Source organism: Spirosoma luteolum (assembly GCF_054778875.1).
This window is the reverse complement of sequence record NZ_BAAGZE010000023.1, coordinates 115,343-173,013: the sequence shown is the minus strand read 5'-3', so window position 1 is coordinate 173,013 and position 57,671 is coordinate 115,343. Positions and strand designations below refer to the sequence as shown.

At 56.6% G+C, this 57,671-nt stretch carries 46 protein-coding genes and 1 tRNA gene (2 of these 47 running past the window's edge); 33 read left to right on the top strand and 14 right to left on the bottom strand.

The annotated features are described in order from the left end of the window. The 4 genes from ACYVAC_RS21040 to ACYVAC_RS21025 form a co-directional block, all read left to right on the top strand. On the top strand, positions 1–1,338 hold the final stretch of the coding sequence (locus ACYVAC_RS21040) for a VCBS repeat-containing protein (RefSeq protein WP_461099783.1). Its footprint begins 2,016 nt before the window's first position; 1,338 of the gene's 3,354 nt are visible here — the last part of the coding sequence; the start codon falls outside the window, past its left edge; it ends in the stop codon at positions 1,336–1,338. Between the two features lie 99 nt (positions 1,339–1,437). Next, entirely contained in the window at positions 1,438–2,793 is a 1,356-nt protein-coding gene (locus ACYVAC_RS21035) for a vanadium-dependent haloperoxidase (RefSeq protein WP_461099782.1), read from the top strand. 64 nt (positions 2,794–2,857) lie between these two features. Beyond that, a complete protein-coding gene (locus ACYVAC_RS21030) occupies positions 2,858–3,577 on the top strand; it encodes a hypothetical protein (protein ID WP_461099781.1) in 720 nt (239 codons plus the stop codon). A 141-nt stretch (positions 3,578–3,718) separates the two neighbouring features. Beyond that, on the top strand, positions 3,719–5,779 hold the full coding sequence (locus ACYVAC_RS21025) for a glycoside hydrolase family 65 protein (protein ID WP_461099780.1): 2,061 nt from the start codon (positions 3,719–3,721) through the stop codon (positions 5,777–5,779). A 102-nt stretch (positions 5,780–5,881) separates the two neighbouring features. On the opposite strand, the gene ACYVAC_RS21020 is transcribed toward ACYVAC_RS21025, so the two are convergent. The 3 genes from ACYVAC_RS21020 to fabD all read right to left on the bottom strand — a co-directional run bounded on the left by ACYVAC_RS21020 (position 5,882) and on the right by fabD (position 7,965). Further along, a complete protein-coding gene (locus tag ACYVAC_RS21020) occupies positions 5,882–6,559 on the bottom strand; it encodes a TetR/AcrR family transcriptional regulator (RefSeq protein WP_461099779.1) in 678 nt (225 codons plus the stop codon). Positions 6,560–6,888: 329 nt separating this feature from the next. Further along, positions 6,889–6,959, bottom strand: a tRNA-Gln gene (locus tag ACYVAC_RS21015). 115 nt (positions 6,960–7,074) lie between these two features. Then, positions 7,075–7,965, bottom strand: a complete 891-nt coding sequence (gene fabD, locus ACYVAC_RS21010; RefSeq protein ID WP_461099777.1) for an ACP S-malonyltransferase — start codon at positions 7,963–7,965, stop codon at positions 7,075–7,077. A 391-nt stretch (positions 7,966–8,356) separates the two neighbouring features. Between fabD and ACYVAC_RS21005 the strand changes: the two genes are divergently transcribed. The 4 genes from ACYVAC_RS21005 to ACYVAC_RS20990 all read left to right on the top strand — a co-directional run bounded on the left by ACYVAC_RS21005 (position 8,357) and on the right by ACYVAC_RS20990 (position 13,766). Then, a complete protein-coding gene (locus tag ACYVAC_RS21005) occupies positions 8,357–9,052 on the top strand; it encodes a succinate dehydrogenase cytochrome b subunit (RefSeq protein ID WP_461099776.1) in 696 nt (231 codons plus the stop codon). A gap of 88 nt (positions 9,053–9,140) precedes the next feature. After that, positions 9,141–11,078, top strand: coding sequence for a fumarate reductase/succinate dehydrogenase flavoprotein subunit (locus tag ACYVAC_RS21000; protein WP_461099775.1), 1,938 nt, complete (start codon positions 9,141–9,143; stop codon positions 11,076–11,078). 93 nt (positions 11,079–11,171) lie between these two features. Next, positions 11,172–11,930, top strand: a complete 759-nt coding sequence (locus tag ACYVAC_RS20995) for a succinate dehydrogenase/fumarate reductase iron-sulfur subunit (RefSeq protein ID WP_461099774.1) — start codon at positions 11,172–11,174, stop codon at positions 11,928–11,930. A 243-nt stretch (positions 11,931–12,173) separates the two neighbouring features. After that, positions 12,174–13,766 (top strand): leucine-rich repeat domain-containing protein, encoded by a 1,593-nt coding sequence (locus tag ACYVAC_RS20990; RefSeq protein WP_461099773.1) that lies wholly within the window; start codon positions 12,174–12,176, stop codon positions 13,764–13,766. A gap of 53 nt (positions 13,767–13,819) precedes the next feature. On the opposite strand, the gene prfA is transcribed toward ACYVAC_RS20990, so the two are convergent. Continuing rightward, positions 13,820–14,893 (bottom strand): peptide chain release factor 1, encoded by a 1,074-nt coding sequence (gene prfA / locus ACYVAC_RS20985; RefSeq protein WP_461099772.1) that lies wholly within the window; start codon positions 14,891–14,893, stop codon positions 13,820–13,822. A 158-nt stretch (positions 14,894–15,051) separates the two neighbouring features. Here prfA and ACYVAC_RS20980 point away from each other — a divergent pair, with 158 nt between their 5' ends. Further along, the gene (locus ACYVAC_RS20980) at positions 15,052–15,660 is read left to right on the top strand and encodes a hypothetical protein (protein WP_461099771.1); all 609 of its coding nucleotides are present in this window, start codon (positions 15,052–15,054) and stop codon (positions 15,658–15,660) included. On the opposite strand, the gene mnmH is transcribed toward ACYVAC_RS20980, so the two are convergent. Beyond that, positions 15,657–16,706: a tRNA 2-selenouridine(34) synthase MnmH gene (mnmH, locus tag ACYVAC_RS20975; protein ID WP_461099770.1), complete on the bottom strand. Its 1,050-nt coding sequence runs from the start codon at positions 16,704–16,706 to the stop codon at positions 15,657–15,659. The genes ACYVAC_RS20980 and mnmH overlap by 4 nt on opposite strands. 152 nt (positions 16,707–16,858) lie before the next feature. Further along, a complete protein-coding gene (locus ACYVAC_RS20970; protein WP_461099769.1) occupies positions 16,859–17,572 on the bottom strand; it encodes a pyridoxine 5'-phosphate synthase in 714 nt (237 codons plus the stop codon). A 156-nt stretch (positions 17,573–17,728) separates the two neighbouring features. Between ACYVAC_RS20970 and ACYVAC_RS20965 the strand changes: the two genes are divergently transcribed. The 4 genes from ACYVAC_RS20965 (at position 17,729) to ACYVAC_RS20950 (ending at position 21,468) form a co-directional block, all read left to right on the top strand. Next, complete coding sequence (locus tag ACYVAC_RS20965) at positions 17,729–18,178, top strand: GatB/YqeY domain-containing protein (protein WP_461099768.1); 450 nt, start codon at positions 17,729–17,731, stop codon at positions 18,176–18,178. 115 nt (positions 18,179–18,293) lie between these two features. Continuing rightward, the gene (locus ACYVAC_RS20960; protein ID WP_461100179.1) at positions 18,294–18,797 is read left to right on the top strand and encodes a CvpA family protein; all 504 of its coding nucleotides are present in this window, start codon (positions 18,294–18,296) and stop codon (positions 18,795–18,797) included. A 42-nt stretch (positions 18,798–18,839) separates the two neighbouring features. Then, positions 18,840–19,901 (top strand): dual-specificity RNA methyltransferase RlmN, encoded by a 1,062-nt coding sequence (gene rlmN, locus ACYVAC_RS20955; protein ID WP_461099767.1) that lies wholly within the window; start codon positions 18,840–18,842, stop codon positions 19,899–19,901. A gap of 145 nt (positions 19,902–20,046) precedes the next feature. Then, complete coding sequence (locus ACYVAC_RS20950; protein ID WP_461099766.1) at positions 20,047–21,468, top strand: inorganic phosphate transporter; 1,422 nt, start codon at positions 20,047–20,049, stop codon at positions 21,466–21,468. Between the two features lie 73 nt (positions 21,469–21,541). On the opposite strand, the gene ACYVAC_RS20945 is transcribed toward ACYVAC_RS20950, so the two are convergent. Next, positions 21,542–22,345, bottom strand: a complete 804-nt coding sequence (locus ACYVAC_RS20945) for a lysophospholipid acyltransferase family protein (RefSeq protein WP_461099765.1) — start codon at positions 22,343–22,345, stop codon at positions 21,542–21,544. Between the two features lie 28 nt (positions 22,346–22,373). After that, positions 22,374–22,589 (bottom strand): hypothetical protein, encoded by a 216-nt coding sequence (locus ACYVAC_RS20940; RefSeq protein ID WP_461099764.1) that lies wholly within the window; start codon positions 22,587–22,589, stop codon positions 22,374–22,376. Between the two features lie 78 nt (positions 22,590–22,667). On the opposite strand from ACYVAC_RS20940, the gene ACYVAC_RS20935 reads away from it, so the two are divergent. Together ACYVAC_RS20935 and ACYVAC_RS20930 are read left to right on the top strand one after the other, a co-directional pair. Next, positions 22,668–23,360, top strand: a complete 693-nt coding sequence (locus ACYVAC_RS20935; RefSeq protein WP_461099762.1) for a porin family protein — start codon at positions 22,668–22,670, stop codon at positions 23,358–23,360. Between the two features lie 240 nt (positions 23,361–23,600). Further along, a complete protein-coding gene (locus tag ACYVAC_RS20930; protein WP_461099761.1) occupies positions 23,601–24,608 on the top strand; it encodes a fatty acid desaturase in 1,008 nt (335 codons plus the stop codon). Positions 24,609–24,696: 88 nt separating this feature from the next. Here ACYVAC_RS20930 and ACYVAC_RS20925 read toward each other — a convergent pair whose 3' ends face one another. Beyond that, entirely contained in the window at positions 24,697–26,802 is a 2,106-nt protein-coding gene (locus ACYVAC_RS20925) for a protein-disulfide reductase DsbD family protein (RefSeq protein WP_461099760.1), read from the bottom strand. A 212-nt stretch (positions 26,803–27,014) separates the two neighbouring features. On the opposite strand from ACYVAC_RS20925, the gene ACYVAC_RS20920 reads away from it, so the two are divergent. From ACYVAC_RS20920 to ACYVAC_RS20905, 4 genes are all read left to right on the top strand, one after another. After that, entirely contained in the window at positions 27,015–28,319 is a 1,305-nt protein-coding gene (locus tag ACYVAC_RS20920) for a hypothetical protein (RefSeq protein WP_461099759.1), read from the top strand. Between the two features lie 97 nt (positions 28,320–28,416). Then, positions 28,417–29,709, top strand: a complete 1,293-nt coding sequence (gene glyA / locus ACYVAC_RS20915) for a serine hydroxymethyltransferase (RefSeq protein ID WP_461099758.1) — start codon at positions 28,417–28,419, stop codon at positions 29,707–29,709. A gap of 91 nt (positions 29,710–29,800) precedes the next feature. After that, positions 29,801–30,676 carry a twin-arginine translocase subunit TatC gene (gene tatC, locus ACYVAC_RS20910; protein ID WP_461099757.1) on the top strand — a complete coding sequence of 292 codons (876 nt, stop codon included), beginning with the start codon at positions 29,801–29,803 and terminating at the stop codon, positions 30,674–30,676. 78 nt (positions 30,677–30,754) lie between these two features. Next, positions 30,755–30,985, top strand: coding sequence for a hypothetical protein (locus ACYVAC_RS20905; protein WP_461099756.1), 231 nt, complete (start codon positions 30,755–30,757; stop codon positions 30,983–30,985). On the opposite strand, the gene ACYVAC_RS20900 is transcribed toward ACYVAC_RS20905, so the two are convergent. Then, a complete protein-coding gene (locus ACYVAC_RS20900; protein ID WP_461099754.1) occupies positions 30,982–31,482 on the bottom strand; it encodes a GNAT family N-acetyltransferase in 501 nt (166 codons plus the stop codon). The genes ACYVAC_RS20905 and ACYVAC_RS20900 overlap by 4 nt on opposite strands. A gap of 257 nt (positions 31,483–31,739) precedes the next feature. Between ACYVAC_RS20900 and ACYVAC_RS20895 the strand changes: the two genes are divergently transcribed. The 11 genes from ACYVAC_RS20895 to ACYVAC_RS20845 all read left to right on the top strand — a co-directional run bounded on the left by ACYVAC_RS20895 (position 31,740) and on the right by ACYVAC_RS20845 (position 46,554). Further along, positions 31,740–32,933, top strand: coding sequence for a M20 metallopeptidase family protein (locus tag ACYVAC_RS20895; RefSeq protein WP_461099753.1), 1,194 nt, complete (start codon positions 31,740–31,742; stop codon positions 32,931–32,933). Continuing rightward, positions 32,930–33,556 carry a YdeI/OmpD-associated family protein gene (locus tag ACYVAC_RS20890; RefSeq protein ID WP_461099751.1) on the top strand — a complete coding sequence of 209 codons (627 nt, stop codon included), beginning with the start codon at positions 32,930–32,932 and terminating at the stop codon, positions 33,554–33,556. The genes ACYVAC_RS20895 and ACYVAC_RS20890 overlap by 4 nt, the downstream gene beginning before the upstream one ends. 101 nt (positions 33,557–33,657) lie before the next feature. Next, positions 33,658–34,971 (top strand): esterase-like activity of phytase family protein, encoded by a 1,314-nt coding sequence (locus tag ACYVAC_RS20885; protein WP_461099750.1) that lies wholly within the window; start codon positions 33,658–33,660, stop codon positions 34,969–34,971. A gap of 279 nt (positions 34,972–35,250) precedes the next feature. Then, positions 35,251–35,886 carry a gluconate 2-dehydrogenase subunit 3 family protein gene (locus ACYVAC_RS20880; RefSeq protein WP_461099749.1) on the top strand — a complete coding sequence of 212 codons (636 nt, stop codon included), beginning with the start codon at positions 35,251–35,253 and terminating at the stop codon, positions 35,884–35,886. Positions 35,887–36,024: 138 nt separating this feature from the next. After that, the gene (locus ACYVAC_RS20875; protein WP_461099748.1) at positions 36,025–37,743 is read left to right on the top strand and encodes a GMC oxidoreductase; all 1,719 of its coding nucleotides are present in this window, start codon (positions 36,025–36,027) and stop codon (positions 37,741–37,743) included. A 216-nt stretch (positions 37,744–37,959) separates the two neighbouring features. Beyond that, entirely contained in the window at positions 37,960–38,487 is a 528-nt protein-coding gene (locus tag ACYVAC_RS20870; protein WP_461099747.1) for a hypothetical protein, read from the top strand. A gap of 63 nt (positions 38,488–38,550) precedes the next feature. Next, positions 38,551–39,981, top strand: a complete 1,431-nt coding sequence (locus ACYVAC_RS20865; RefSeq protein WP_461099746.1) for an ATP-binding cassette domain-containing protein — start codon at positions 38,551–38,553, stop codon at positions 39,979–39,981. A 471-nt stretch (positions 39,982–40,452) separates the two neighbouring features. After that, positions 40,453–42,918 carry an OmpA family protein gene (locus ACYVAC_RS20860; protein ID WP_461099744.1) on the top strand — a complete coding sequence of 822 codons (2,466 nt, stop codon included), beginning with the start codon at positions 40,453–40,455 and terminating at the stop codon, positions 42,916–42,918. A 56-nt stretch (positions 42,919–42,974) separates the two neighbouring features. Further along, positions 42,975–43,781, top strand: coding sequence for a 4-(cytidine 5'-diphospho)-2-C-methyl-D-erythritol kinase (locus ACYVAC_RS20855; RefSeq protein ID WP_461099743.1), 807 nt, complete (start codon positions 42,975–42,977; stop codon positions 43,779–43,781). Between the two features lie 81 nt (positions 43,782–43,862). Beyond that, positions 43,863–44,471, top strand: coding sequence for a cytochrome c oxidase subunit 3 (locus ACYVAC_RS20850; protein ID WP_461099742.1), 609 nt, complete (start codon positions 43,863–43,865; stop codon positions 44,469–44,471). Between the two features lie 109 nt (positions 44,472–44,580). Then, a complete protein-coding gene (locus ACYVAC_RS20845) occupies positions 44,581–46,554 on the top strand; it encodes a M1 family metallopeptidase (protein ID WP_461099741.1) in 1,974 nt (657 codons plus the stop codon). A gap of 74 nt (positions 46,555–46,628) precedes the next feature. Here the strand turns inward: ACYVAC_RS20845 and ACYVAC_RS20840 are convergent, their stop codons facing one another. The 4 genes from ACYVAC_RS20840 to secA form a co-directional block, all read right to left on the bottom strand. Continuing rightward, complete coding sequence (locus ACYVAC_RS20840; protein ID WP_461099739.1) at positions 46,629–47,567, bottom strand: 3-oxoacyl-ACP synthase III family protein; 939 nt, start codon at positions 47,565–47,567, stop codon at positions 46,629–46,631. Between the two features lie 140 nt (positions 47,568–47,707). Further along, complete coding sequence (locus tag ACYVAC_RS20835; RefSeq protein WP_461099738.1) at positions 47,708–48,844, bottom strand: glycosyltransferase; 1,137 nt, start codon at positions 48,842–48,844, stop codon at positions 47,708–47,710. Between the two features lie 42 nt (positions 48,845–48,886). Then, a complete protein-coding gene (locus ACYVAC_RS20830) occupies positions 48,887–49,969 on the bottom strand; it encodes a DUF922 domain-containing protein (RefSeq protein ID WP_461099736.1) in 1,083 nt (360 codons plus the stop codon). A 90-nt stretch (positions 49,970–50,059) separates the two neighbouring features. Continuing rightward, entirely contained in the window at positions 50,060–53,449 is a 3,390-nt protein-coding gene (gene secA / locus ACYVAC_RS20825; protein ID WP_461099735.1) for a preprotein translocase subunit SecA, read from the bottom strand. 252 nt (positions 53,450–53,701) lie between these two features. On the opposite strand from secA, the gene ACYVAC_RS20820 reads away from it, so the two are divergent. The 3 genes in view from ACYVAC_RS20820 to ACYVAC_RS20810 are tightly spaced (at most 2 nt apart) and all read left to right on the top strand, a layout consistent with a single transcriptional unit that may run on beyond the window. Then, on the top strand, positions 53,702–56,119 hold the full coding sequence (locus ACYVAC_RS20820; protein ID WP_461099734.1) for an SLBB domain-containing protein: 2,418 nt from the start codon (positions 53,702–53,704) through the stop codon (positions 56,117–56,119). Between the two features lie 2 nt (positions 56,120–56,121). Continuing rightward, positions 56,122–57,216, top strand: coding sequence for a GNVR domain-containing protein (locus tag ACYVAC_RS20815; protein ID WP_461099733.1), 1,095 nt, complete (start codon positions 56,122–56,124; stop codon positions 57,214–57,216). After that, a protein-coding gene (locus ACYVAC_RS20810; RefSeq protein WP_461099732.1) for a GDP-mannose 4,6-dehydratase crosses the window boundary here: on the top strand, positions 57,213–57,671 show its beginning. 507 nt of this gene lie beyond the right edge of the window; the window shows 459 of its 966 coding nt (coding positions 1–459); its start codon is at positions 57,213–57,215; the stop codon falls past the right edge of the window. Before ACYVAC_RS20815 ends, ACYVAC_RS20810 begins: the two co-directional genes overlap by 4 nt.

Sequence of the window (57,671 nt, the reverse complement as noted above, 5' to 3'; positions counted from 1 at the left end):
GTGGGCGGGGCGCGATGGCAGGCTGGCCAGCTGTTGCTGCAAACCCCGGCGGGCCGCTTTGTGCCGTCGCCCCAGCCCGCTATCGCTGCCGACTCCAGCGCCGAAGATGTGGGCGCGGTGCTGTTCGATGTCGATGGCGACCGCGACCTCGACCTGTATGTGGTGACGGGTGGAAACGAGTACTACGGCCGCGCGCCCGAACTGGCTGATCGGTTGTACCTGAACGATGGTCGGGGCCATTTCGCCCGCAAGGCCGATGCGCTGCCACCCATGTTCGATAACAAGAGCTGCGTGCGGCCCGTCGATCTGGACCACGACGGCGACCTGGATCTGTTCGTCGGCGGCCGGGTAGTGGGGTTCGCCTACGGACAAACGCCCAGTTCGTACCTGCTGATGAATGATGGCCGGGGCCGGTTTCGCGACGAAACCGACGCCCGCGCACCCGGCTTGCGGCAGGTGGGTATGGTAACTGACGCGCAATGGGCCGATATCAACCAGGATAACGAACCCGATCTGATCGTAGCTGGCGACTGGATGCCGGTGCGCATCTTTACAGGGCAGGGGGGTAAGCTCACCCAACTCGATAAGCCGTTTGGCGATACTCCCATGCAGGGGTTCTGGCAGTGCCTGACCGCAGCCGACTTCGACCACGACGGCGACATCGATCTGATGGCTGGTAATCTGGGGCTCAATACACGCCTGCGTCGCGAACCGGCCAATCGGCTTCACCTATGGGTCAAAGACATCGACAACAATAAAACGACCGAGCAGATTCTGGCCTACAGCGTGCTCGACCACTGGTATCCAACCGCCACCAAAGACGAACTGGGCAAGCAGATACCGGGCATTATCAACCGGCGCTACACAACCTATAGCGCCTACGCCGGGCAGACGATCGATCAGTTATTCTCGCAGGGTGAACTCACGGGTGCCATTGAACGCGATGTCGATCAGCTGGCATCGGTCTATTTAGAAAATAAAGGCGGTACGTTTACCGTGCACGTGTTACCGATGTCGGCCCAGGTATCTAAATTGTTTGCGTTACTGCCGGTCGATATCGACGGCGACGGGGATCTCGACGTGGTGGGTGGGGGTAACTTCTACGGTGCCAACATGTACCAGGGGCGGTACGATGCCAGCTACGGTCTGGTATTGCAAAACGATGGTCACGGCGGCTTCCAGGACCGATCGCCGGTCGATACGGGCTGGCTGCTGACGGGCGAAGTGCGCGACCTTGGTCTGGTACCCACCCCGCAAGGGCCCCTGTTCCTGATTAGTCGGAGCGGAGGGTCGGTTCAGCTCCGGCGCCTGACCGCGTCGCGGGACAAAGCGTTGTGAGCGAGATGTCTTATTTTTGTCCGATAATTTCCGTTAATTTTGTTAGTTGATAGACTAGCGCGTGTGTTGGTCTTATCCGTTGTAAACTACCGTACATCCATGACTAACCTGGTTCGTTCTGTAAGCCTGATCGTGTTGCTGGCCGTAGCAGCAATTGGCTGTAAGAAAGACGCTACTCCTGCCGAATACAACGCCAAAGCCGCTGATCCGGAGCGGTACAATGCCGCTCTCGACAAGCTGACCGAAGTGGTTATTCACGATATTTTTTCGCCCCCGGTAGCCAGCCGTATTTATGCTTACGCTAACCTGGCCGGCTATGAGGCCCTGGTTCCCTTCGATGCCAAGTATCAGTCGCTGGGCGGAAAACTGAAGCGGTTCGAAGCCGGGCCAAAACCCGAACCGGGCAAGGAGTATTGCTTTCCGCTGGCCAGTACGCGGGCCTTTCTGACCGTGGCGCGGGCGCTTACATTCTCGGTCGATTTTTACGATGACCTGGAAAAGACATTCTACGAGCAGTACAAAAAAGATGGCGTTCCCGACGAAGTCTTCGATCGGTCGATGGCGTACGGCGAACAGGTAGCCAAGCACGTGCTCGATTATGCGGCTAAAGACAACTACAAGCAAACGCGCGGCTTCAAGCATACCGTTACGAACGAAGATGGTACGTGGGTGCCCACGCCCCCGGCCTATATGGATGCGGCCGAACCACAGTGGAATAAGCTCCGGTGCTGGCTGATGGATACCTGCAGCCAGTTTATGCCACCCCGCCCGCTGCCGTTTAGCCTGGCGAAAGGCAGCCCCTACGAGCGCGAAGTGCAGGAAGTGTACACGATCGGGAAAAACCTGACCAAAGAACAGGAAGCCATTGCCTACTTCTGGGACGACAATGCGTTTGTAATGAACGTAGCCGGCCACGTGATGTTTGCTTCCAAAAAAATGACCCCCGGGGGGCATTGGCTGGCCATTGCCGAAAGCGTAGCGCGTCAGCAAAAGCTGAACATGATGAGAACCGTGGAAGCCTATGCCCTAACCTCCTTTGCCCTGACCGATGGCTTCATCTCGTGCTGGGACGAAAAATACCGTAGCAAAACAGTCCGGCCCGAAACAGTTATCAACAAGGTTATCGACCCCAAATGGACACCGTTCCTGCAAACGCCCCCGTTTCCTGAGTACCCGAGCGGGCACAGCGTGATTTCAACGGCAGCCGCTACCGTACTAACCAATCTGATTGGCGATAACATTGCCTTCACCGACTCGACGGAATTCAAGTATGGGCATGGCGTACGGTCGTTCAAATCGTTCCGGGCTGCTGCCGATGAGGCTTCGATCAGCCGGCTCTATGGCGGTATCCACTACCGGTCGGCGCTCGTCAACGGGCAGCTGGAAGGCGAAAAAGTAGGCAATTGGGTTGTGCAGAAAGTAGTCACGCGGCCCGGTACCGTAGCCACGCGCTAAACAGACACGAAACAGCGAAGCTGGTTTATGGTTATGCTGAGCAGCGAACCGTAAACCAGCTTTTATGCATTTAGTACCCCTACGCCTGCTCCTCTTTTGCTGCCTTGCTTCCTGCACACTGGTTCGCGCTCAGCAGACGTATTTCAATGTGCCCTCGTCCGATGTGGTCGAACGCGGCAAAATGGCCGTTCAGCAACAGCTTAACATCGCGGAGTCCATCCGGTCGAATACCACCGTCAACTACGGGCTTGGTCATGAGTTTGAAATCGGTCTGAACCTCAACAACCTGACCTACCAGCCCCATGCGGGCGGTTTTGCCCACAACGATTCTACCTACGAAGAGTCGTACAGCCCCCTGCTGATGGTCAATGCGCAAAAGGCCATCGACCTCAGCGAAACCATTGAGCTGGCAGCCGGCTTCCAGGCCGGCGCCAACCTGACGCCGGTTGCCCGAACACGGTTTGCCGGTTACGGCTACGCCCACGTTGCCGGCTCGCTGCTCGATGAACATTATAAATGGTCGGCGGGTGGCTATGCCGGTACGCTGCCTTACCTCGGCAGTGGCCCATCGGTTGGCTTCCAGACCGGCTTCGACGCCGGTATTTTTTACCAGAAATTCCATCTGCTAGGCGACTGGATTTCCGGCACGCACAGTCAGGGTCAGCTGACGCTGGGAATTGAGGTGTATCTGGCCAGACACGTACCGATTGCCCTCGGCTGGCAGCGCATGAATGCCGACGGGAGTCAGGCGCTGACGGTGCAGTTTACGTATACACCCAACTAATAGCCTGACTGATAGAACTGACAACGGTCTTCATGCGGACGAAGAAATCAGGAGCGGCTGAGACCGGCAGAAGTCGATTTGAACTGATCGTATTTTGCCGTAGAATAGTCCTATCTTGATAGGCATTTTACCGCATAACCTATGAAACATTTCTTTTGGCTGGCAGCGTCGCTGGCAACGAGCCTGTTGCTGGTCCCGGCTGGGTGGGCCCAGACCACGGCACCCGAATGGCAACTCGTGGGCCAGAACATCAATCCCGCCAATTACTACGGCATCACCGTAGCCAATGGCATGATCGGGCTGGTCTCATCGCCCGAGCCGATGAAAGTAAAAGATGTGGTACTCAATGGCGCTTTTGATACCTACGGCCGGGGACGGGTTTCCAATATTCTCAAGGTGTTCAACTTTGCCAACATGAACCTCGATGTCGACGGAATCCGCATTGGTCCGAAAGACATCAGCAACTATCGGCAAACGCTCGATATGCAAAAGGCGGCCCTGACCACAACCTTCGATTACAAGGATAAGGTTAGCGTTCGGCAGACCATGATGGCCCTGCGCCACCTGCCGTTTTCTGAACTAACCATGGTGGCCATTACGGCGAAGAAAGACTGTGAGATCATGCCGATGAGCGTGATCGAAACGCCGGAAAACCTGAAAGAAGTCAAGAATTTCTATTCCGAGATCGACCGGTCGCACGTTACGATCCGGCTGCTGAGTTCCGTTGCAAAGAGCCCGACTGGTCGGCATACCGTGGCCGCATCGACCAGCTTTATTTTTGAGGAACCCCACGGGCAGGAGCCCGACGTAATTCATGAAGACTGGGATTACAATATGCACCTGGCCAAGTTCCGGAAACGGCTCAAGGCTGGTCAGACGTATACGTTCAGTGTCGTCGGTTCGGTATCATCGACGGCCCATACGGCCGATCCTCAGAACGAAGCCGAACGGCTAACGCTTTTTGCTGCGCTGGAACGTACCGAGCGTTTGCTGATGCGTCACAATGCCGAGTGGGCTAAATTGTGGCAGAGCGACATTGTGATCGATGGCGATCCCGACGCACAGCGGGCTGTTCGGTCGGCGCTTTATCACCTCTACTCATTTGCACGCGAAGGCACAGCCTACAGTCTTTCGCCCATGGGCCTGTCGGGACTGGGCTACAATGGACATGTATTCTGGGATACGGAACTCTGGATGTATCCGGCTATTCTGGCGCTGAAACCCGCCATGGCCAGGTCGCTGCTTGAGTACCGTTTCGAGCGGATGGCGATGGCCCGTCAGAATGCCTTCAGCCATGGCTACGCGGGTGTGATGTTTCCGTGGGAGTCGGATGCCGACGGCCAGGAGGCCACACCGGTCTGGGCGCTTACGGGCCCTTTTCAGCACCACATTACGGGCTGCGTAGGCTGGGCTTTCTGGAAGTATTATCAGGTTACAAAAGATACCGAGTGGCTACGGACACGGGGCTACCCCATGCTCAAGGAAGTAGCCGATTTCTGGGCCAGCCGGGTTGAGCGGGAGGCTGGACTGGCGGGCCAGCCCGGCAAGTACCACATCAATAACGTGATTGGTGCCAACGAGTGGCAGGAAAATATCGATGACAACGCGTTTACGAACGGTATGGCCAAAACGTCGCTGCAATACGCCATACAGGCTGCCCAGACACTTGGTCTGACGCCCAACCCCGACTGGAAACAGGTAGCAGACAATATCCCGATCCTGAAATTTCCGGATGGTGTCACAAAGGAAAACCGCACCTACGATGGCGTACCCATCAAACAGGCCGACGTTAATCTGCTGGCATACCCGCTGCACATCGTTTCTGATGAAGCCGCTGTTCGGAGAGACCTCGCGTACTATGGGCCTCGCTACTCACCCGATGGCCCGGCAATGGGCTGGTCGGTGCTGGCTACGCTGAACGCACGCCTGGGCGATACTGAAAAGGCATACGAGTGGTTTACCCGCAGCTACAAGCCCAATGAAGTACCGCCCTTTGGCGTGCTGGCCGAAACGGCGGGCGGCACCAATCCCTATTTTGCTACCGGGGCCGGGGGGATGCTGCAGGCAGTCATGAATGGTTTCGGGGGACTCGAAATTACCGACCAGGGTATCACCCAGTTGAAGACCCGATTACCTAAAAAATGGAAATCACTGACCCTGAAAGGGATTGGCCCCGACCAGCGAACTATTGAGGTCCGCTAGCTGCTAGATCATGTTAAAACGAGAAAAGGGCCGTAGCCTGTCGTTCGACGGGCTACGGCCCTTTCCAGTGAAGAGGGGGTAGTCAGGTTGGTGGGGGTATGCTTACCACTGGGCTACCGGCAACTGGGCCGACTGCAGCTCCAGATCGACCTCTTTCGACTGGCTGGCCAGGCGGTTAAGGGCGATGTAGATGGTTTTGATGGCGCCTTCGATTCGTTTCCAGCCTTCTTCGCTCCGCAGGTCGATGCTGATCATGGTACGATCGTTCTGAGCCATAATGGTCAGGTAAGTCATAGCACCTAACACTACGGCCGAAATGGCCTGCGTGTCGGCACCTTTAACAAACGACAGCTGCTCAACCAGGCGGGTCATTTCTTCGTCCTGAGCGCGGGCCGTTGTTTCGGCAATCGTATCGTTTTCGATAACGCTCGCCTTCAGTACCTCACGGGCAGCTTTAAACGTCCGGAAATAACGGTATGTCTGAATGACCTGACGATACCAGATACGGGCAACGTCTGAATCATGCAGCGGGCGAATCTGGTCCAGAACGGCAGGATTGAATACCGGGAAGAGTTTACCCATCTTCACATAGTATTCCATCAGGCCTTCCATGCCGCCAAAATAGCGGTAGATCAGAACTTTGCTCACATTCGCTTTCTCGGCGACTCTGTTAACACCGACGCCTTCGAGGCCACGCTCAGCAATGACTTCTTCTAAGGCTTCGACAATACGTTGGGTCGTCTTGGCGCGGTTCCGTCTGACCTTCTCGTCCTTCTCCATATAACAAAAATGAATTAAAATTCAGAAGACTATAGTAGTCTGACGTAAATTAACCAAGACGGTCACATCCGACAGGTATAAGTAATGAACGTATCGGATTTTGGGCAAAGTATCACTGGTTTCGCCTATACGTTTATAACGACGGATGGGTGTTTACTTATACGTATCGCTCCCTGTTATTTGGACAGGAGCTGGAAGAAAAGCCCGCTCCTGTCCAAATAACAGGGAGCGGGTTTCTGGCCAATAGAATCGGCCCTCCGGGCTATGTATGGACTGATCAGCGGGGAGTAAACAAAAAAAGGCCATCCGGTGAAGGATGGCCTTTGCTGTTGCCCGAGAAGGATTCGAACCTCCACAAACAGAACCAAAATCTGTCGTCCTACCCTTAGACGATCGGGCAATTGCGAGTGCAAAGGTAAGGTAGTTTGCACAGGAAAAGCAAGCCCTTGTCAGAAAAAAAATTGGCTGAAAGGCCAAAAAAAGCGGTTCTGCCTGACAATCAGCAGTGAAAAATTTTACATGGCCCGGCTCGGTATAGCGGGTGCAATCTTCTTGATAAGACCCTGTAACACCTTACCCGGACCACATTCGATAAACTCCGTTGCGCCGTCGGCAACCATGCGTTCGACCGACTGGGTCCAGCGCACGGGGGCTGTCAGCTGAGCGATCAGGTTGGCCTTGATTTCGGCCGGATCGGTGTGGGGCAACGCGTCGACGTTCTGATATACGGGGCAGCGGGGCGTCTGAAACGGCATGTCGGCCACGGCTTGGGCAAATTCAGCGCGGGCCGGCTCCATAAAGGGTGAGTGGAAAGCGCCCCCAACGGGCAGCGTCAGTACCCGACGGGCCCCGGCGGCAGTGAGCTGCTCGCCGGCCAGCCGGATGCCTTCCATGCTCCCCGAAATCACGACCTGACCCGGACAGTTGTAGTTGGCCGGAATAATAACTTCGTCGGTGATGGCCGCACAGATGCGCTCGATCACCTCATCGGCGAGGTTCGTCACGGCAGCCATACCCGAGGGGGCCAGTTCGCAGGCACGCTGCATGGCCGTTGCCCGGATCGACGCCAGTTTCAGGCCGTTTTCGAAGGAGAGCGCCCCGGCGGCTGTCAGTGCCGAAAGTTCGCCCAGCGAATGGCCGGCTACCATCGATGCATCGAACCCGTCGGCCGAAAACGATTCGCTGGCGAGGGCCAGGGCAACGCTGTGCAGAAAAATGGCCGGCTGGGTATAGATGGTTTGCTTGAGTTCCTGTTCAGACCCTTCGAACATGATCTGGGTAAGGTTGTAGCCCAGAATATCGTTGGCCTGATCGAACAGCTGGCGGATGGTGGCCGACGCTGCGTACAGCTCTTTGCCCATGCCGGGCGACTGAGATCCCTGTCCGGGAAAAACGTATGCTTTCATAACTACACAAGGCCCGGCCTGCTGGCGGGCGGGTTAAACGTGGCATTGCCCGGAGGCAATTGATACTGCAAAGGAAAGGGCCTTTTTGTCGCCGTTCAAGATTTGCAGGTGCAGGCCGGGGTAGAGCAGGGTAAGCCAGAGCAGACTGGCGCCAACTTTTGCAGGTTGGTAAAGGACAAAATATTCGGCACTAAACACAAACAAAAAAAATGAACGCCCCGTTAGAAAATCGGTTTGTAAGTCAGCCGATTAGGGCTGGCTTTCCAGACAAATACTTGCCTAAAACAGTGTATGTGGTTGTTTGCATGGGGTTTGTGAAGTAGCTTTGGTGCGCCGAAAAAAGCGGCTTTTTAACCTTATTTTCCCACTAAATTTTCGTGTCGTTTTCTATATGGTTTGGATAACGCAAACACTATCCAGCTCCCTCGGTCGCAAGGTTATCATGTCACTGACGGGGCTCTTTTTAAGTACCTTTCTGATCGTTCACATGGCTGGCAATTTGCAGCTGTTCAAGGGCGATGGCGGACGGGCTTTCAACGAGTACACGTACTTCATGACCCACAATCCGCTGATCATTACGGTTTCGTACCTGCTCTACACGTCGATTCTGGTGCACGCACTGATGGCCTGGATTCTGACCCGGCATAACCGTGACTCGCGGCCAGTGGCCTATGCTTATTCGAAGCCGGAAGCCAATAGCGACTGGTCGTCGCGCAACATGGGCATCCTGGGTACCATTCTGCTGCTGTTCATTATCATTCACATGCGGACGTTCTGGTACGAAATGCACTTTGGTTCGGTACCCATGGCTGAATATGACGGTAAGCAGTACAAAGACCTGTATGCCGTTGTACGGGAGGCTTTCAGCCAATGGTGGTACGTACTGCTGTACGTACTGTGCATGGTAGCTATCGGCTTTCACCTGGCCCACGGTTTCCAGAGCGGTTTCCAGACGCTGGGAATTCGCCACAAGAAATATACCCCGGCCATTCAGGCAATCGGCAAGTACTTCTTTGCGATTATTATCCCGCTGGCCTTCGCAGCCATGCCGGTGTACGTGTTTTTACAGGTTCATGGGATTATTTAACGGGTGACTGGGCGAATGAGTGAGGCTGTACGCGTCTATTGGTCAGGCCAGTCACTCATCCACTCCTTCATCAATTCACAATTGGTTTATGAAACTGGAGTCTAAAATACCGGAAGGGCCGTTGGCCGAAAAGTGGTCTCGGCAGAAGTTTGGCTTGAAACTGGTGAACCCAGCCAACAAGCGTAAGTACGAAATCATTGTTGTCGGTACCGGGCTGGCGGGTGCGTCGGCGGCTGCGTCGCTGGCCGAACTGGGCTACAACGTGAAGGCGTTCTGTTTTCAGGATAGCCCACGCCGGGCGCACTCCATTGCGGCCCAGGGCGGTATCAATGCAGCCAAGAACTATCAGAACGACGGCGACAGCGTGTTCCGTCTGTTCTACGACACAATCAAAGGTGGTGACTACCGGGCCCGCGAAGGCAACGTGTATCGTCTGGCCGAAGTAAGTGTCAATATCATTGACCAGTGTGTGGCGCAGGGGGTTCCTTTCGCCCGGGAGTACGGCGGACTGCTGGCCAACCGTTCGTTCGGGGGCGCGCAGGTGTCGCGTACGTTCTACGCCCGTGGTCAGACGGGGCAGCAGTTGCTACTGGGAGCTTACTCGGCCCTGAGCCGGCAGGTAGCCAACGGTAAGGTGAAACTGTACACCCGTACCGAAATGCTCGATCTGGTGGTCGAAGGCGGCAAGACGCGCGGTATCGTAACCCGCAACCTGATCACCGGTAAAATCGAGTCGCATTCGGCCCACGCCGTGTTGCTCTGCACCGGTGGATACGGCAACGTATTCTACCTCTCGACCAATGCCATGGGGTCGAACGTGACGGCTGCCTGGCGGGCGCACAAGAAAGGAGCCCTGTTTGCCAACCCCTGCTTCACGCAGATTCACCCCACCTGTATTCCGGTATCGGGCCATTACCAGTCGAAGCTGACGTTGATGTCGGAGTCGCTGCGGAATGATGGCCGGGTGTGGGTACCCAAAACGAAAGAAGATTCGATGCGGATCCGGGAAGGCAAGATCAAGCCGACCGATTTGCCCGAAGATGCCCGCGATTACTTCCTGGAGCGCCGTTACCCCTCGTTCGGTAACCTGGTACCCCGCGACGTAGCCTCCCGCAATGCCAAGTATGTGTGCGACGAGGGCCGTGGCGTAAGTAAAACCGGTCTGGCTGTTTACCTCGACTTTGCCGACGCGATCAAACGCGATGGCCGCAAGACGATCGAAGCCAAATACGGTAACCTGTTCGAGATGTACGAAAAAATCACCGGAGAGAACCCGTACGAACTCCCGATGATGATTTATCCGGCTGTACACTATACCATGGGTGGTTTGTGGGTTGACTACAACCTGATGACGACCATTCCGGGTTGTTACGCGCTGGGCGAAGCCAACTTCTCCGACCACGGTGCCAACCGCCTGGGTGCATCGGCCCTGATGCAGGGTCTGGCCGATGGTTACTTCGTGATTCCCTACACGGTAGGTGATTACCTCGCCACGATTGGCCCCGCCGACAAGATTTCGGTCGACGCACCGGCTTTCAAAGAAGCCGAAGCCAAGGTACATGAGATGGTTGAGAAGCTGCTGTCGATCAAAGGCGACCGGCCGGTCGATGATTTCCACCGCGAACTGGGCCACATCATGTGGGACTACTGTGGGATGTCGCGCAGCGCCGAAGGCCTGAAACTGGCCAAGCAGAAAATCCAGCAGTTGAAGAAAGACTTCTGGTCGCACGTAAAAGTGCTGGGTGATTCGGAAGAAATCAACCAGGCGCTTGAGCAGGCATCACGGGTAGCCGACTTTATCGAACTGGGTGAGCTGATGGTCGACGATGCCCTGAACCGGGAAGAGTCGTGCGGTGGCCACTTCCGGGAAGAGCACCAGACCGAAGACGGCGAAGCGCTGCGCGATGACGCTAACTTTGCTTACGTGGCAGCCTGGGAATACCAGGGCGAAAACCAGCCCGAAGTGCTCAACAAAGAAGTGCTTGAGTTCGAAAACGTGAAGCTGACGCAACGGAGTTATAAATAAGTGATGGGTTTTCAGTATTCGGTTTACGGTGATAGTCTCGGTTGAGTCCACCACCTGTAAACTGAATACCGAAAACCATAAACCCATCAGAAGATGAAAATCAATCTCAAAGTCTGGAGACAGAAAAATAATAATACCCCCGGCAAACTGGTCGATTATCACCTAGACAACGTATCAGAAGATATGTCGTTTCTGGAGATGTTCGATGTGCTGAACGACTCGCTGACCCGTAAGGGCGAGGAGCCGGTTGCTTTCGACCACGACTGCCGCGAAGGGATCTGCGGCATGTGCTCGATGTACATCAATGGCCGGGCCCACGGGCCGCAGACGGGTGCTACCACCTGTCAACTGCACATGCGCTCGTTCAGCGATGGCGACACCATTGTGGTTGAGCCCTGGCGTGCCCGGGCGTTTCCGGTGGTGAAAGACCTGATGGTCGATCGGGCCGCCTTCGACCGGATCATCCAGTCGGGTGGTTACGTATCGGTCAACACGGGTTCGGCCCGGGATGCCAACGAAATCCTGATCCCCCGCACTATTGCCGATGAAGCGATGGACGCGGCTGCCTGCATTGGCTGTGGCGCCTGTGTGGCCGCCTGCAAGAATGCGTCGGCCATGCTGTTCGTATCGGCCAAGGTATCGCAGCTCGCCATTCTGCCACAGGGGCAGGCTGAGCACCGCGAGCGGGCTGAGCGCATGGTGGCACAGATGGATTCGGAAGGCTTTGGTGCCTGTTCGTTTACGGGTGCCTGCTCGGTAGAGTGTCCGAAATCGATCTCTCTCGATCACATTGCCCGAATGAACCGCGAATACCTCGGCGCAAAGCTGACTTCTGATAACGTGCAGGGGTAGGCACAGCCTGATCGAATTACTGCGGGCGGGTCATAGACAACTTCTGTCTGTGACCCGCTTTCGCGTTTTCCCCCGGTAGTATGGCCTGGGGTCATTAAGAAAACCGTCACTGCGAAAACCGGGGAAAGCAGGCGGATGAACCGAGAAGGGAGAAAATCTGTCGTACTGCCCTACAGTAAAGAAAATTGACGATACAGCCGTTTGGCTGTAAACTGCGGCACAAATAACTATTCCGCTTTATCTGTGATACCTCTTCTCGGTCGGTTGAGTACGCTGTTGCTGGCTGTCCTTCTTTTTGCCGCGCCCGCGCGTCCACAGTCGGTGTCGATTACCGTGAGTAACGCGTTGTCGTGCGACCAGCAAACGGCCCGTCTGACCGCTGCCAGTACGTGCAGCGGAATCGTGACTTACCGGTTTAGCGGTCCCAATGGGTTCACGGCTGTCAACACGTCTGGTCTGGTGAGCGCTACCGTAAACGGAGCCTATAGCGTTACGGCCACCGGCGATGGCGGCTGTGTGGCTACGGGTACCGCTGCTGTTGGCAGCACGCTCCCCCCCGACTACCTGCCACTGGTGGACCTGTTCAATGCGACCAATGGACCGGGCTGGCTCAATAAAACCGGCTGGCTGACCAACTGCGATCCATGCAGTGGCTGGTTTGGCGTGGGCTGCACCAATAACCGCGTCACGTCGCTGAGCTTCGCCACGTATTTTCCGGGCAACGGACTGTCGGGCCAACTGCCGGCCAGTATAGGGCAGCTGTCGGCCCTGCAAACGCTCAATCTGTCGTACAACCAGACACTCTCTGGACCACTCCCCGCCAGCCTGACGCAACTCAGCAATCTGCAAACCCTGAATCTGTCGTACAATCGGTTTTCAGGAACCGCTTTCGATCAGTTGACAGGCATACCCAGTTTACAGGTCATCAACCTGGCTTACAATAGTTTCTCGGGTAGCCTGCCCGAAGCAATCAGTAACCTGACGAATCTAAAAGAATTATATGCTGGAGCCAACAAACTAACGGGTTCGATTCCGGCCAGTCTGGGTAACCTGACCAATCTGGTGCAACTTGATGTAAGCCTGAATAAGTTGACGGGCCCGATTCCAGCCAGTCTGGGTATGCTTACAAAACTCAACTGGCTGTATCTGTCCAACAACTTGCTGGCAGGTGGCATTCCGGCAGAACTGGGTAATCTGACTCAGCTGCGCACATTGTATCTGGGCAACAACGGCCTGACGGGTGCCATTCCGGTCAGCCTTGGTAATCTGATCAATGTTGAGTTGCTGGGTGTCGACAATAACCAGCTGTCTGGTACGATTCCGAACAGTCTGGCCGCACTGACTAAACTGAGGAGTCTGTACCTGCAAAATAACCAGCTGACCGGTACGCTACCCGATTACCTGGGGTCGTTCCCGGCACTGAGCGAATTCAGAGCCGAGAACAACCAGCTGACAGGCTCAATACCGGCTGGGCTGGGTGGTCTGCCCCAACTACGCTATGTCACGCTGCAGAACAATCGACTGGAGGGCTGCATTCCGGCGTCGCTGACGTCTTTATGCGCTGGCTACGTGAACATCGACAACAATCCTGGTTTACCAGCCTGGACTGACTTCTGTGCCAATGGTGCCAATGGTCAGGTGTCGGTCAGGAACGGGAACTGGCAGGATGCGGGTACCTGGGCCTGCGGACGCGTACCAACGGTGCGTGATTTCGTTACGCTGAAACACACGGTAACTGTACCGGCCGGCCCCGGGCAGCAGGCACGACAAATACGGTATACTGCCACCGGGAGTCTGCAATATGAAACAGGTGGTTCGATCCGATTAGGTCAGTAGTCTGGCTGGAAACCAACGAAAAAGCCGACCCGCAGGGGTCGGCTTTTTTTGCGTTAGGCGCTGGCGCCTTCTTTCAGGCGCTCGGCGTTTTCGGCGATGCGGAGCTGTTCGATAAACTCGCCAATATCACCATCCATCACCGAGGGCAGGTTATAAACCGTGAGCCCGATCCGGTGATCCGTCACGCGGCTCTGGGGGTAGTTGTAAGTCCGGATTTTGTCGGACCGGTCGCCACTGCCGACCATTGTCTTGCGTTGCGAGGCAATAGCATCGTTGTGCTTCTGCAGTTCAATCTCGTAAAGCCGCGAACGCAGTACAGTCAGTGCTTTGTCGAAGTTCTTGAGCTGCGACCGTTCATCTTGGCACTGCACAACCAGCCCGGTAGGGATGTGGGTAAGCCGCACGGCCGAATAAGTCGTGTTTACGGACTGACCACCGGCTCCCGACGAACAGAAGGTATCTTTCCGGATATCGTTCATGTTGATCTCCACATCGACTTCTTCGGCTTCGGGCAGTACGGCTACGCTGGCAGCCGATGTGTGAATACGCCCCTGCGTTTCGGTGGCGGGCACCCGCTGCACGCGGTGTACGCCCGATTCGAATTTCAGCTTACCGTATACGTCGTCGCCCTCGACTTCGGTAATGATCTCTTTGTAGCCGCCCGATGTGCCTTCGGTGTAGTCGACGAGCGACATGCGCCAGCCCATTTTTTCGCAGAACCGCTGGTACATCCGGAACAGGTCGCCGGCAAAAATAGCGGCTTCGTCGCCCCCGGTACCGCCCCGGATTTCGAGAATAACGTTTTTGCTGTCGTTGGGATCTTTCGGGATGAGCATCTCCTTGAGCAAATCTTCCAGCGGTTCGCGCCGGGGCAGCAGCTCGTCGAGTTCGGCTTTGGCCATTTCCCGGAAATCATCGTCTTTTTCGGTGGCGATAATTTGCTTGGCGTTGTCGATTTCTTCGAGCAACTGTTTATAGGCCTGGTACTGAACCACGATTTTTTCGAGGTCTTTATATTCTTTGCTCAGCTTCATAAACCGTTTCTGGTCCGAAACGACTTCGGGCTGAACGATTTGCTGGGCTACTTCGTCGAAGCGTTCGCGAATGGCTTCTAACTGGTCAAGCATAATCTATGGGGCTTGCCCGGTAGCAGGGTAGCCGGGCGCGTGAGTAACGAATGAAAAGACAAAAGTACGAAAATCCCGGCAGTTGGAGATTGGGCGGTCTGTTTGCAACCAAGCAGCTCAACCGGATGTTGAGAGGGCAATTGTGTGATCGGATTACCATGAACTACATAAATGCCTTCCGGACTGGCCTGCTGCCGGTATTCCTGACCGTTTCACTGGCTGCCTGCACGCCCGAACGGGTGAAATACACGCCCGAACTCAAACAGCAGATGGCCGACATGAAATTGAAACGCATTACCAATGCCGATCTGGTCGAAACGGTCGATCAGTTGGGCGGAAAGGTAGTGGCCGTTATTCAGAAAGAATTGATCGACAGCCTCGGCAGCACTACCGACGCGGCCCGGCGCAGCGAGCAATGTATGTTGCAGAACCTGCCCCGCACCCGGGCCATCAGCCAGCGGTATGGGGTCGATATCCGGCTGCTGAGCGGGGCCGATGTGCAGAACAAGGCGCTGGCCCCCAAGGAGCGCGAAGTACTCGATGCCTACCTCTACAATGCCGAGCAGAAATTGCCTCAGATCGCCAACATTCAGAAAATAAACGACACGCTTTACATCTATAATGCCGCTGTGCCAACCGAGAGCGTGATTTGCAGGACCTGTTTCGGGCAACAGAAAACGCCCCTGGCGGTATGGCGGCTGGCGTTTACCAAGCGCGAAGTTGTTCGGCGGATGAGCGCGTCGGTGAAAAAGAAAAAAGAGGCCTAACGGACTACAGCCGGGGCTGCCGCGGTGGCGTTGGCCCAGGCAATAAGCTGCTGCGCGGTCTGCACCGGATCATCACCGGTCAGGGGCAGCGGATGCACCGTGGCCTGGTCGCGCTGCGACAGGCCGTGCAAATAGGCTTTATCGTAATAGTCAAGTGTCAGGTCGGCCACCGTAGCATAGTCCTGCCGGGTTAGCGCGTCGAGGGCCTCCTGCGTGACCTTGCCCCCCAGGCGCCGGCGTATGCGTTCGGTGGCTTCAACAAGCAGCTCATGGTCGATACCCGTGTATTCGCGCACCAGCCGCTCCACCCGCACCGGTTTAGGTACATCGACGAAGGCAACGGGCGCAGCCCGCATCTGCAACCAGAGCGGCATCGGAATGAAACACGACCCTACACTCCGGCTTTCATCTTCGAGCCAGATTCGCCGGGTTGGGTCGCATTGACGCCAGTGGGCGTAGAGCTGGTTTTCAAACTGCTCGGTCGACGGTTGGGGTTGCTGGCCGATGGCGCCGTACGATGAGCCTTTATGGTGGGCCAGCTGCTCGAGGTCGATAATCTGCTCGCCCTGCCGGGCCAGTTCATGCAGGATATCGGTCTTGCCGCTGCCCGTTTTGCCACCCAGTATAAGCAGCGTACGGGGTTCCGCAAATGCCGCCAGCACGGCGTTGCGGTACGCTTTATAGCCACCCACCAGCGTACGGGCGGTGATACCCGCGGTGTTGAGGAGCCAGGCGAATGAACCACTGCGCATTCCCCCACGCCAGCAGTGTACCAGTACTTCCTTCTGCCTGGGGTTCAGCTTTTTCGAGGCCTTGACAAAATCGGCCAGTTTGGGGCCAACCAGGCTAAGGCCCAGTAGCACAGCCGCGTCTTTTCCGGCGTTTTTGTACTTGGTTCCTACCTGAGCGCGTTCGTCGTTATCGAACAGCGGGATATTGACGGCCCCCGGCAGATGGGCGTGGTTGTATTCGCCGGGCGAGCGCACGTCGATAACGGGCAGGTGCTGTGCCAGTTGCAGAAACTCGTCGATGGGTAGCTGTTGCATGTCACACCATAAACCACAATCAGGGTCGATGGTTCCCGGTTTTTAGGGAAGGCCACGCGCCCGAACGAAGCGATTTATGTAGCGCGATCAGCGACTGATTACCAGTTAGAAATAGCCTGATCAACAACACGGCGAACCGCTGCCGAAGGCGTTCAGGCCAGTTCGCGCCGGTAGAGCTGAATGGTGTTCTCCAGCCCGAAATACAGGGCATCGCTGATCAGGGCATGGCCAATCGATACTTCATCGAGCCCTGGCACCTGTTGGTTGAAATACCGCAGGTTCTCCAGGCTCAGGTCGTGGCCGGCATTGAGGCCCAGCCCCAGTTCGTGCGCCCGCTGAGCCGCCCGCACGAAGGGGGCCACGGCGGCTGCCCGGTCGATTGGGTAGTGTGTGGCGTAGGGCTCGGTATAGAGCTCGATACGGTCGGCACCGATATCGCTGGCTCCCTCGACCATCTGTTCGTCGGCATCGACAAAAATCGACACCCGAACGCCGTCGGCTTTAAACAGGTCGATCAGGTGCCGCAGGTGATCGGCGTGGCGGATGGTGTCCCAGCCAGCGTTGGACGTGATGGCATCGGGCGCGTCGGGAACAAGCGTAACCTGCGCCGGTCTGACACGCCTGACGAGTTCGATGAACCGCTCATCGGGGTTGCCTTCGATGTTGAATTCGGTGGTCAGTACCGGGCTCAGATCGAGCACGTCCTGGTAGCGGATATGCCGCTCGTCGGGGCGGGGGTGCACTGTAATGCCTTGCGCGCCGAAGCGTTCGCAGTCGAGTGCTACCTTAACCAGATCCGGGTTGTTGCCACCCCGTGCGTTACGGATGGTGGCTATCTTGTTGATATTGACGGAGAGACGGGTCATCGTTTCGATTGAGTGAATGAGTGATTGGGTGAATGCGTGAATAGGCCCCGCTGGTTTTGTAACTTTGCGGTAATAATGAAGGTTCAGAACGAGCGTACGTAATTCCTCGATGCGTTAACCGCTCCTTCACTAATTCACACATTCACTCAATTCGACATGTCGCTCAAACAACAAATCGACGCCGATATCAAACAGGCCATGCTGGCCAAAGATCAGGATAAACTCCGCGCACTGCGGGCTGTGAAATCGATGATCCTGCTCGAAGAAACCAAAGAAGGGGCCACGGGCGAACTTAAAACCGAAGACGAAACCCGCATTCTGACTAAGGCGGTGAAGCAACGGAAAGACTCGGCCGATATCTACCGGCAGCAGAACCGCCCCGACCTGCTGGCTACCGAAGAAACCGAAATCGCCATCATCGAGCAGTACCTGCCCAAGCAGCTGACCGAGGCCGAACTGACCGAGAAACTGCAGGCCATTATTGCCCGGGTTGGCGCATCGGCTCCGTCCGACATGGGTAAGGTAATGGGTGTTGCTACCAAAGAACTGGCCGGACAGGCCGACGGGAAAGCCATCTCGGCAGCCGTCAAGCAACTGCTCAACTAAGAAACGAACGGGCAAACGAGCGCATAACCAGTGACTCGTTTGCCCGTTCGTCCGTTTACTCCGCTTTGGCGGCTGGCTTTCACTCTCTATTGTTTTGACAACCCTCGACCTGATAATGCTGATTCCCCTGGCGTGGGGGGTGTTCAACGGGTACCGCAAGGGGCTGCTGGTTGAAGTCGTGGCCATCATCGCCTTTGTCGTGGCAATGATTGTCGGCTTTAAGTTTCTGTCGTTTGGCATCGAACTGCTGAGTCCCTACATCAGCCGCGAGCTGGCCCGGCGGCTACTGCCGTGGCTGGGCTTTTCGGTTATTTTCTTCCCCACCGTTTATATGGTCAACCAGATCGGCTTTGCGCTCCGGCGTTCCATGAAATATTCGGTGCTGGGCACCTTCGATAGTGTGGCCGGCGCCACGGTAGGGCTCTTTACGTGGGTCTTTGGAATTAGTGTGATCCTTTGGCTGTTAAGCTACATGGGCGTAAAAATGCCCCCGCGTCAGATCGAGGGCGCCCTGCTCTACCCGTACGTTCGGCCCATTGCGCCGGCCGTCATGAAAAAGGCCGCCGTTTGGGTTCCCAAACAGGTCGAAGCTGGGAAAAAGTGGCAGGCAGACAAGTAATCTGAGCACCGGTTCGACGGCGCTCAACCGCATACGCAGCACATGAAACAGGACATACGCAAGCTGACGGCTCCGCAGCTCAAAGACTGGCTGACCGCTCAGGGACAGCAGGGATTCCGGGCCAAACAAATACAGGAATGGCTCTGGAAAAAATCGGCGCAGTCGTTCGACCAGATGACCAATCTGTCGCTGCCGATGCGCGAGCTGCTCGGCACCCATTTCGACATTCGGCCCCTGACCGTCGACCAGCAGCAGCGTAGTAACGACGGCACCATCAAATCGTCGTTTCGGCTCTACGATGGCAACCTGGTCGAGGGCGTACTAATTCCGGCGCTGCGCCACGACATCAGCATGGAAGGACTGCAGGACCGTATGACTGCCTGCGTATCGAGCCAGGTAGGCTGCTCGCTGACCTGCAAATTCTGCGCTACCGGCTACATGGACCGTAAACGCAACCTCGATGCCGCCGAAATCTACGATCAGGTGGTGGCGATCGATCGGCAGGCGAAGGAGAACTACGATGTGCCGCTCTCCAATATCGTGTATATGGGCATGGGTGAACCCCTGCTGAACTACAAAAATGTGCTGGAATCGGTCGACCGGATTACGTCACCCGATGGGTTGGGAATGTCGCCCAAGCGTATCACCGTGTCGACGGCGGGCATTGCCAAAATGATCCGGCAGCTGGGCGACGATGCCGTCAAATTCAACCTGGCCCTGTCGCTGCACGCAGCCAACGATGTAAAACGGGACACGATTATGCCCATCAACGAGAGCAATACGCTGCAGGCGCTGGGCGATGCGCTGGGTTATTTCTACAAGAAAACCGGCACCCGCATCACATTCGAGTACATTCTGTTCTACAATTTCAACGATACCCTGCAGGATGCGCAGGAGCTGTGGGCGTTTACGAAAAAGGTGCCGGCCAAAGTAAACATCATCGAGTATAACCCCATTGCCGAGGCAAACTTCAAAAACACCGACCCTCAAACCCTCGATCGCTTCGCGGGCTTTCTCGAAAACAAGGGCGTAACGGTCAATGTCCGGCGGAGCCGCGGCAAAGATATCGATGCGGCCTGCGGGCAGCTGGCGGGTAAAAAATAAGCGTTTTCTGGTCCTGCCGGGTAGCCCGGCGGGGTGGGGGGCTTAACAATTTGGTAATATCAGGCTGGGTTGTTTCCCGTACTTTTGTGGCATTCATTGACTTACGGACTTGCCGTAGGTACCACTTCACGAAGATCACCCACTCATGTTTGGATTAGAAACGGACGTTTTTATCCTCCTCTTTATCAGTTTGTTTGCTGCCTGCGCGTTTGAGTTCGTCAATGGCTTTCACGACACGGCCAACGCCGTAGCTACCGTAATTTATACCAACTCGCTCAAGCCAACCGTGGCGGTTGTCTGGTCGGGGATCTGCAATTTCGCCGGCGTACTGCTGGGCGGTATCGGCGTGGCCATGGGTATTGTCAACCTGTTGCCGGTCGAACTGCTGGTCGATCAGAATGTCTACCACAGTGTCGCGATGGTCATGGCCCTGCTGTTGAGCGCAATCATCTGGAACGTAGGCACCTGGTATTTTGGCCTGCCCAGTTCGAGTTCGCATACACTGATCGGCTCTATTCTGGGTGTGGGGCTGGCCTTTTCGACCATGCCCGAAAACAAGACCGGATCGGCTGTCAACTGGGAAAAAGCCCTCGAAACCGGCGAAGCACTGCTGCTGTCGCCCCTGCTGGGTTTCAGCCTCGTTATCGTTATCATGTTCATGATCCGGAAGCTGGTGGCCGAAGAAACCAAAGACCAGCTTTTCAAAGAACCGAAGAAAAACATGCCTCCCCCGTCGTGGATTCGCGGCATTCTGGTGGCTACCTGCTCGCTGGTCAGCTTTTTCCACGGCAGCAACGATGGTCAGAAAGGCGTAGGGCTCATCATGCTCATCCTGATCGGGATTGTGCCGTTTCAGTTTGCCATCAAGCCCGATATGGATCCGCAGCTGATGAAACCCAACATCAGCGGCATCGAGCAAACGATTGCCGCGCTCGATTCCAACCAGCTATCGTCGGTGAACCGGGGTCGCCTGGCCCGGACCCGGACCGAACTGGCCGATCTGACCAAGATGATCGCGGCCGCCGGTACGTCGCGGCAACTGCCTAAAGAAGAACGGCTGAACGTTCGGCGTGACCTGCTGCTGATCAACAGCAACATGACAAAAATTTCGGAAGATGAAGGGGCCAATCTAAGTGCCAATCAGCTGAAAGTACTGAAAGACAGTCTGGGCGAAGAAAAAGGCATCCGGCGGTTTACAGATTATGCCCCCCTGTGGGTTATTCTGATGATCGCCCTATCGCTGGGTCTGGGTACCATGATCGGCTGGCGCCGGATTGTGGTCACGGTCGGTGAGAAAATCGGGAAACAGCACCTGACCTACGCGCAGGGGGCTTCGGCCGAACTGGTTGCCGCGCTGATGATCGCCCTGTCGTCGTGGCGTCACCTGCCCGTCAGTACTACCCATATCCTGTCGTCGGGTATTGCCGGTAGCATGGTCGCTAACAAAGGTGTTAAGAACCTGCAGTTCGATACAGTGCGCAACATTGCGCTGGCCTGGGTACTCACCATGCCCGTATCCATTCTACTCTCGTTTACGCTGTACACCGTTTTCCGGTGGCTGCTGTAAGGTACGTTTGTGGTTTGATGTTCGTGATTGGTCGTCTTCACAGCCGATAGTTACAAACATCAAACCACAACCATTATTTAACCCACTCGGGCGCGTCCTGTTCGATGGCGTGGCGCACTTTGGCCACAATATCGTCGACGGTATCGTCGGGGCCGAACTGCATCGGTGCCTTAAACCGCACGGTGAGCAGCGTATTCCGCTTTTTGAAACGCAATCCCTTTTTGTCGAAGGCCCGACGGAACCCGTTGATTACAACGGGAATCACGATCGGGTCTATGTTTTTGATGAGGTGCCCCGTGCCTTTCCGAACAGGCGCATAGGGGCTGGTTGTGCCCTGCGGAAAGCTGACAACCCAGCCGTGGGCCAGTGCCCTGGCAATTTTGTCGTTGGCCGACGTATCGACCGAGCGCTGCACTTCCCGGCCATCGGCCCGCCACGACCGCTCGATGGTTAGCGCCCCGCCCATAGCGAAAATCCGGGGCAGCAGGCCTTTTTTCATGGTTTCCGAAGCCGCCACGTAATACTGCCGGGCGCGGGGAGCCATCAGATACATCGGCGGCAGCAGCGTATTCTTGAAGCCCCATTTTACCGCGCAGAAGATCTGAAAAAACGCAATCACGTCGGCGAAGTACGTCTGGTGGTTCGACAGGAACAACACATTATTGATGGGCAGGTCTTCGAGGTGTTCGGTGCCTTCGATCTGAATCCGGTTGACAACCGTGTAACGCCCATAGGTAATCCAGCCCACAATTCCGATCATCATGCGACGTACCAGCAGCGAGTTGCCGAACGGATCTCGTTCAAACAGGCCCAGCACGTCCAGTGGCATCAGAAAGCGGGGCAGGTAGCTGAAAGAAGTCGGTTTGACGTAGCGCATGAAACGAAGGTGTCGTCGGATGTAGTGATTAAAGATAAGAAGCTGCTACAATGTTTTCGGGAAAAAATGCAACGGCAGAACCGGCAAATAAACAGGCTGGACCGAGACTTTGCAAATAGCCCGGTTTGCCTCCCTGCCCGATGCGCGTTGGCCAGCGGCCCAATTGCCGGGGCGGGTTGGCCAATTTTTTTTTGACAGCCATTAATCCTTCCCCCGCACGGTCTGTCAAACCATCGAGTTTCACAAAAACACAGCCTGCCTATTGCCGACGCTATACACAATCATTTTCCAGGTTTCCATTCACTACACTTTTTTTAAAACCATGAAACGTATTGTGCTTGCCGGAATTGCTGCGCTGGGTCTGTTTACTGCTACATCGTCGTCGGCACAGGTGCAGGTGGGGATTCGCGGAGGTGCCAACTGGGGCATGGCCTCGACCCCTCAGTTTATGGGCAGCCTGACGCCCGACCTGCGACCTTCGCCGGGCCCGACCGGTGCTGTGTTTCTCGATATTCCCATCAGCGATGTGGTATCGTTCCGGCCTGAGATCGCTTACGTCCAGAAAGGGTTTCTGGTCAACGAAGGCCTCGATCTGAACCTGGGCGGCTTCACACTGCCCATCGGCGCCCGCATCGCCTACCAGGCGCAGACCATTGAAGTACCGCTGCTGGCAAAGGTAAACCTGACCCAGGGGGCCATCCAGCCGTACCTGATTGCCGGTCCGGCGGTAAGCTACGCGGTCGATGGTCGGGTTCGGACCCGCGGTACGGCGCTCATCACAACCCGCCCCATCGATGTCGATGTCAACTACGGTGGTACGCTGAACCGCTGGGACGTGGGTGCCGTTGGTGGGCTGGGGCTGGCCATGGATGCCGGTGCCGGCAAGTTTTTCATCGAAGGGCGCTACACCCACGGTTTCACCCGGCAGGTGCAGGTACCGGTCGTCAACCTCAATGTGCGTAACCAGGGCGTGGCTGTCTCGCTGGGCTATTCGTTCCCCATCGGCGGTTACTAGTCCGATAGCCTATAACCATCCATTCACGACTACCCCCATCACTACACTCCTCATTTTTTGTTGAATCAACCTGAATGGTAAAGGCGACGCCGGCTTGGTGTCGCCTTTCTTGATTCGGGCGGGGTAAGAACGGGGTTAAAATTCGGGTCTTTGCCCTATTTAGCTGGTGGGTTGACCCAAGGATTCTGTATTTTTACCCTCTGAATTGCACCGAACTTGTTCCGGCGACATCAAATACCTATGGCACACTTCACCGATTTTGTACATTCGACGGCCTCTGAGCCGCACCGGATTCGTACGCGTCAGATTTTAAAATCACATCCCGAGATCAAAAAGATGATCGGCCAGAAGAATCCCAACACGTTTTGGGTGATTCTGGGCTGCGTTTCGCTTATGATCGGTATGGCCTGGCTTGTTCGCGACCAGCCGTGGTGGGTTATCCTGGCAGCCGCCTGGTTTATCGGCGCCTTTCCGGCCCATACGCTGTTTGTGTGTATCCACGAGGCTGCGCACAACCTGATCTTCCGCAAGCCGGCAGCCAACTCCTGGGCGGCTATTCTGGCCAACCTGCCCACTGTTTTCCCGACGGCACTGTCGTTTAAAAACTTCCATATCAAGCACCACGCCTTTCAGGGCGTACACGAACTGGATGCCGACCTGCCCGACTGGTACGAAGCCAAACTGATCAACAACTACGCCATTGGTAAGGCACTGTGGCTGCTGTTTTTTCCCATTTTTCAGGGTATCCGGACCATCCGCTGCCGCGAACTGGCCGTGATTGACCGGTGGGTTGCGCTCAACATCGGTGTGCAACTGGTGTTCGATGTACTGATTGTCGTTTTCTTCGGCTGGCCTGCCCTGGCGTTCATGGTGCTTTGCCTCTTTTTCTCGGTTGGGCTGCACCCCCTGGGCGCCCGCTGGATTCAGGAGCACTACCTGACACTCGACCCCAACCAGGAAACGTACAGCTACTATGGCAAGCTGAACACGGCCAACCTGAATGTAGGTTTCCACAATGAGCATCACGACTTTCCGTCGATTCCCTGGAACCGGCTTCCCGATGTGAAAAAGGCTGCGCCCGAGCATTACGACACGCTCAAGTTCCACACATCATACGTGAAACTGTTCTTCCGTTTCCTGTTCGATCAGGAGATTTCGCTCTATTCGCGCATTGTGCGGAAAGAGCGGGGCCGCGTTACGCTGGCCGATCAGTCGAAGCCCGATATCGAAATGGCACAGGTTCAGTAAACCAGGCTTGTTCGTTCTAAACGCAGCGAGGGAGTCCCGAATCGGGGCTCCCTCGCTGCGTTTGGTATAGCTGCCAGTGCTGACTGCCTTACCGGCTGGCTACCGGCTGAAATCTGGCTTTTCCACTGTCGAGATATGTAACGAAATGATCGATATTCAGATCGTAGTTTTTGGGCGCTACCAGCAGTTTGCCCGCGTGGTCGACCAGACAGTAGTGGGGCTGGGCGTTGTTGTTATAGCGCGTAATCTGCAGGTCGGCGTTTTGCGCGCCGATGGTTTTCTTCACCATCCCGTCGTAGGTCGAGGTGTACCAGTCGGCTTCGGGCAGTTCCGTTTTGTCGTCGACATAAAGCGCCAGTACAACATAGTCGGATTGCAGGCGCGACAGCACCGCCGGGTCCGACCAGACGCGGGCTTCCATCTCACGGCAGTTGACACAGCCGTGGCCCGTGAAGTCGATAAACACGGGCTTGTTCACTTTTCTGGCATAAGCCAGTGCCTGCTTGTAGTCGAAGAAGCCCTGCAGCCCGTGGGGGAGTCTGAACAAGTTCGCGTATTTAGGGGCCTCGGTGAGCTGACTGGCGGCCGGCGCTGCGGCCTGCCGGTTGTGCAGGTTAAAATCCTGCGACGTTTCGGGGGGCAGATAGCCCGACAATCCTTTGAGCGGAGCGCCCCATAGGCCTGGTATCATGTACACCACGAAGGCCAGCGTAGCAATGGCCAGCAGCAGCCGCGGCACGCTGACACTTTTCGTTTCGCTATCGTGGGGCAGCCGAATTTTGCCCAGAAAGTAAAAGCCCAGCAGGGTAAAGATCACGATCCAGATCGACAGGAAAATTTCCCGATCGAGCAGGCCCCAGTGATACACCTGATCGGCAATACTCAGAAATTTAAGCGCCAGCGCCATTTCCAGAAACCCAAGGGTCACTTTCACGGCATTGAGCCAGCCGCCCGATTTTGGCATGCTTTTGAGCCACTGCGGAAAAGCGGCAAACAGGGTAAAGGGAATGGCAAAGGCCGACGAAAAGGCCGTCATGCCCAGAATGGGTTTGATGACTTCGCCCCCTGCCGAGGCTACCAGCAGGCTCCCGACAATGGGACCCGTACACGAGAACGAAACCAGCACCAGCGTGAAGGCCATAAAGAAAATGCCGCCCAGCCCACCGCGTTCGGCGCGGGCATCGGCATTGTTGACCAGCGAACTGGGCAGCACAATCTCGAACAAACCCAGAAACGACAGGGCAAACACAAAGAAAATGGCGAAGAACAGCACGTTGGGCAACCAGTGGGTGCTGACAAAGTTGGCGAAAGCCGGCCCGTTGATGCGCGATACGAGGGTGCCCACCAAGACATAAATGGCAATGATGGAGCCGCCAAAGAGCAACGCTTTCCACCGGCCACCCGACTGGTTGGTGAAAAAGCTCACTGTCATCGGGATAATCGGAAATACGCAGGGAGTCAGCAGCGCCACCAGGCCCGACAGGAACGCGGCAATCAGAAAGCCGGTCATCGACTGATCGGGGGGCGTGCCTGCGTCCGTATCGGTGGTCAGGGTAACGGGGGCGGGGGCAGCAGCCGGAGCCTCGGCCACGGCCGGGGCGGCAACCGTATCGGGCTGCGTGGCGGCCACGGCTGTTTCGGCCGAGGGGGCAGCCGCTACGGTCAGCGATTTAGGGGCCGTAGCCGTGGCCACGGTAGCGGTTGCCGGTGCGCCGACTGCCGCGTCGGTGGTTTTCACGGCTACCGAAAATTCGGCTTCGGCGGGTGGCAGGCAGGTGCCGTCGCGGTCGGAACAGGCCATGTATTCGACCGTGCCGCTGATGGTGGGGTTTGGCTTCAGGATTTTTACCTTTTGCACAAACACCGCCGTACCGGAAAACTGCCGGATTTTAGCGTTCCATACCTCCTCCATCTTTTCTTCGACACCAACTGGAATGGGGTTCCCGACTCGCTGCCAGCTGTCTGACGTAGTAAATTTGAAACTGGTGGGCAGCGGGCCGATGTCGGGGTTGAGGTCGTTGGAATAGATATGCCAGCTCTCGGCAATACTGGCCTGAATACGAATCTCGATGGTGGCACCAACGGCCGGTGCCGGCCCCGTGGCGCGGGCCGACCAGTTGGTGGGGTCTTTTCTGATTTGAGAAAATGCCGGCAGGGCCAGCACCAGCGCCAGAAGCGCGACAACTACTTTCATACCGCTTTGGGTAAATGACTTGTTTGGGTGGACAACACCGTTCTGGCAAAATTATTTCCCCGCATTGGCTAAACAAGCGGTCGGGGTAGTGGATTAGGCATTGCTATAGCCAGTTATGAGGCTATACGCTGGATTTGTCCGGAATAAGGCAGCTAGCGTGTTTAAAATAGCGCGGGTGACTTACCTTTTGCGATTGACGCGGATCAAGGGCTATGAAACGAGTGTATTGGTTACTGCTGATGCTGACCGGGCTGGCGAACTGCCGGACCCGGGAAATCCCTGATACCGGAACGGGCGAAGCCGCCCTGCTGGGCGTCAGCCTGGCTGGCTTCCCGGCGCAGAACGTGCAGATCGATCAGAGCCGCCGGCAAATTATACTGACCATACCCGACAGCCTGCGCGGCAGTGTGTACCGGACAACGTCGTTTCAGACCGCCCCCGGCAGCACGGTATGGGCTATACCGACTGGCGGATTCACCGTTGATCTGACGCGAAACGACGCCCCGCCACTTTATGTCCTGAGCGATCCCAACAAGGTGGCGATCTACACCTTTGTCGTGAAACCCGCCGGCCCCCTGCGGGTCCGTTTTCTTGATAATCAGCCGTATGCGACAACGGCCCGGCCTCTGGCTCTGCTGGTCGATAATCTGATCGACGGGCAGGGGCTGGGACAGGTAATACTGACCCGACGGGGGACCACCGAGCGCGATACGGTTGCTATTGAAAACCCCTGGCCGGGCGACGTGCCGGCAGCCGTACGGGCAACCCGTCCACAACTGGTGGTGACCCGTGTGCCGCAGCACATTCGGCCGGGCGATTATACCGTGGATGTAGTCAAGTCATCGGGGCTCCGGGCCACGGCCGATCAGCTGCTGACCTTTCGGCGCGGTACGCCCAGCCAGCTGGAGCCGGGTCGAGTCGCGGTGCGGGGTGAGCGCCTGACGCTGACGGGCGAGAACCTGTTTCCCGGCGACGCTCCCGAATGGCAGCTGACAACGGCTACCGGCACGCAGGTTCGGCTAAAGCCGGCCACTGTGACACCCTACGGATGGGCAATCAGTGTCGACCTGCCCGCCGATTTGCCCGCCGGTTACTACGCCAGCCAGATATGGGTCGACGGGCAGCCGGTGGGCCAAAAATCGCGACTGGCCGTAGTAACGCAGGCCGATCAGCCGGCCATTCTGACCATTGCCGATAACCTGAAGCCACTGGCTGCCAGTCCGCTGGTCTTGCGGCTGGGGCAGTACTATCAGGCCTGGATCATGCCCCAGCTATCCGATATTGGCGCCGGTACGGTTCAGGTTCGGCTGTCGATTCAGCTGAGCTCCCTGGCCGACGATGCAACGAGCGAGTTTGTTTTCTCGACCCGGCCCTACAACGGCGACTACCCCCCTGCGCTGGTCGTACCCACCACGCTGAAGCCGGGCCTGTATCGCCTGCGGGTGGTAGCTACGTACGCTGATGGACGCCGGCTGCTGAGCGAACCCCTCGAACAGCCTGTTCAGCTTATGCCCTAGGGGCGGTAGGCAGGGGAGTCTGCTGCGGAAAATATGGGCCCCGTATTCGATTAAGCCGTACTTTTGTCAGGCCAAAAAAGCGTTGAGCCAATTGACTATGACAACCGAAACAACCACCGCCCGCGACACGCAGGTGTTTGATCTGATTGCGAAAGAACAGCACCGGCAGGAGTCGGGAATTGAGCTGATTGCGTCTGAAAACTTCGTATCGCCCGCCGTTATGGAAGCGGCTGGCAGCGTGCTGACCAACAAATACGCCGAAGGGCTGCCAGGCAAACGGTATTACGGGGGCTGCGAAGTCGTCGATCAGATCGAGCAGATCGCCATCGATCGGGCCAAAGAACTCTTCGGAGCCGGTTGGGTAAACGTACAGCCTCACTCGGGCGCGCAGGCAAACACGGCTGTCTTTCTGGCCTGTCTGCACCCCGGCGACACCATTCTGGGTTTCGACCTGTCGCACGGTGGGCACCTGACACACGGTTCGCCGGTCAATATTTCGGGTAAATACTTCCGGCCGACGTTCTACGGTGTGGAGCGCGAAACAGGTGTGATCAACTACGATGTGGTTGAAGAAACGGCCAAGCGCGAAAAACCGAAAATGCTTATCTGCGGAGCCTCGGCCTATAGCCGCGACTGGGATTATGCCCGGCTGCGTGCCATTGCCGACGAGGTAGGCGCCCTGCTGCTGGCCGACGTATCGCACCCGGCGGGTCTGATTGCCAAAGGGCTGCTCAACGATCCGCTGGCGCACGCCCACATCGTAACGACGACCACCCACAAAACCCTGCGTGGTACCCGGGGCGGGATGATCATGATGCGGAACGATTTTGAAAACCCATTCGGCATCAAAACCCCCAAGGGCGAAACCCGGATGATGTCGTCGCTGCTCGATTCGGGCGTGTTCCCCGGCACACAGGGTGGGCCCCTCGAACATATCATTGCAGCCAAAGCGGTCGCTTTCGGCGAAGCCCTGAGCCCCGACTTCCACGAGTATGCCGTGCAGGTAAAAGCCAACGCGCAGGCTATGGCCAACGCGTTTGTCAGCCGTGGTTACCAGATTATCTCGGGGGGGACCGATAACCACCTCATGCTGATCGACCTGCGGTCGAAAGGGCTGACCGGCAAACTGGCCGAGAACACGCTCATCAAAGCCGATATCACGATCAACAAAAATATGGTACCGTTCGACGATAAGTCGCCGATGGTGACCTCGGGCATGCGGGTTGGTACGGCCGCCATGACAACGCGGGGCCTGAAAGAATCGGACATGGAGCAGATTGTCGTATATATCGACCGGGTGCTGATGAACCACGACGACGCGGCTACGCTCGGGACCGTAAAAGAAGAAATCAACGAGTGGATGAAAGCATTTCCGCTCTTTAAAAGTTAATTGTGATTGAGTAGTTGGGTGATTGAGCGATAGTTCGCCGGAGAATAATCACTCAATAACTCAACCTACTCAACCACTCATTTATCTGAAGATGCCACTCGACCAACTGACTGACGCGGAGATCGACTCGGACGGAAAAGAAATGTCATTTCTTGACCATCTGGAAGAACTTCGCTGGCACATTATCCGCGCTGCGGCTTCGATTCTGGTGTTTACCATCGTCGCGTTTATTTTTATCGACGATATCTTCGAGTATGTGCTGCTCGGTCCGGCCAAGCCAAATTTCTGGACGTATCAGCAGATGTGTAAGCTGGCCGACTACACGGGCTATGCCGATCTGTGCGTGAAAAAGCTGACGTTCAAGCTGCAGGCGCTGGGGCTATCCGATCAGTTCACGATGTCGCTGACCTCGTCGTTCTTTATCGGTCTTTGCTTTGCCTTTCCGTATGTATTCTGGGAGGTCTGGCGGTTTATCAAGCCTGGTCTACGGCAAACCGAAAAACAGGCGGCCCGTGGGGGCGTGTTCTACGTAACGCTTCTGTTTATGATGGGCCTGTTTTTTGGCTACTATATCGTGTCGCCCCTGGCGATCAACTTCCTGGCCAACTATACCCTGTCGGAGCGGATCGAGAACAACATCGATATCACATCCTATATCTCGGTCATCGTTACACTGGCGCTGGGTTGTGCGCTTATCTTTCAGATGCCGATCATTGCTTTCGTGCTGTCGAAAGTGGGTGTTGTGACGCCGAAATTTATGCGTTCGTACCGGAAACACGCCTGGATTGTGATTCTGGTGGTAGCCGGTGTCATTACGCCATCGCCCGATCTGTACAGCCAGATTCTGGTGGCGATGCCGCTGGCGCTGTTGTATGAAGTAAGTATCATTGTATCGGGCCGGGTCGAGCGGGCCAAGTTGCGTGAACTGCGCACCCTGACCGTTCGCGACGACGACGATACGGAATAACCAGTATGGGTGAAACAGACGCGGGCCGTCGGTTGCTACATCGGCAGCCGACGGCCCGCTTGTTTGCCCCGCCATCTTATGACCTACGATTTCAAACGCTATCATATCCGGTCGATCAACGCGGTCGACGACGCCGAACGGGCGGCCATCAATCAGGAGCTGAAAGACCTCTACGAAGCGTTATCAGCCGACGAGAAAGTTGAGTTCAACCGCCAGTTACAGCATTTTCTGGCCCGCGAAATGGGTCGGCTCAAAGACAACTACGAGTCGGTAAAAGGATCACTGGATGGCAATCAGGCAGCCGATTAAAGGGGTTTGGCCATGATGTAATCTTCCATCAGGAACCCGTTGCCGATGTCGATGTCCTCTTGGCCAACCACGCTGAACCCAACTTTTTCGTAGAACGAAACGGCTTTGTTGAAGCGGTTGACGTTGAGCCGCAGTGCCCGGTCGCCGGCTTCGGTCGCGCGCGCGGCAACGGCATCGAGCAGCAACCGCCCCACGCCCTGCCCCTGTGCGGCCGGAAGCAGGTAAATCTTGTGGACTTTCGTGACGGGCTGCCCGCCGGCGTGCAGCTCATAGGAGCAGAAACCGAGCGGTTCACCCGTGTCGCTCTCGGCCAGCAAAAACACATGACCTTTCTGCTCGACCTGCTCATGCAGGGCGTCGATGCTGTACATCCACGACAGCATGTAGTCGATCTGGGCGGGCGACAGAATAGCGCCAAACGTGGATGGCCAGGTCTGGTGGGCAATCTGCTGGATAACGGGGTGCTGGGCCGGTGTGGTCTCCAGAAGGCGGGGCATAGAATAACGATTGACGACGGGCAGAAAAAACCGGGCGATCGGGTTACCGAACGCAGCCGTCGCGAAACTCGGCATTGCCTGCCACAATTACCAGCCAGTCTCGTTTACCGACCCGATATGGCGCGTGAAAAAATACGCCCCGCTAGCCGTTTAGCCGACCATCGGGCCTACTTTTGTTTATTGTGTATCGGCTGCTGCGGCCTGAACCGGGCTGCAGCCGATGCCGAGTCGATCAATCCATAATCAGACTGATACCCATGCAGGACGCCATAAAATCGCTTGCCCGCCAGTATGCCGACGACATCGTGAAAACGCGCCGGCACCTGCACGCCCATCCCGAATTGTCGTTTCAGGAGCGTAACACCGCCCGTTTCGTTGCCGATGAACTCCGGGCCATTGGCCTTGAGCCGCAGGAGGGTGTGGCCGACACGGGTGTAGTTGCCCTGATCGAAGGACAAGGGTCGACGGGTGGGGGCAAGGTAGTAGCCCTGCGGGCCGACATGGATGCCCTGCCTATTCATGAAGCCAACGATGTGCCCTACAAGTCGACGGTAGATGGCGTGATGCATGCCTGTGGACACGACGTACATACGGCCAGTTTGCTGGGCGTGGCGCGCATTCTGCACGTGCTGCGCGATCAGTTTGCGGGTACCGTAAAACTGGTGTTTCAGCCGGGCGAAGAAAAAGCCCCGGGCGGAGCTTCACTGATGATCAGGGAGGGGGTATTGCAGAATCCGACTCCCATCAGCATGATCGGGCAGCACGTGGCGCCCAACGTTCCGGTCGGAAAGATTGGTTTTCGGGAGGGTATGTATATGGCCAGTACCGACGAGCTGTATCTCACCGTGCGGGGTAAAGGGGGGCATGCCGCCATGCCCGACAACCTGGTCGACCCGGTGCTGATTGCCTCGCATATTATCGTGGCCCTGCAGCAGATCATTAGCCGCAACCGTCCCCCCGCCAGCCCATCGGTGCTTTCGTTCGGGCGGTTCATTGCCGATGGTGTTACCAATGTGATTCCCAATGAAGTGACCATCCAGGGTACGTTCCGCTGTATGAACGAGGAGTGGCGGGCCGAAGGCAAACGGCGCATGGTCAAACTGGCGCAGGGTATTGCCGAAGCGATGGGGGGCAGCTGCGATTTCGACATCGTGCATGGCTACCCGTTTCTGAAAAATGAACCCAGATTGACCAAACGGCTGCGGGCCGAAACTGAAGCCTACATGGGGGCCGAGAATGTGGTTGACCTCGACCTGTGGATGGCCGGCGAAGACTTTGCTTTTTACTCGCAGGTGGTCGATTCCTGCTTCTACCGGCTGGGTACGCGCAACGAAGCGCGCGGTATTGTATCGGGGGTACACACGCCCACCTTCGATGTCGACGAAGCTGCGCTGGAAACGGGAGCCGGCCTGATGAGCTGGCTGGCTGTACAGGAACTACTGCACCCATGACACCCACCGACAGCCTCTACGTAGCCGATCGGTCGGCCTGGCGCGCCTGGCTAACCGAACATCATGCCCAACGTAAAAACGTCTGGCTGCGATTCTATAAGGTAGGCAGTCCGACTCCGAGCGTGCGCTACGATGAGGCTGTCGACGAAGCGCTTTGTTTCGGCTGGATCGACAGCACGATCCGCAAGGGCGACGACGGTGACTACAGCATTCGGTTTTTCTCCCGGCGCAACCCCGCCAGTAACTGGAGCCGGGTCAACAAGGCTAAGGTGGAGCGACTGACGGCGGCCGGCCTGATGACAGCCGCAGGGCAGACCCTGGTCGATCTGGCCCGACAAACGGGCACCTGGACGGCACTCGACGACGTAGAAGCCGGTGTCTGCCCACCCGACCTGCAGGCTGCTTTCAACGCCGAGCCCGTGGCCAAAGCCTGTTTCGATGCGTTTCCGCGGTCGGCCCGGCGGGCCCTACTCGAATGGCTGCTCAATGCCCGCACCGAAGGCACCCGGCAGCGACGCATTGCCGAGATTGTGGGAGCAGCCGCCCGCAACGAACGGGCTAATCAGTACCGACCTAAAACGGATACCGGCCCGGTGGCCAAGCCCCAGAAACCCGGTGCCTAAATATAACAATCGCTTCACGCGGGAGGCCGAGCCGGTCACGCTGGGGTAACAGGCGGAAACGAATTTTGGGGGTTTAGACCAAATCGTTACCAACCAACCCCATGACGCTATCGTTACGAACCTTCGCCTGGCCGATACTGACGACCCTGACCCTGGCCACTACGGCCTGTACCGACCACCGCCTGACCTCACTGGTGGGTTTTCCGGCCGTAGCCGATGCGGTCAATCCCGGCACGTTTTTGCCCACCGTGCTGACCACTGTCAACGGTGTACAGGTCAACAACGGCGGCTTCGGCTCGGCCATTGCGGCCGACCCCAACGATACCGGTGCCTTTTACATGCTGACCGACCGGGGGCCAAACATCGACGGCAACATGGCCAACTCAAAGGTATTTGCCGTTCCCGCCTTTGCGCCCCAGATCGGCAAATTCAGGGTGAAGAATGGGACGATGGTCCTCGAAAAAATCATCGAACTGAAAACCAGCGATGGTGTAAAGCTGACGGGGCTGCCTAATCCCGCCAACCAGGGCGGTACGGGCGAAACTGCCTTTAACCTCGTGGGTGGTGTGCTGCCCACCAGTGCCGATGGTATCGACTCGGAGGGGCTGGCTGTAGCCTCCGACGGAACATTCTGGGTAAGCGATGAATACGGGCCACACATCGTGCATTTCGATGCGAACGGGCGTACGATCGAACGGATTAATCCGTTCGGAACGGGTACTGGCGGCCGGCGTATTCCGCTGGTATTCGCTACCCGCCGGGCCAACCGGGGCATGGAAGGCCTGACGCTGACACCCGACGGCAAAACGCTGGTCGGCATCATGCAGTTTCCGCTCTACAACCCCTCGTCGGCAGCCGTGTCGGGGTCACTGGTTACGCGTATCCTGACCTTCGATATCGCTACGGGCGCTACCCGGCAGTTTGTCTACCTGATCGAGCGCGCTAATCTGCAGGCCAATAGCGAAATTACGGCCATCACCAACACGACTTTTCTGGTGCTTGAGCGTGATGGCGAATACGGTACCGAAGCCAACAAGAGTACCCTCGTGAAGCGTGTCTACAAGATCGACATAGCGGGCGCTACCGACATTTCTGATCCCGCCAATGGGGCCAATGGCCGACTGTACGGAGGCAAGACGGTTGAAGAACTGAAAACGGCCGCCAATCTGCAGGCTGCCGGCATCACACCGGTTTCCAAGACGCTGGCTCTGGATCTGATGACGGAAATTTCGCCCGTTTACCCGCACGATAAGGCCGAAGGCATTTACCTGATTTCGCCCACCCTGCTGGCCGTGTCGAACGACGATGATTTCGGCGTGACGGGTACCGGAACCTACACGGCCAAACTACTGGCCGATGGGTCGGTCGATCGCAACCGGGTGTACTTCGTTACCCTGAAGAACCCCGTCCGCTAATCACCCATTGGTAGCGGCCCGTTAGTGCACCCACCCTGGTGCTATACCCACCCTGCACGTCGGGGTGGGTATTTTTATGGGTTTCAGCAGGCGTAACAACTGTGCGTCAGATCGATAGGGAACTACGGCCTGATGACAAATACTGGCCGGGGGAATCGTTTGGCGGAGCGGCTGAACGACCATAAATCGTTCTACGAATCAGTCAATTCAGTCATTGATTGTTATACATTTGTATTCCGTTACATCGTTCTATAGTTAGTCTATTACGAATCGAATCCAATGAACAGAAGAGACGCCCTTATGCGGGTGGCGGTGCTGGCCGGAGCCACGCTGAGCCTGCCTGCGCTGGCCGACACCCTCGAAGCTTCGGCCGCCCGGCGTACGCTGACAGGCAAGCCGGTTTTCCTGACGGCCGATCAGGATGCTACGGTTGCCGAACTGGCCGACACCATTCTGCCGACAACCAAAACGCCCGGGGCCAAAGCCGCCCGGGTAAACGAAACCATCGACGTTATTCTGAAAGACTGTTATACGGCGGCCGATCAGCAACGCTTTGTGGAAGGACTGGCACAAACCAACAAGCTTAGCCAGGAGGCATACGGTAAAGCATTCGTGCAGCTCGACCCGCAGCAGCGCATCGAAGTCGTGAAGAAGCTGGAGGCCGATGCCAAACAGCAGCTGGCGGCTATGAATGCCAAAGCAAGCGCTTCGGCTACCGGCGCTGCCGCCGATTCGCAGGCACCGAAAGAAAACAAGCGGTACTCGCCCTTCTTTACGATGCTGAAAGACCTTACACTGACCACCTATTTCACGTCGGAGATCGGCGCTACCCAGGCCCTGGAATACGTTGCCGTGCCGGGTCGCTACGATGGCTGTGTACCCCTCAAACCAGGTCAGAAAGCCTGGGCAATTTAAGGGTTGTGGTGGTGGATGGTTGCAACGGGTTGACGTAAAAAATAAGGGGTGTTCCATACCGGCGGCAACCCCTTCAGACCGCAACAACTTCGTATCGCTGCCATCCCTGAGGATCAATAACTTTTCAACTCAAAAAAGATGAATCTCAATATAGACGCCCAAAAAGATATGACCTACGACGCAATCGTCGTTGGTTCGGGCATTTCGGGTGGCTGGGCGGCCAAAGAGCTGACCGAGAAAGGCCTGAAAGTACTGATGCTGGAGCGGGGCCGTGATGTGAAACACATCGAAGGCTACCCAACCGCCACCAATAACCCCTGGGACTTTCCGCACCGGGGCCGCATTACCACCCAGGCTGCCGAAGAATACTGGGCCAACATGCGGACGGGCTATACCGCCAACGAAGAGTGGCGTCACTTCTTCGAAAACGATAAGGAAAACCCATATATCGAGAAACGCAAAGTCGACTGGATTCGTGGATACCACGTGGGTGGCCGTTCGCTGATGTGGGGCCGGCAGAGCTACCGCTGGAATAAAGAAGACTTTATGGCCAATGCCAAAGAAGGCATTGCTGTCGACTGGCCCATTCGCTACGAAACCCTCGACCCCTGGTACTCATACGTTGAGCGCTTTGCCGGTATTTCAGGTAATAAAGACAACATCGATGTGCTGCCCCATGGCGATTACCTGCCCCCCATGCAGATGAACTGCGTGGAGAAGGAAGTGAAAGCCCGCATCGAGAAGAAGTTTGCCAAACGCCATGTCATCATGGGCCGGGCGGCTCACCTGACCCAGCCCCGGCAGGTGCACTACGATCTGGGCCGGGCTGCCTGCCAGTTCCGGAACCAGTGTATGCGCGGCTGCCCATACGGCGCTTACTTCAGCACACAGTCAGCTACGCTGCCGGCCGCCATGAAAACCGGTCGCCTGACGCTTCGCCCCGATTCGATCGTATCGGAAGTACTTTACGACGACAAAAAAGGGAAAGCAACCGGTGTGCGGGTCATCGACCAGAACACCAAAGAAGTACGGGAATACTTTGCCCGGATCATCTTCCTGAACGCGTCGGCATTTGCCAGCACGTCGATCCTGATGAACTCCAAATCGAGCCGGTTCCCCAATGGTATGGGTAATGATTCGGATCAGCTGGGCCGCAACATCATGGACCACCACCTTGCCGTAGGGGCATCGGGTCAGTTCGACGGCATGGAAGATCAATATTACTATGGCCGTCGGGCCAACGGCATCTACATTGCCCGGTACCGCAACTGGGCCGGCGATAAGCGCGACTACCTGCGTGGCTTCGGCTACCAGGGGGGCGCCGGTCGGGAGGGCTGGAACCGCGGAAACGGCATGGATGGCTTCGGAGCGGCTTTCAAAGACAGCCTGAGCCAGCCCGGTGGCTGGGGTATGAGCATCGGTGGCTTCGGCGAGATGCTGCCCGACCCCAATAACCGCATGACCCTGTCGACCGATCAGAAAGACAAATGGGGCCTGCCGCTGATCGTATTCGATGCCGCTTATGGCGACAACGAAAAGAAAATGCGCAAAGACATGATGAACGACGCCGTTGAGATGCTCGAGGCTGCCGGTCTGAAAAATGTGCAGGGCTACAACGACGAGTCGAAACACCCCGGTATCGGTATCCACGAAATGGGTACGGCCCGTATGGGTAAAGACCCCAAAACGTCGGTGCTGAACGCCAACAACCAGCTCCACGCGGTGAAGAACGTCTTCAACACCGACGGTGCCTGTATGACCTCGGCATCGTGTGTCAACCCATCGCTGACCTATATGGCACTCACGGCCCGGGCCGCTGATTTTGCGGTAAAAGAGATGAAACGCCAGAATCTGTAGGCCTCAATAGCAGGTAATTAACGCTATTTGTAACGAAAAGAAAGCAGCCGGCCACAAGTCGGCTGCTTTTTTAATGTCTGAAAATAGGGCTGTACGGCTCCTCAGACGGGGTACAGGTCCATTGCCTCATTAAAATCCACTATCACCGAAACAACCCGCTTAACGACCTGTTCTATATACGATTGTCGATTAAAACTATAGACAACAAACTCAACGATGAAAAAAGTAATGATGATGGGTTTCATGCTGGCAGCCGGCCTGACCCTTAATGCCAACGCCCAGACGACCAACTCGATGGGCACGACCGGAACCACGACGACGACCACCCCAACCACCGGCCAGGGTGCCATGCAGTCGACCCCGTCGACGCAAACCGGTACCTATACCAACGGACAGAATCAAACAACCGGCACAGGTACGTACCAGACGCAGCCCCCCACGCAAACGGGTACCGGCACCATGAATACGGGTACGACCGGTACGATGAACACCGGCACAACCGGCACCATGAATAATGGTACTACGGGTACCGGCACGACGGGCACGATGAACAACGGTACATACTCGACGGGTACGGGCACCATGAATACCGGTACCACCACGACAGGCACGACCGACACGATGAATAATACCGACCGCACGGGCAGTGGCACCACCGGCAACAAGAGCCGCCGGACCCGCTCGCGCAACTCGTCGACGACAAACAGCACGACCACGATGCCCCGTTCGACTACGAACAAATAGGCAGTTGGCTTTCACTTCGAAGAACGGGGAAGGTACCTTTGCGGTGCCTTCCCCGTTTTTTTTATGCCTGCTGATTCGATTCTGTTTACGATGTCGTCGCTCACGATCCGGCGCGGTGGCAAAGCCGTGGTGAGTAACCTGAACGCCCGAATACAAACCGGCGACTGCTGGGCCATACTGGGGCCTGCGGGCAGCGGTAAAACCAGTTTGCTTCAGACACTGGCGGGTCAGTTGCCCGCTCCGCCGGTTCAGTTACCCGTCCGGACGCGGGCCACGATAGTGTCGTTTCGCGAAGAGTCGCAGCAATTTTCCTACACGCGCCATTTTTATCAGCAACGCTATCAGGCTACGCTCAGCGACGGGCAGGATGGACAGCCAGCCATGACACTGCGCGACTTTCTGGCGCCGGTCTGGTCGGACGGGGCCACCGCTCTCCTGCAACGAATGGGGCTGGCGCCCCTGCTCGACCGGGTTTTTCTGAAGCTGTCGAACGGGCAGACCCGAAAAGCCCGCATTGCCCGGGCCCTGCTGCAACAGCCGCAGGTATTATTGCTTGACAATCCATTCGCAGGGCTCGACCCACACTTCCGCGCCGATCTGACGGCCTGGCTGGGCGAACTGGTCGCGGGGGGGCTGACGCTGCTGGTCGTGACCGATACCGGAGCACCCCTGCCCGACTTCATAACGCATGTGCTGGTTCTTGGCGAGGACACCACGGCGTGGGCAGGATCGCTGGCCGATTACGTACCGGCTCCCCGGCCGGCAGCCCTGCCATCGCCACCGGTATTGCAGACACCGGCTCAGCCCATCGATTTTCAGGACGCCTTTAGCCTGCACCACGTTACGGTGCAGTATGATGCTGATAAGCTGCTCGACGATGTTAGCTGGACCGTGAAAGCGGGCGAGCGTTGGGCGCTGCTGGGCCATAACGGCGCTGGTAAATCCATTCTGCTGAGTTTGCTGTATGGCGATCATCCACAGGCCTACGCCAACGAGATTTACCTGTTCGACTACCGGCGGGGCCGGTCGGGGGAAAGCATCTGGGATGTGAAACGCCGGATTGGTTTCGTCTCACCCGAACTGCATCTGTACTTTCCGGGCGCGTTGAGCGTGCGCGACGTAGCGTTGACGGGCCTGACCGATACGCTGGTGGTTCCGGTACGGGTGTCGGCCGAAGCCGGGCAGGACTTGGCGGCCCTGCTGGCTTACTTCGGACTTACTCCGCTGGCGCAGCAACTGTTCAGCCGGATTTCGACTGCCGAACAGCGGCTGGTACTGCTGGTACGGGCGTTACTGAAAAATCCCGCCGTACTGATTCTGGACGAACCATTTCAAACGCTCGACGAGCGGCAGGTACAGCTGGCCCGGCAACTGCTGGATACCCTGTCCGATAAGACTATTGTGTTTGTTTCCCACCATCCCGCAGAGTTGCCGCAGCAAATTGATCGAGTGGCGCAGCTGTCGGCCGGTCAGCTAACTATCGATGCCAATTGACTTACCACTGAGTAAGTATTAGCGGCTGTTTATGAGGCACTCGCACTAAGCTGTTCATTGGCACAATTTCTGAGAACGCCGAAAGGCAATCTCAGAATCAGTGTATTAATCGGGAATTATTAGCCAATCCGGTTGTATTTGTACTGTCTTTGGAGTCGACAGGTCGACCGGGGGCTTGGCATGATATTCGTCAGCGCAGTATGTGCAACAGACACCCGCGTAGACGAGCGCTGGTTCGGATCACTGGTTGGCTTCCTATCTGCCTGCCTGGATTAGTCGTGAGTTGAGGCTGAGTTGTGACGGGTCTGCTGCCTCATGGTCGAAAGACAACCTGCCTGTCTGGTTGGTTATGACTGTTGACTGCGCAAAAGGCAGCGGTCATACCGGCGCTTCGATCCTGGGCTGGGCAATGTTGTTATCTACATCAACGTTTTGGCAGATGAACGGTTTTCTGCGGGAAAACCGACAACCATGAAAAAATCTCGACTTACATTTCAATGGATAGTGCTGATAGGGCTGGTGCTGCTGAGTTCGCTGAAAGCTTCGGCGCAGGCCGATTCGTTGCTGCGGCAGGCCGACCGGCTGCTGGCCTGGAAAGCATACGGGCGCGCTATCGATGCATACACGCAGTTGCTGGCCCCGGCAACTGGCACACTCACACCCGAGCAGCGCAGCCGGGCACAGGCCCAGCTGGCACTGGCCTATCAGCAGGTTGGCGATGGTACCAAAGCTGAACGTGTTTACCGGGAGCTGATTGGCGGCAATACGCCGGTCGATCCCCGCTACCTGCTTCGCTACGCCCAGACGCTGGCTGGTAATGGCAAATTCCAGGAGGGGCAGCAGCAGTATGAGCGTTACCTGCAGGTGCAGGCAAAGACGCCCAGCCGCGCAGGAATCAGTGCAACCGTACCAGCGGCCACGGGCCGGCAAAATCCTGCTCAATACCGGCTCGAATACCTCGATCTGGATACCGACGGGGAAGAGTTTAGTCCGGCCTTTTATCAGAACGGACTGGTTTACGTGTCTGGTACCAAAGGGGGCGCAACGATCGAAGGAAAGGGGGGCGGGGCCGGCTACCTCGACCTGCTCTATGCGCCCGATCGCAACAACCTGAAAGCGAGCCGGGTAATCGGCGACGACGGTACGATCACAACCGTTCCGGTCGAGCGCAAGCGTTCGGAGCAACAGCAATTGCTGGGCAGCGACGCCTACACCCGGCCGACCGCCAACGACTCGCGTACCGTTCCGGGTTTCGAGGTGGGTATCAACATTGCACAGGGGCTGGGCTACGAAGCCACCCCCGTCAACCAGAGCCGGCAGTTCAGCAAAACGCTCAATACGCGCTACCACGAAGGACCGGCAACATTCAGCCCCGACGGGTCGCAGATCATATTTACCCGCAACAACCTCATCAGTGGCCGTAAGGGTACCGGGGCCGACAGCGTATCGCGCCTGAAACTGTACACGGCCCGGCAGCGAAATGGTGCCTGGATCAATGTGGAGGAACTACCCTTCAACAGTGATGATTTCTCGGTGGGGCACCCCACCCTGACCCGCGATGGGCAGTTGCTCTACTTCGTCTCCGACAAGCCAGGGGGCTATGGTGGTACTGATTTGTACGTTAGCCGGCTGGTCAACGGGCGGTGGGGCGAAGCCGTTAATCTGGGCGAAGCCGTAAACAGCCGGGGCAATGAGCTTTTCCCCTTTGTCGATGAGGAGGGCAATCTGTACTTTTCGTCCGACGGGCTCAAAGGCCTGGGCGCGCTCGATATTTTCTTTGCCCGTCTTATCGGCGGCACGAGCGTTGGTACGGTCGAACACCTCGATGCGCCCATCAACTCCCCCCAGGATGATTTTGGGCTTATTACCGACGCCAACCGCACCGGTGGGTACTTCAGCAGCAACCGCCGAAATGGAAACGACGATATTCTGCGCTTTGTGCGGCAGGGCTCGCTCTACGACTGCCGCAATCTGACCGTCCGTCTCTATGATGTCGACACCGACGCTCCACTCGACAGTGTGCAGGTAGTTGTGAAAATGCGGGGTGAAGGCCGGGCCAACAAGGTACTGGTTTCGGATAGTACGGGCCTGGTACGGCTGTGCCTGGAAAGCGATAACGATTTTATGCTGGAGTCGAGCCGCGATGGCTATGTCATGAGCACGATTGGTTTCAGCACCCGCTACCTGACCGACGACCAGCCGTCGCAGCTGGAGATTGGGTTGAGCAAGCCCGAAATCCTGATCGATACGGTAGCGCAGGTAATCGAAACGCCCGTAGTTATCAACAAGACAACGGCGCCCACCCGCTCCCGCATTCGGGGCGTTGTGCTGAGCGAACGCGACCAGAAGCCAATCGGGGGCGTTCGGGTGCAGCTGCGTAACGAGTGCGACCGCACCTTGCGCGAAACCGTTACCACGGCCGACGGTCGTTACACCTTCGATCTGGCCCCCGGCTGCGATTACACCCTTATCGCTTCCAAAAAAGAATTTGGTACCAACACCAACCGCATCCGGCGGCTGCCGAAACGCGCCAAACCAAAAGAACTATCGGCCGATCTGAAAATGCTTAGTGTGGGCGATGTCGTTACTATCGACAACATCTACTACGATCTGGATCAGTTTACGCTCCGGCCCGACGCTGCCCGTGAACTGGAACGGCTGGTGGCTACCATGCGCAAATACCCATCGCTGGTGATCGAAATCCGGTCGCATACGGATAGCCGGGGCGATGCGGCCCACAACAAGATGCTGTCGACGCAGCGGGCCAACTCGGTGGCCAGTTACCTGATCAGCAAAGGCATCAGTCGCCGGCGAATTATGGCGCGCGGCATGGGCGAGTCGATGTTGGTAAACAACTGCACCGATGGCGTTATCTGCACCGAAGCCGAACACCAGCGCAACCGCCGGACCGAATTCAGGGTGGTCGATATCCGGTAGGATTGGCGATTCGGAACTCGCGTGCCGGCCGTACCTTTGCCGTCTACGAATCCGGTATGCTTACGTTTCCAAACGCCAAAATAAACCTCGGCCTGCGCATCACGGCCCGGCGCCCCGATGGATTTCATGATCTGCAATCGTGCTTTTATCCGGTTGGCTGGTCCGACGTACTCGAGATTGTGCCGGCCAGTTCGGTAGGATTTGGCAGTACGGGTCTGCCCATTCCCGGCGATCCGCTTCAGAACCTGTGCGTAAAGGCGTATGAACTGCTGCGGGGCGATTATGCACTGCCTCCGGTGCAGATGCACCTGCAGAAGATTGTGCCGATTGGCGCGGGGCTGGGTGGGGGGTCGGCCGACGCTGCGTTCTGCCTGCGGCTGCTCAACGATCAGTTTGGGCTCGGTATCGGTCCCGATGGGCTCGAAGACTACGCTCGTCGGCTGGGCAGCGACTGTGCTTTTTTCGTGCGCAACAAGCCCGTTTACTGCGTCGGCAAGGGCGATGAGTTTGAGCCGATCGACCTGTCGCTGTCGGGTTATCACATAGTACTGGTCTATCCCAATCTTGCCATTTCGACCGCCGAAGCCTACGCGGGTGTACGTCCTCAACAACCCGACCAGTCGCTGCGACATCAGCTGAGTCTGCCCATCGACCAGTGGCGCCACACGGTCCGGAATGATTTTGAGAACAGCCTCTTTCCAGCCCATCCGGTGCTGCCTGCCGTGAAGCAGCAACTCTATGATCTGGGGGCTGTCTATGCCAGTATGAGTGGTTCCGGCTCAACCCTTTACGGGATTTTCGACGCCCCACCCGCCGACCTAAACCAATTTTCGGAATACCGCGTTTGGCAGGGTAACCTATAACCCCATTGTTCAGTCAAACGGTTGTACTTTGCAGCCCTGAGTCGAGGCACTGACTGAATCAGCGATTGTAATTATTCCGTAATGAGTAACCTTGTCACGAAACGGCGGGAGCCGTTCCGCTTTATGGTCTGGCTGGGTATCGGCAGCAGCGTTATGCTGTTCAGCATTCTGCTGGCTGCCTATACGATCCGGCAGACGGGGTCTGGCTGGGAGGCTAACAAGCTGCCAACCGTTTTTCTGATCAGTACCCTGGTGATCATGCTCAGTAGCCTGACCCTGCACAATGCCAGTCAGGCGTTTCGGCACGAGCGTTTCAGCTCCTACCGTACCAGCCTGGGGTCTACGCTGGCGCTTGGTACCCTGTTTATGGTGTTGCAGGCGTGGGGTTGGCGGCAGATGATCCGATCGGGCGTAGGACTGGCCGGCAACCCGGCCGGTAGTTTCGTGTATATTCTCTCGGGTATTCACCTGCTCCACATTCTGATTGGCCTGATCCTGCTCGGGATCGCTCTGACCGAAGCGCTGCGCCGACGGCCCTACGTCGATTCATTCGTGTACAGTGTGAATCCACCCAATCAGCTAAAAATCAAGCTGCTGACGCTTTACTGGCACTTTGTGGATATACTGTGGGTAGGCCTGTTCCTGTTTCTGCTGCTGCACCACGGCCTCGACCTGAGCCTGTCGCTCTGACGGCCACACGCATTCCGGCGCGGACGTAGCTGCACAAAAAGGGGGGGCGGGTATCATCCGTGCCCAGTTATAACGTTATTTGCCTATCTAATTCTTTGCTACTTCATTCATGAGAAAACACCTGCTTTGGGTGGGTTTGTGGGTACTGAGCCTGGCGGTTCAGGCGCAGACCGGCCCAACTTCCTCGTCGTCGGCCTCTAAATTCGATCCGCTGGCGCTCTTCCATCCGCTTTTCAACATGCAGCCGGGCAACGACTACCGTACGGGTAGCGGAGCCCCCGGGCCACGTTACTGGCAAAACCGGGCCGACTACCAGATTGGGGTAACGCTCGATGAGCCAAAGAATACCCTGTCGGGTGAAGTAACCATCACCTACAAAAACAACTCACCCGAGTCGCTGGCTTATCTCTGGCTGCAACTCGATCAGAACGCGTTCTCCGACACATCGCGGGCGGCCCGCACCACGCCCGTAACGGGTGGCCGGTTTGGCAACCTTAATTTTGCCGGTGGCCTCACCATCCGCAGTGTGCAGGTAGAGCAGGGCAAAGGCAAGTTCGCTACCGTACCGTACGAAGTAACCGACACCCGGATGCAGGTGCGGCTCACCGAGCCCGTAAAGCCCGGTGGCGACGTAGTGAAAGTGCGCATCGCCTACTCGTTCCTGATTCCTGAATACGGTTCGGACCGGATGGGGCAGCTGAAGCGTAAAGACGGCATCATCTACGAAATTGCGCAGTGGTATCCCCGCATGTGTGTCTACGACGACATTCAGGGCTGGAACGTGCTGCCATACCTCGGCGCTGGTGAGTTTTACCTCGACTACGGCGACTACGAATACGCTATTACGGTGCCCTGGGATCATATCGTTACGGGCTCGGGCGAACTGCTGAACCCGAATGAGGTACTGACAGCTGAACAGCAGAAACGGCTGGCGCAGGCCCGCCAGAGCGACCAGACGGTTTTGATTCGGAGTAAAGACGAAGTAACCAGTCCCAGCTCGCGGCCTAAACAGTCGGGAACGCTTACCTGGAAATTCCGGTGCCAGAACACCCGCGATGTGGCCTGGGCTACGTCGCGCGCCTTCATCTGGGATGCTGCCCGCATGAACCTGCCCAGTGGCAAGCCTGCCCTGGCCCAGTCGGTGTACCCGGTTGAAAGCGCCACTACTGATTCGTGGGGCCGGTCGACGGAATACGTCAAAGGCTGCATCGAGTTCTATTCGAAATACCTGTATGAGTACAGCTATCCGGTGGCGACCAATGTAGCCGGTATCGTGGGCGGGATGGAGTATCCCGGCATTGTCTTCTGCGACCACAAAGACAAGAAAGATGCGCTGTGGGGCGTAACCGACCACGAGTTTGGCCACAACTGGTTTCCAATGATCGTGGGTAGCAACGAACGGAAATTTCCCTGGATGGACGAAGGCTTCAACACGTTTATCAATACGCTGTCGACGGCTAACTTCAACAAGGGCGAGTATGACCGGGAGCGGGGGACCATGCACGATGTTGCGCCGGCCCTGTTCTACCCCACCGAACCCATCATGACCATTCCGGATGTGCAGCAGCCCCGGGCGCTGGGCATTCTGGCTTATTACAAGCCCGGCATGGGGCTTAAAATGCTGCGCGAGTCGGTATTGGGTCCCGAGCGGTTCGACTTCGCCTTCCGGCAGTACGTGAATCGCTGGGCTTTTAAACACCCAACCCCGTTCGATTTCTTCCGGAGCATGGAAAACGGCGCGGGCGAAGACCTTGGCTGGTTCTGGCGCGGCTGGTTCTACGAAACCTGGAAACTCGATCAGAGTGTGAAAGATGTTCGCTACGTCGATGGTGCGGCCGAAAAAGGCGCCCTGATTTCGATCGAGAATCTCGATCGGATGGCTATGCCGGCAACGGTCGAAATCACCGAAGCTAATGGCAAGAAAGGACGTGTCAATCTGCCGGTTGAAATCTGGCAGCGCGGCAGCACCTGGACGTTCCGCTATAACTCGACATCGGCGCTGAAATCGGTTGTTGTCGATCCGGATGAGAAGCTGCCCGACGTAAACGAGAAAAACAACGTGTGGCGGGGCGACGCCCAATAAGCGACTTTCCCCAAAAACAACGGCCCCGGCTGCATCATGCAGCCGGGGCCGTTGCTGTTTGTATACCTGCTTCGTCAGGCTTCGATGAGCATGGCGCCGTAGGAGTAGCCACCGCCAAATACGGTAACCACGATACGTTGTCCTTTCTGGAACGTATCCCACTGCTCGGAGAGGGCAATGGCGCAGCCGGCACAGCCCGTGTTGCCCAGACGCTGAATATTGGAGATCAGTTTCTCTTCGGGCAGCCCGAGCGTGTTCATTACGTTCCGCGAAATCCGGAGGTTGGCCTGATGCGGCAGCACATAGTCGACATCGGCCAGCGTGAGTCCGCACTGGTCCAGAATCTGCAGGCTGGCTTTGGGCATATACTGGCAGGCATTGATAAAGACATCGCGTCCGAATGGCATCGTTACGCCCCCGTCGATGGGTTTCATCACCACGGCCGTAGTGGCCTTTGCTGTATGGGCTGCCCCGCCGGTCAGTAGCCCTTTTATGGCCATATCGGCATCACTCTGCCGCTCTTTTGTAATCAGCAGTGCAGCGGCACCATCGCCCCAGAGGTGGCCCGAAATGGTGTCCTTATCGTTGTTATAGGCTGTGTTGTGTTCCGATACAATCACCAGGGCCCGCGTGGCTTTGTTCAGCGCAAAATACCCTTCGACCACTTCGATCGCGTTGAGCAGCGACGAGCAGGCCGTCGAGATCGAAACAACCGGAATATCAGCAATGCCAAGTTCATGCTGGGCTTCGTGCGCCAGCGAAACAATCGTGTCGTATGGTGTATAGGTAGCTCCTACAATCAGGTCGACCGTTGAGAGGTCGGTTTTGGCCTGAAGCTGACGCACTACCTCAAGGGTCATGGTGTTGGTATTCTCGCCCGGGGCCGCTTTTCTGCGCTCTACGATGCCGGTTCGTTCAGTGATCCACTCACTGGACAGCCCATTGAGTTTAGTGAAATGTTCGTTACCAACTACCTGTGTTGGCAGGTAGTGACTGACTGCATGAATGTACATTCTAACCTAAAATAGTTGAGGCAATTTCGAAATGAGTGGGCTTTGCAGGCGAAAGTTAAATCCTTCCGGGAAAGTGTGGTATTAGTCATTAGAACAATACCGAAATGTATTTACTTAGTGCAATTTAATGAGTTATTTGACTAGCTGTCTGGTGAATTTCCAAGAACCTGCCGGTAGAAACTACGAAGCTTCCGGGCTTCGGTTTCCCAGTTGTAGTACCGAGCCACTGCCTGTCGGCCGCGCTCGCCCATAGCCCTGGCCTCGGCCGGATGATGGGTCAGATACGTCAGGGCATCGGCCAGTTGAGCAGGGCTGTCGGGCGCAATGCAGAAGCCACAGCCATGGCGCTCCACTACATCGCGATACAGCGGAAAGTCGGCCGTGATGACGGGTAACCCAAGGGCCATATACTCGAACATTTTGGTGGTGTACGACTCTGGATAATCACCAACGGGTTTGAGCAACGCCAGACCGGCCAGCGCGTGTTCGGCGTAGGGCAGGGCCTCCCGCTGACTGGTATACCCGTGAAAAATCAGCTTCGACGCGATCTGGCGAAAGCCGGGCAGTTGCTGCATGGTGGTGTCTGAAAAGGTACGTTCGCCAAACAGATGAACCCTGAAATCGGGCTGGGTCTGACTCCACTGGGCCAGGCCGGCCACGAGTGTGTCGAAGGCTCGCTCGAGACTCAGCCAGCCGATGTAGAACAGCCGGGGCTGAGCAGGGTCGGGCTGGTAAGGACGCCGGTAGGGTTCCAGAAACGACAGGCTCGGAAAATTATACACGACCACCGATGGATAACGGAGCCGGGTGTAGGTGCTCAGATACCCGTGTTCGGTAAAGATGAGCCAGAAGCGTCGCTGCGCCATGGCATCGAACTGCCGGAAAAACCACACCACCAGCCGGCCCTGGTTCAGGGCTTTGAGATCGGCTTTTTTGTGCAGGTTTTCGTGGACCTCGTAGATAACCGGTATGCCCAGCAGCAGCTGAATCAGGCGGGCAACCGGCAAAAGCTCGGGGTCATAGAGGTGTAACAGCGTTGGGCGAAGCCGCAGGGCGTGCCACAACACCCGGGGATGGCTTACCAGAAAACGGGTGATGACGCGCCGGAAGAAGGGTAGGCTGATACACCGAATACCGGGCAGCCCACTTTTGGGCACGTTGGGTAACAAGGCAATCAGTTCGTAATACGGCGCCAGACTCGGCATTACCCGGTACACCAGCCGCGGGTCGTGGGGCGAATGGGCGGTGCTGATGTGAAGAATGCGGGGTTTGCTCATAGCGTCGTGTACGGGCCGGCTGGTGTCCGTTGCCGTGGTCTGTCAGGGCAACAGCCCGTAGCGCCGAAGTTCGGCATCGATTTGCCCATTCCAGCGGGCCTGAGCGGCCTCGTCGGTACCGTGCCGGGTTTCATCGTCGTACCGTTGCTGCAGTTTGTTCATCTCCCGAAACGATTCGATAAACTGGTACTGCACTTCGCTGTTGTAATCGGCCAGGGTCAGGTTGGCAGGCGTGATTTTTTGCTTGAACCGCTCCGTAATCAGTTTGGCAATGTCGAAATGGCGCTGCTCGTGGTTGAGGGTATACGGATTTTGCGACGCATCGCGCCCCCACGACGATTGCTTGAGCATGTATGTCTTGACCATAAGCTGCAGCACAATGGTGCCTTTCTCCACCGTGCTGCGGCCTTCGTAAGCGAAACTGGTAAAGACTTCGGCTGCGTAATGACTGCCCGAACGGGGCGTTGCTCTAAAGTCGGCCCAGGTCAGCTTACGGGCGGGGTTATAATGAACCGTGTCGTCGCTGGTGAGCCGACTGTCGTCGGTAAAGACAACCCGCAGGTTAGTTGCCAGTTTCTCGTTATGATCCATCTCCCGCTTCATGTAGCTGTCCAGACTGCGCAGGGATGCCTGAAGCGCCTGCCGGATGGTGGGCTCGATAACGCTAGTCTGGTCGACCGGGCGGGTGTAGGTGGCACCCCCGCGGTAGGTAGTCAGGCGCGTACTGGTTTCGGAATCATCATCATTTTTCTCCAGCAGATCGAACCCTACTGTCAGCGCGAATTGCCCACTGACCCGGTTGCCCACTGCCGTTTCCGTCAGTTGACACTGCAGGATCCGCATGGCGATGGGACGCTGCTGCCGGCTACCCGATAGTGACTGATCGACAAAGGTGCCGATGCCCTTGCTAATGCCTCCGGCAATGTCAACGGCGGCAGGGGGGCGGCCGGGCACCAGAACGAGCCGGGCAATCGGGCCGCGGTCGGGCCGCTGGTCGGTTACGGTACGGATGCTATAGCCGCCTGGCGTAAACGGAAGCGCCTGTGCCTGTAAGCGAATTGGCCCAGGACCCTGCGCTGCAGTCAGCAGCCACAGCGGTAAAAAGAAAGCGAAAAAAGAAGTCATGCCGGAGGCAATGTTCAGCCCGTGGGCGCGAAGCAAAAACGCCCACCGAATATACCATCCGGTGGGCGTTTTTCAAGCACGATACGTCGATTAGTCGATCAGTACGGCCCGGCCGCTAAGCACATCGTTCTCGACCGTTTTAAATTTAACATCTCGTCGCGTCGACCCGTCGGCATACTGCACGTTGACCCGGGCGTTACGGTCGAGCTTGGCCACACGGGCTGGCTCCTGCCGGGGCATGGGTGGGGCACCCGCACCCATGGCGTTGTTTTCGGCCATCCGGCGGGCATACTCTTCAGGCCCCGTTGCCAGGTGGTCGTCATCGAAGTCTTCGATGTTCGTATGCAGTTCCGGCTGCGGAGCGGGGCGCTGCTGCACGGGAGCCTGCCGGATTTCCTGCTGAATTTCCTGTTCTTCCTGTGCCGGAATGTCGGCTTTCGACAGGAAGCTGATCGTGTCGAAGTTGACTTTGTTCAGAAAACGCTTGAACAGCTCAACTGACTCAAACTTGTAGACCAGCAACGGGTCTTTCTGCTCGAATACCGCGTTTTGTACCGACTGTTTGAGGTCGTCCATTTCGCGCAGATGCTCTTTCCACTCCTGGTCGATCACCGACAGCGTTACGGCTTTTTCCATCTCCGTTACCAGGTCGCGGCCACCGCCCTCAACCGCCTTGCGTAGATCCGACACCACGGTCAGTTCGTGCATACCGTCGGTGAAAGGCACCACAATGTTCTTGATCTGATGACCCTGGTCGGTCAGCACCTGCGTCAAAACGGGCAGCGCCTTGTCGGCGATAGCCTGATTCTTTGCCTGGTACTGTTGTTCCGCTTCGTCATAAAGCCGGCGAATCTGGTCGGGACGCTTCATGCGGGCAAACTCATCGGCCGTAAGGGTCGGGGTCATGCCCAGGGTAGTCAGCAACTGAAGCTTGATCTCTTCGTAGTTGCTTTCTGCGTTGTTGACCGTTTCTTCTACAACATCGTACATCGTGTTGGCGATGTCGAGCGGTAGCCGGTCGCCGAAAAGGGCGTTGCGCCGACGTTTGTAGATGGCCTCACGCTGGTAGTTCATCACATCGTCATACTCGAGCAGGCGCTTCCGGATGCCGAAGTTGTTTTCCTCTACCTTCTTCTGAGCGCGCTCGATCGACTTGGTAATCATCGAGTGCTGAATAACTTCACCTTCTTCCAGGCCCATACGGTCCATGACCTTGGCAATCCGGTCGGAACCAAACAGGCGCATCAGGCTGTCTTCGAGCGATACGAAGAACTGCGACGTACCGGGGTCGCCCTGACGACCGGCCCGGCCACGCAGCTGCCGGTCAACGCGCCGTGATTCGTGGCGCTCGGTACCGATAATGGCCAGACCGCCGGCTGCTTTGGCTTCGGGCGACAGTTTAATGTCGGTACCGCGCCCAGCCATGTTGGTGGCAATGGTAACGGTGCCGGGCTGACCCGCCGAGGCCACGATTTCGGCTTCGCGCTGGTGGTATTTGGCATTCAGTACCTGGTGCTGAATCTTGCGCAGCGTGAGCAGGCGGCTTAGCAGTTCGGAGTTTTCGACCGAGGTCGTACCGACCAGAACCGGCCGGCCTTTCTCGACCAGGGCGGTAATCTCGTCGACAACGGCGTTGTATTTTTCCCGAACCGAGCGGTACACTTTATCTTCTTCGTCCTTCCGGCTGATGGAGCGGTTGGTCGGAATCACCACCACGTCCATTTTGTAGATCTGCCAGAACTCCGATGCTTCCGTCTCGGCAGTACCAGTCATACCAGCCCGCTTGTGATACATGCGGAAGTAGTTCTGGAGCGTAACGGTAGCGTAAGTCTGCGTGGCGTCTTCGACTTTCACGTTTTCCTTAGCCTCAACGGCCTGGTGCAGCCCGTCGGACCACCGGCGGCCTTCCATGATACGGCCCGTCTGCTCATCGACAATCTTCACCTTCCCGTCCATAATGACGTATTCGGTGTCTTTCTCGAAGAGGGTATAGGCTTTCAGTAACTGGTTGACCGTATTGATACGCTGCGTTTTGACAGCGTAGTCGCGGATAACGGCTTCCTTGCGCAGAATTTTCTCCGGCTCGGTAAAATCGCTGTCCTTGTCGATCGCATTGAGGTCGATCGACAGGTCGGGCATAATAAAGAAGTTTGGGTCTTCGCCCGAGCCCGTAATATAGTCGATCCCTTTTTCGGTCAGATCGATGCTGTTATTGCGCTCGTCGATCGTGAAGTAGAGGGGCGCATCGGCCTCCGGCATCAGTTTCTGGTTTTCGGCCAGATAGATCGATTCGGTTTTCTGCAGCAGGGCCTTGTTACCGGTTTCGCTCAGGAACTTGATGAGCGGCTTGTGCTTGGGTAGCCCCCGGTGTGCCCGGAACAGCGACAAACCCCCTTCTTTCTCATCGCCGGCGGCAATTTTCTTCTTGGCATCGTTGAGGTAATCGAACACCAGTTTGCGCTGGGCTTCGACCACGCGGGCTACGCGGGGCTTCAGTTCGATATAATCCTGCTCATCGCCCCGCGGTACCGGTCCGCTGATGATCAGTGGGGTACGGGCATCATCGATCAGTACGGAGTCGACCTCATCGACCATGGCATAATGGTGCTTGCGCTGTACCAGCTCGGCTGGTTCCCGGGCCATGTTGTCGCGCAGGTAGTCGAAACCGAATTCGTTGTTGGTGCCGTAGGTGATATCGGCCATGTAAGCCTGCTTCCGCTGAAAGGAGTTGGGCTGGTGTTTGTCGATACAGTCGACCCGCATACCGTGAAACTCAAACAGGGGCGCCATCCATTCGGAGTCACGTTTGGCCAGATAGTCGTTGACCGTGACGATGTGTACACCCCGGCCGGCCAGACCGTTGAGGAAGGCGGGGAAAGTAGCCACGAGCGTTTTCCCTTCACCCGTAGCCATTTCGGCAATTTTACCCTGGTGCAATACGACACCACCAATGATCTGCACATCGTAGTGAACCATGTCCCACTTCACGAGTGTGCCGGCCGCATCCCACTGATTAGCCCAGTGCGCCTGGTCGCCGTCGATGGTTACGTTCCGTTTGCGGGAAGCAATTTCGCGGTCAAACTCGTTGGCTGTAACGGTAATCTGTTCGTTCTGGCTGAATCGACGGGCGGTTTCTTTCACCACGGCAAACGCACGGGGCAGGATCGTCATCAGCACGGCTTCCAGTTCCGTGTTACGATCGGCCTCAAGCTTGTCGATCTGGTTGAAGATACGCTCTTTCTGGTTGACGTCAACGTCGGGGTGGCTGGCCTGCTCGTTAAGCTCAGCCAGTTGGGTGTCGATACCGGCCAGCTCGTCGGCGATCTGAGCCTTCAGATCGGCCGATACCTGGCGCAGTTCGTCGTTTGAAAGTTCTTTAAGCCGATTAAACTCAGCATTAACTTTCTCGACATACGGAAGGAGTTCCTTGATGTCCCGTTGTGACTTGGTACCAAAGAACTTCGCTATCAGGTTAATCATTTAGTTTGAGTCGTTAGTCAAAAAGTCAGGTTATGACAGACGCGGCCAAAGCAGAAAAAACAGGGGAAACACCTCCAGAGAGGCCCCTGCGGCTACTGACTATCAAGTTATTTTTCGTGCAAATTTAGTGCATTCGGGTCGGACTATCGCAAAACCGGGTTCTGGCCGGCCATACCTTATCCTGTGGATAACACGTTTTGGGTGTAATGCCTTACTTTTGCGAATCAATTTTAGGCCCAACAGCCGCCGTTCATGTTTATAACCGACAAATTGTCACAGTCTTCACTCTTTGTCCGCCAGCTCTGCACCTCGCTGGTTTGTTTAGCGTTGCTGACCCTGGGAAGTGCAACTGCGCAGCAAAAAAGCCAGTCTCGGGTTGACCAGTTATCTGATGAACAGGTACAGGAATTCTACCGCCGGGCGCAGGCCAGCGGGCTGAACGAGTTCCAGATCGAACAGGCCGCCATGTCGCAGGGTTACACCCTTGATGATATTGCCAAAATGCGCAAACGCATCACGGCCATTCGCTCTCAGGCTTCCCGACCCGGCAGCCAGACGGGGTCATCAGGCCCATCGAACACGGGTACGACCATGAGCCGCACCCTGCCCGATGATCTGTCGCAACGCGCCGATTCTCTACGCCCGCTGCGCCGGCAGGATACAAGTCGTGCTCTGCGCGTATTCGGGGCGTCGCTGTTTGAAAATGCATCGCTTTCGTTCGAACCTAACCTGCGCATTGCCACCCCGCGTAATTATGTGGTTGGTCCCGACGATGAAATCAGCATTGACGTGTCGGGGGCGGCTTCCGATAATTTTCAGCTCAAGGTATCGCCCGATGGAACGGTTAAGGTGCCCAACGTACAACCGATCTATGTGGCCGGTTTGACAATCGAGCAGGCTGAACAACGTATCATTGCCCGGTTGCGTAAGGCTGGCTATCAGGGGCTGGGTGTGCCGGGCAGCGGCACTACCGCCAATGTGGCACTGACAAACATTCGTAGTATCCGGGTCACACTCGTTGGCGAAGTGGTACGGCCTGGTACGTACACGATCTCGTCGCTCGGGTCTGCCTTCAACGCGCTCTATCTGGCGGGCGGTCCAAACCCCGAAACAGGCTCGTTCCGCAAAATCAGCGTCATACGCGGCAACCGGGTTGTTCGCACCATCGACCTCTACGATTTTATTCTCCGTGCCGATCAGCGCGATAACATACGATTGCAGGATCAGGATGTGATTCGGGTGGCCGATTACGAAACGCGGGTAACCGTTGTGGGCGAGGTACGTCGACCCGCCATTTTCGAAGTCCTGCCGGGCGAGACACTGAAAACGGTTCTGGGCTTTGCCGGTGGTTTTTCGGACGAAGCGTATCGGGCCTCACTGACACTTCGGCGCAATACGGCCCGCGAGCGGCAGATTATTACAATCAACGAAAACCAGCTGGCGAGCTTTGTACCGCAACGTGGTGATCGGTATACTATAGGTCAGATTCTAAATCGGTATGAAAATCGGATTCAGGTGGCCGGCGCCGTCATGCGCCCCGGCGACTACTCGCTGGAGCCCGGTCTGGAAACCGTGAAGCAGTTGATTGCCCGGGCCGAAGGGTTGCGGAAAGACGCCTTTACCAACCGGGCGGTCATCATTCGCGAACGGTCGGACATGGATAAGGAAACGGTCTCCTTCGATCTGGGTAAACTGATGCGGGGCGAAATCGCCGATATTCCGCTGATGCGGCAGGACAGTCTTACTGTACTGTCGATTCGGGATCTTCGGGAGCGTTACTATGTGACCATCGAAGGAGCCGTCAACCGACCTGATACGATTGATTACGTATCGAATATGGGGGTGGCCGATCTGATCGCACTGGCGGGCGGCTTTCAGGAGGGCGCGAAGCCAGACCTGATCGAAGTGGCCCGGCGTATCCGAAGTGACTCAGCTGGTATTCGGACCACGTTGCTGGAGAACTACCGCTTTTCAATTGATCCGGCATTGCAGGTAAAACCAATCGACTCGGCATCGGCACGGTTTAAGCTACAGCCGTTCGATATCATCTACGTACGTACCTCGGCTAACTACGAACCCCAGCGGCAGGTACACGTAACCGGCGAAATCATGCAGCCAGGCAACTACGCGATCGTCAGCCGGCAGGAGCGCATTACCGACCTGATCCGTCGGGCGGGCGGCCTGCGCCCTGAAGCGTACCTGCCCGGCGCACAGTATCGGCGAAACGGCGCGATCATTGGCAATAACCTGCAGGCGATCCTGGCCGACTCCAATGCCCAGGAAAATCTGCTCCTGAACAACGGCGATACGCTGTTTATACCCCGCCAATCCGAAGTGGTAGCGATTCAGGGGGCTGTGCTGAATCCATCGTCGGTGAGCTACAAGGACGAATACAGTTTTAAGGATTATCTGTCGCAGGCAGGCGGTTACACCGATAACGCACGAAAGTCAAAAGCGTACGTAGTATATCCTAACGGCCGCAAAGACCGAACCCGCCACTTTATCTGGATTCCGATGCGGCCGAAAGTCGAGCCTGGCTCGACCGTCGTTGTTCCTTTCCGACCGCTGGACAACACCCGCCTGAGCCCAGTCGAACGCATTGGTATTCTGTCGCTGATTGGTACACTGGCGGCAACGGCCACGTCGATCATCGTGAACCTAAGGAAATAAGTATGCCTACATTACAGGATACATCGATGAAAGACCAGTACGAATCGCACGAAATCGAGATTCGGCTGAGCGATATCATTCAATTTCTTCGTATCAGTCGCCGTCGGGCACTGATTGGGGCGCTCCTCGGGCTGGGGCTGGGTATTGCCTACGCGTTTTCAAAGCCGAATCTGTACACGTCGGAAGTGACGGTGATGCCTGAAATTGCAGCCAAGTCGGGTGGGAGTCTGAGTGGACTTGGGTCAATAGCCGGATTGGCTGGTATCAGTCTGGACAATGTAAGTGGTACAGACGCCGTGCGGCCCGATCTGTATCCACGGGTATTACAGAGTGTGCCTTTTGCGCTCGACCTGCTAAAACGACCCGTGTATGTAAAGAAGACCAAAGCTACCGTCTCACTGCGGCAATTCATGGAAGCAAATGCATCGGGGGGGCTACTCAAATCATTCTCGGGTTTGTTTTCGGGAGGTAGTAATGGTCAAGACATATCTGATCCGGCCAATTTTAGCAAAGCCATTCAGCTCACAAAAGAAGACAGCGAGCTCGTAAAAAAACTCACAACCGATGTTAGTGGGGTTTATGATAAAAAAACCGGCGTGCTAACCATAACGGTTACACAGGAAGATCCGGTGGTAGCGGCAACGGTTGCCCGACTGTCGCTGGAGTACCTGACAAACTACGTGACAGCCTATCGTACCGAGAAAGCACGGGGTCAGGTGGCTTTTCTAAATCGACAGGTTGGCGAGGCAAAAAAGCGGTATCAGGCTGCCGAGCTTGCTTTGTCGGCATACCGCGACCAAAATCGCAGTTTGTATCTCAATACGGCTAAAATAGATGAACAGCGGCTACAGGCCGATTACCTGCTGACGCAGTCGGTATACAACGATCTGTCGAAACAGCTTGAACAGTCCCGAATCAAAGTCCAGGAAGAAACGCCTGTGTTCAAAGTGCTTGAGCCGGCAACCATACCGTTGTTGAAAAGCGGCCCGAAACGGACTGTTATGATGCTGGTCGGCCTTGTTCTGGGCGCGCTGGCCGGCGTGTCTGTTTCACTGATTTACTACCTGCGGAGCCGTAAGCTTCGGGCAACACTATGAAGAAGGCATTGATTTGTGGCGTATCGGGCCAAGACGGTGCGTATCTGGCCAAACTGCTGGTCGACAAAGGCTACGAAGTGTATGGGGGGTCACGCGATGCCCAGATGGCCTCGTTTGGTAACCTGCGCCGGCTCGACATTCAGGATTCCGTGATTAAGGTATCACTGAACATAACTGATTTCCGGAGCACATTACAGACAATTCTGCGGGTTCAGCCCGACGAAATCTATAATCTGGCCGGGCAAAGTTCAGTTGGTTTGTCATTTGAACAGCCGGTCGAAACGCTCGAGAGCATTAGCGGAGGTACCCTGAATCTGCTCGAGGCCATTCGGTTCAGCGAACAACCCATCCGGTTCTACAACGCCGGTTCGAGCGAATGCTTTGGCGATACAGGCAGCGCAGCCGCTAATGAAGATACACCCTTTCGTCCGCGTAGCCCGTATGGTGTTGCCAAA

What these genes read in the sequence shown, in the direction of transcription:
- ACYVAC_RS20960 (WP_461100179.1), top strand. Translation starts at nt 18,294, where the DNA reads ATGCTGATTCCCCTGGCGTGGGGGGTGTTCAACGGGTACCGCAAGGGG.
- ACYVAC_RS20870 (WP_461099747.1), top strand. Translation starts at nt 37,960, where the DNA reads ATGAAAAAAGTAATGATGATGGGTTTCATGCTGGCAGCCGGCCTGACC.
- fabD (WP_461099777.1), bottom strand. Translation starts at nt 7,965, where the DNA reads ATGAAAGCATACGTTTTTCCCGGACAGGGATCTCAGTCGCCCGGCATG.
- ACYVAC_RS20935 (WP_461099762.1), top strand. Translation starts at nt 22,668, where the DNA reads ATGAAACGTATTGTGCTTGCCGGAATTGCTGCGCTGGGTCTGTTTACT.
- ACYVAC_RS20845 (WP_461099741.1), top strand. Translation starts at nt 44,581, where the DNA reads ATGAGAAAACACCTGCTTTGGGTGGGTTTGTGGGTACTGAGCCTGGCG.
- ACYVAC_RS20885 (WP_461099750.1), top strand. Translation starts at nt 33,658, where the DNA reads ATGACGCTATCGTTACGAACCTTCGCCTGGCCGATACTGACGACCCTG.
- ACYVAC_RS21035 (WP_461099782.1), top strand. Translation starts at nt 1,438, where the DNA reads ATGACTAACCTGGTTCGTTCTGTAAGCCTGATCGTGTTGCTGGCCGTA.
- ACYVAC_RS20950 (WP_461099766.1), top strand. Translation starts at nt 20,047, where the DNA reads ATGTTTGGATTAGAAACGGACGTTTTTATCCTCCTCTTTATCAGTTTG.
- ACYVAC_RS20830 (WP_461099736.1), bottom strand. Translation starts at nt 49,969, where the DNA reads ATGACTTCTTTTTTCGCTTTCTTTTTACCGCTGTGGCTGCTGACTGCA.
- ACYVAC_RS20855 (WP_461099743.1), top strand. Translation starts at nt 42,975, where the DNA reads ATGCTTACGTTTCCAAACGCCAAAATAAACCTCGGCCTGCGCATCACG.
- ACYVAC_RS21005 (WP_461099776.1), top strand. Translation starts at nt 8,357, where the DNA reads ATGGTTTGGATAACGCAAACACTATCCAGCTCCCTCGGTCGCAAGGTT.
- ACYVAC_RS20820 (WP_461099734.1), top strand. Translation starts at nt 53,702, where the DNA reads ATGTTTATAACCGACAAATTGTCACAGTCTTCACTCTTTGTCCGCCAG.
- ACYVAC_RS21000 (WP_461099775.1), top strand. Translation starts at nt 9,141, where the DNA reads ATGAAACTGGAGTCTAAAATACCGGAAGGGCCGTTGGCCGAAAAGTGG.
- ACYVAC_RS20880 (WP_461099749.1), top strand. Translation starts at nt 35,251, where the DNA reads ATGAACAGAAGAGACGCCCTTATGCGGGTGGCGGTGCTGGCCGGAGCC.
- ACYVAC_RS21025 (WP_461099780.1), top strand. Translation starts at nt 3,719, where the DNA reads ATGAAACATTTCTTTTGGCTGGCAGCGTCGCTGGCAACGAGCCTGTTG.
- ACYVAC_RS20835 (WP_461099738.1), bottom strand. Translation starts at nt 48,844, where the DNA reads ATGAGCAAACCCCGCATTCTTCACATCAGCACCGCCCATTCGCCCCAC.
- ACYVAC_RS20815 (WP_461099733.1), top strand. Translation starts at nt 56,122, where the DNA reads ATGCCTACATTACAGGATACATCGATGAAAGACCAGTACGAATCGCAC.
- tatC (WP_461099757.1), top strand. Translation starts at nt 29,801, where the DNA reads ATGCCACTCGACCAACTGACTGACGCGGAGATCGACTCGGACGGAAAA.
- ACYVAC_RS20925 (WP_461099760.1), bottom strand. Translation starts at nt 26,802, where the DNA reads ATGAAAGTAGTTGTCGCGCTTCTGGCGCTGGTGCTGGCCCTGCCGGCA.
- ACYVAC_RS20930 (WP_461099761.1), top strand. Translation starts at nt 23,601, where the DNA reads ATGGCACACTTCACCGATTTTGTACATTCGACGGCCTCTGAGCCGCAC.
- ACYVAC_RS20980 (WP_461099771.1), top strand. Translation starts at nt 15,052, where the DNA reads ATGAACTACATAAATGCCTTCCGGACTGGCCTGCTGCCGGTATTCCTG.
- ACYVAC_RS20900 (WP_461099754.1), bottom strand. Translation starts at nt 31,482, where the DNA reads ATGCCCCGCCTTCTGGAGACCACACCGGCCCAGCACCCCGTTATCCAG.
- glyA (WP_461099758.1), top strand. Translation starts at nt 28,417, where the DNA reads ATGACAACCGAAACAACCACCGCCCGCGACACGCAGGTGTTTGATCTG.
- mnmH (WP_461099770.1), bottom strand. Translation starts at nt 16,706, where the DNA reads ATGCAACAGCTACCCATCGACGAGTTTCTGCAACTGGCACAGCACCTG.
- ACYVAC_RS21030 (WP_461099781.1), top strand. Translation starts at nt 2,858, where the DNA reads ATGCATTTAGTACCCCTACGCCTGCTCCTCTTTTGCTGCCTTGCTTCC.
- ACYVAC_RS21020 (WP_461099779.1), bottom strand. Translation starts at nt 6,559, where the DNA reads ATGGAGAAGGACGAGAAGGTCAGACGGAACCGCGCCAAGACGACCCAA.
- ACYVAC_RS20860 (WP_461099744.1), top strand. Translation starts at nt 40,453, where the DNA reads ATGAAAAAATCTCGACTTACATTTCAATGGATAGTGCTGATAGGGCTG.
- ACYVAC_RS20890 (WP_461099751.1), top strand. Translation starts at nt 32,930, where the DNA reads ATGACACCCACCGACAGCCTCTACGTAGCCGATCGGTCGGCCTGGCGC.
- ACYVAC_RS20905 (WP_461099756.1), top strand. Translation starts at nt 30,755, where the DNA reads ATGACCTACGATTTCAAACGCTATCATATCCGGTCGATCAACGCGGTC.
- ACYVAC_RS20840 (WP_461099739.1), bottom strand. Translation starts at nt 47,567, where the DNA reads ATGTACATTCATGCAGTCAGTCACTACCTGCCAACACAGGTAGTTGGT.
- ACYVAC_RS20945 (WP_461099765.1), bottom strand. Translation starts at nt 22,345, where the DNA reads ATGCGCTACGTCAAACCGACTTCTTTCAGCTACCTGCCCCGCTTTCTG.
- rlmN (WP_461099767.1), top strand. Translation starts at nt 18,840, where the DNA reads ATGAAACAGGACATACGCAAGCTGACGGCTCCGCAGCTCAAAGACTGG.
- ACYVAC_RS20865 (WP_461099746.1), top strand. Translation starts at nt 38,551, where the DNA reads ATGCCTGCTGATTCGATTCTGTTTACGATGTCGTCGCTCACGATCCGG.
- ACYVAC_RS20875 (WP_461099748.1), top strand. Translation starts at nt 36,025, where the DNA reads ATGAATCTCAATATAGACGCCCAAAAAGATATGACCTACGACGCAATC.
- ACYVAC_RS20965 (WP_461099768.1), top strand. Translation starts at nt 17,729, where the DNA reads ATGTCGCTCAAACAACAAATCGACGCCGATATCAAACAGGCCATGCTG.
- prfA (WP_461099772.1), bottom strand. Translation starts at nt 14,893, where the DNA reads ATGCTTGACCAGTTAGAAGCCATTCGCGAACGCTTCGACGAAGTAGCC.
- ACYVAC_RS20920 (WP_461099759.1), top strand. Translation starts at nt 27,015, where the DNA reads ATGAAACGAGTGTATTGGTTACTGCTGATGCTGACCGGGCTGGCGAAC.
- secA (WP_461099735.1), bottom strand. Translation starts at nt 53,449, where the DNA reads ATGATTAACCTGATAGCGAAGTTCTTTGGTACCAAGTCACAACGGGAC.
- ACYVAC_RS20895 (WP_461099753.1), top strand. Translation starts at nt 31,740, where the DNA reads ATGCAGGACGCCATAAAATCGCTTGCCCGCCAGTATGCCGACGACATC.
- ACYVAC_RS20995 (WP_461099774.1), top strand. Translation starts at nt 11,172, where the DNA reads ATGAAAATCAATCTCAAAGTCTGGAGACAGAAAAATAATAATACCCCC.
- ACYVAC_RS20850 (WP_461099742.1), top strand. Translation starts at nt 43,863, where the DNA reads ATGAGTAACCTTGTCACGAAACGGCGGGAGCCGTTCCGCTTTATGGTC.
- ACYVAC_RS20970 (WP_461099769.1), bottom strand. Translation starts at nt 17,572, where the DNA reads ATGACCCGTCTCTCCGTCAATATCAACAAGATAGCCACCATCCGTAAC.